This is a genomic window from Clostridium phoceensis (assembly GCF_001244495.1).
Lineage (GTDB): Bacteria > Bacillota > Clostridia > Oscillospirales > Oscillospiraceae > Lawsonibacter > Lawsonibacter asaccharolyticus.
This window is the reverse complement of record NZ_LN866274.1, coordinates 1,236,497-1,294,167: the sequence shown is the minus strand read 5'-3', so window position 1 is coordinate 1,294,167 and position 57,671 is coordinate 1,236,497. Positions and strand designations below refer to the sequence as shown.

The 57,671-nt window shown below is 59.6% G+C and carries 50 protein-coding genes, 5 tRNA genes, 1 other RNA gene and 2 pseudogenes (1 of these 58 cut by a window edge); 20 read left to right on the top strand and 38 right to left on the bottom strand.

Going from position 1 to position 57,671, the window contains the following annotated elements:
• Nucleotides 1-64, bottom strand: partial view of a thioredoxin gene (gene trxA / locus BN1969_RS07070; protein WP_187120335.1) — the beginning only. Its footprint begins 263 nt before the window's first position; the window shows 64 of its 327 coding nt (coding positions 1-64); the start codon lies at nt 62-64; its stop codon lies off the left edge, out of view.
• A gap of 261 nt (nt 65-325) precedes the next feature.
• Nucleotides 326-1,330, bottom strand: coding sequence for a 6-phosphofructokinase (gene pfkA, locus BN1969_RS07065; RefSeq protein ID WP_050623657.1), 1,005 nt, complete (start codon nt 1,328-1,330; stop codon nt 326-328).
• 489 nt (nt 1,331-1,819) lie between these two features.
• On the opposite strand from pfkA, the gene BN1969_RS07060 reads away from it, so the two are divergent.
• Nucleotides 1,820-2,539, top strand: a complete 720-nt coding sequence (locus BN1969_RS07060) for a GntR family transcriptional regulator (RefSeq protein WP_242850292.1) — start codon at nt 1,820-1,822, stop codon at nt 2,537-2,539.
• 3 nt (nt 2,540-2,542) lie between these two features.
• On the opposite strand, the gene BN1969_RS07055 is transcribed toward BN1969_RS07060, so the two are convergent.
• The 9 genes from BN1969_RS07055 to BN1969_RS07020 all read right to left on the bottom strand — a co-directional run bounded on the left by BN1969_RS07055 (nt 2,543) and on the right by BN1969_RS07020 (nt 11,962).
• Complete coding sequence (locus BN1969_RS07055; protein ID WP_050623656.1) at nt 2,543-3,169, bottom strand: response regulator transcription factor; 627 nt, start codon at nt 3,167-3,169, stop codon at nt 2,543-2,545.
• Entirely contained in the window at nt 3,144-4,535 is a 1,392-nt protein-coding gene (locus BN1969_RS07050) for a HAMP domain-containing sensor histidine kinase (RefSeq protein WP_050623655.1), read from the bottom strand. Before BN1969_RS07050 ends, BN1969_RS07055 begins: the two co-directional genes overlap by 26 nt.
• A 171-nt stretch (nt 4,536-4,706) precedes the next feature.
• A complete protein-coding gene (locus BN1969_RS07045; protein WP_050623654.1) occupies nt 4,707-5,513 on the bottom strand; it encodes a succinylglutamate desuccinylase/aspartoacylase family protein in 807 nt (268 codons plus the stop codon).
• On the bottom strand, nt 5,510-6,640 hold the full coding sequence (locus tag BN1969_RS07040; RefSeq protein ID WP_050623653.1) for a M14 family metallopeptidase: 1,131 nt from the start codon (nt 6,638-6,640) through the stop codon (nt 5,510-5,512). Before BN1969_RS07040 ends, BN1969_RS07045 begins: the two co-directional genes overlap by 4 nt.
• 10 nt (nt 6,641-6,650) lie before the next feature.
• Nucleotides 6,651-6,803, bottom strand: coding sequence for a hypothetical protein (locus tag BN1969_RS17865; RefSeq protein ID WP_154669727.1), 153 nt, complete (start codon nt 6,801-6,803; stop codon nt 6,651-6,653).
• Nucleotides 6,804-6,824: 21 nt separating this feature from the next.
• A complete protein-coding gene (locus BN1969_RS07035) occupies nt 6,825-8,096 on the bottom strand; it encodes a TRAP transporter large permease subunit (RefSeq protein WP_050623652.1) in 1,272 nt (423 codons plus the stop codon).
• Between the two features lie 51 nt (nt 8,097-8,147).
• Nucleotides 8,148-8,774, bottom strand: coding sequence for a DUF6305 family protein (locus BN1969_RS07030; RefSeq protein WP_050623651.1), 627 nt, complete (start codon nt 8,772-8,774; stop codon nt 8,148-8,150).
• Between the two features lie 109 nt (nt 8,775-8,883).
• Nucleotides 8,884-10,764: a gamma-glutamyltransferase gene (gene ggt / locus BN1969_RS07025; RefSeq protein ID WP_050623650.1), complete on the bottom strand. Its 1,881-nt coding sequence runs from the start codon at nt 10,762-10,764 to the stop codon at nt 8,884-8,886.
• A 355-nt stretch (nt 10,765-11,119) separates the two neighbouring features.
• Entirely contained in the window at nt 11,120-11,962 is an 843-nt protein-coding gene (locus BN1969_RS07020) for a PfkB family carbohydrate kinase (RefSeq protein WP_050623649.1), read from the bottom strand.
• 164 nt (nt 11,963-12,126) lie between these two features.
• On the opposite strand from BN1969_RS07020, the gene BN1969_RS07015 reads away from it, so the two are divergent.
• Entirely contained in the window at nt 12,127-13,101 is a 975-nt protein-coding gene (locus BN1969_RS07015) for an SIS domain-containing protein (protein ID WP_050623648.1), read from the top strand.
• 98 nt (nt 13,102-13,199) lie between these two features.
• On the opposite strand, the gene pgsW is transcribed toward BN1969_RS07015, so the two are convergent.
• From pgsW to BN1969_RS06955, 13 genes are all read right to left on the bottom strand, one after another.
• Nucleotides 13,200-14,309: a poly-gamma-glutamate system protein gene (gene pgsW, locus BN1969_RS07010; protein ID WP_050623647.1), complete on the bottom strand. Its 1,110-nt coding sequence runs from the start codon at nt 14,307-14,309 to the stop codon at nt 13,200-13,202.
• Nucleotides 14,306-14,740: a poly-gamma-glutamate biosynthesis protein PgsC gene (gene pgsC, locus BN1969_RS07005; RefSeq protein ID WP_050623646.1), complete on the bottom strand. Its 435-nt coding sequence runs from the start codon at nt 14,738-14,740 to the stop codon at nt 14,306-14,308. Before pgsC ends, pgsW begins: the two co-directional genes overlap by 4 nt.
• A complete protein-coding gene (pgsB, locus tag BN1969_RS07000) occupies nt 14,730-16,019 on the bottom strand; it encodes a poly-gamma-glutamate synthase PgsB (protein ID WP_147577024.1) in 1,290 nt (429 codons plus the stop codon). The genes pgsC and pgsB overlap by 11 nt, the downstream gene beginning before the upstream one ends.
• Before the next feature lie 296 nt (nt 16,020-16,315).
• Nucleotides 16,316-16,389, bottom strand: a tRNA-Cys gene (locus BN1969_RS06995).
• 7 nt (nt 16,390-16,396) lie between these two features.
• Nucleotides 16,397-16,472: transfer RNA gene (locus BN1969_RS06990), tRNA-Gly, on the bottom strand.
• A 42-nt stretch (nt 16,473-16,514) separates the two neighbouring features.
• Nucleotides 16,515-16,590, bottom strand: a tRNA-Phe gene (locus BN1969_RS06985).
• A 3-nt stretch (nt 16,591-16,593) separates the two neighbouring features.
• Nucleotides 16,594-16,670: transfer RNA gene (locus BN1969_RS06980), tRNA-Asp, on the bottom strand.
• Between the two features lie 25 nt (nt 16,671-16,695).
• Nucleotides 16,696-16,771, bottom strand: a tRNA-Val gene (locus tag BN1969_RS06975).
• 163 nt (nt 16,772-16,934) lie between these two features.
• On the bottom strand, nt 16,935-18,338 hold the full coding sequence (locus tag BN1969_RS06970; RefSeq protein WP_242850291.1) for an MATE family efflux transporter: 1,404 nt from the start codon (nt 18,336-18,338) through the stop codon (nt 16,935-16,937).
• 121 nt (nt 18,339-18,459) lie between these two features.
• Complete coding sequence (locus BN1969_RS06965) at nt 18,460-18,804, bottom strand: YbaB/EbfC family nucleoid-associated protein (RefSeq protein WP_050623644.1); 345 nt, start codon at nt 18,802-18,804, stop codon at nt 18,460-18,462.
• 32 nt (nt 18,805-18,836) lie between these two features.
• Nucleotides 18,837-20,540: a DNA polymerase III subunit gamma/tau gene (gene dnaX / locus BN1969_RS06960; protein ID WP_050623643.1), complete on the bottom strand. Its 1,704-nt coding sequence runs from the start codon at nt 20,538-20,540 to the stop codon at nt 18,837-18,839.
• 62 nt (nt 20,541-20,602) lie between these two features.
• Nucleotides 20,603-20,867: signal recognition particle sRNA large type (ffs, locus tag BN1969_RS17040), an RNA gene on the bottom strand.
• Nucleotides 20,868-21,028: 161 nt separating this feature from the next.
• Entirely contained in the window at nt 21,029-21,892 is an 864-nt protein-coding gene (locus tag BN1969_RS06955) for a rhomboid family intramembrane serine protease (protein WP_242850290.1), read from the bottom strand.
• Nucleotides 21,893-22,093: 201 nt separating this feature from the next.
• Between BN1969_RS06955 and BN1969_RS06950 the strand changes: the two genes are divergently transcribed.
• The 3 genes from BN1969_RS06950 (at nt 22,094) to BN1969_RS06940 (ending at nt 25,619) form a co-directional block, all read left to right on the top strand.
• Nucleotides 22,094-23,065 carry an agmatinase gene (locus BN1969_RS06950; protein ID WP_050623642.1) on the top strand — a complete coding sequence of 324 codons (972 nt, stop codon included), beginning with the start codon at nt 22,094-22,096 and terminating at the stop codon, nt 23,063-23,065.
• Between the two features lie 34 nt (nt 23,066-23,099).
• Nucleotides 23,100-24,344: an adenosylhomocysteinase gene (locus tag BN1969_RS06945; RefSeq protein ID WP_050623641.1), complete on the top strand. Its 1,245-nt coding sequence runs from the start codon at nt 23,100-23,102 to the stop codon at nt 24,342-24,344.
• An 87-nt stretch (nt 24,345-24,431) separates the two neighbouring features.
• Nucleotides 24,432-25,619 carry an iron-containing alcohol dehydrogenase gene (locus BN1969_RS06940; protein ID WP_050623640.1) on the top strand — a complete coding sequence of 396 codons (1,188 nt, stop codon included), beginning with the start codon at nt 24,432-24,434 and terminating at the stop codon, nt 25,617-25,619.
• A gap of 111 nt (nt 25,620-25,730) precedes the next feature.
• Here the strand turns inward: BN1969_RS06940 and BN1969_RS19065 are convergent.
• Nucleotides 25,731-29,510: pseudogene (locus BN1969_RS19065) on the bottom strand (DUF4261 domain-containing protein); the annotation flags it as partial.
• Between the two features lie 574 nt (nt 29,511-30,084).
• Between BN1969_RS19065 and BN1969_RS06930 the strand changes: the two are divergent.
• Nucleotides 30,085-30,330: a helix-turn-helix transcriptional regulator gene (locus BN1969_RS06930; RefSeq protein ID WP_242850288.1), complete on the top strand. Its 246-nt coding sequence runs from the start codon at nt 30,085-30,087 to the stop codon at nt 30,328-30,330.
• 90 nt (nt 30,331-30,420) lie between these two features.
• On the opposite strand, the gene BN1969_RS06925 is transcribed toward BN1969_RS06930, so the two are convergent.
• The 4 genes from BN1969_RS06925 to BN1969_RS06910 form a co-directional block, all read right to left on the bottom strand.
• Complete coding sequence (locus BN1969_RS06925; RefSeq protein WP_050623639.1) at nt 30,421-30,906, bottom strand: hypothetical protein; 486 nt, start codon at nt 30,904-30,906, stop codon at nt 30,421-30,423.
• A 217-nt stretch (nt 30,907-31,123) separates the two neighbouring features.
• Nucleotides 31,124-31,741 (bottom strand): TetR/AcrR family transcriptional regulator, encoded by a 618-nt coding sequence (locus BN1969_RS06920; RefSeq protein ID WP_050623638.1) that lies wholly within the window; start codon nt 31,739-31,741, stop codon nt 31,124-31,126.
• Nucleotides 31,742-31,850: 109 nt separating this feature from the next.
• Complete coding sequence (locus BN1969_RS06915) at nt 31,851-33,104, bottom strand: coproporphyrinogen-III oxidase family protein (protein ID WP_050623637.1); 1,254 nt, start codon at nt 33,102-33,104, stop codon at nt 31,851-31,853.
• Between the two features lie 8 nt (nt 33,105-33,112).
• Entirely contained in the window at nt 33,113-34,015 is a 903-nt protein-coding gene (locus tag BN1969_RS06910; protein ID WP_050623636.1) for a radical SAM protein, read from the bottom strand.
• Between the two features lie 456 nt (nt 34,016-34,471).
• Between BN1969_RS06910 and BN1969_RS06905 the strand changes: the two genes are divergently transcribed.
• From BN1969_RS06905 to BN1969_RS06845, 11 genes are all read left to right on the top strand, one after another.
• Nucleotides 34,472-34,807, top strand: coding sequence for an MGMT family protein (locus BN1969_RS06905; RefSeq protein ID WP_050623635.1), 336 nt, complete (start codon nt 34,472-34,474; stop codon nt 34,805-34,807).
• Nucleotides 34,804-35,466 carry an HD domain-containing protein gene (locus tag BN1969_RS06900; protein WP_050623634.1) on the top strand — a complete coding sequence of 221 codons (663 nt, stop codon included), beginning with the start codon at nt 34,804-34,806 and terminating at the stop codon, nt 35,464-35,466. The genes BN1969_RS06905 and BN1969_RS06900 overlap by 4 nt, the downstream gene beginning before the upstream one ends.
• Nucleotides 35,467-35,655: 189 nt before the next feature.
• The gene (locus tag BN1969_RS06895; RefSeq protein ID WP_050623633.1) at nt 35,656-36,027 is read left to right on the top strand and encodes a BlaI/MecI/CopY family transcriptional regulator; all 372 of its coding nucleotides are present in this window, start codon (nt 35,656-35,658) and stop codon (nt 36,025-36,027) included.
• The gene (locus BN1969_RS06890) at nt 36,024-36,935 is read left to right on the top strand and encodes a M56 family metallopeptidase (protein WP_050623632.1); all 912 of its coding nucleotides are present in this window, start codon (nt 36,024-36,026) and stop codon (nt 36,933-36,935) included. The genes BN1969_RS06895 and BN1969_RS06890 overlap by 4 nt, the downstream gene beginning before the upstream one ends.
• Complete coding sequence (locus BN1969_RS06885) at nt 36,932-38,674, top strand: hypothetical protein (protein WP_050623631.1); 1,743 nt, start codon at nt 36,932-36,934, stop codon at nt 38,672-38,674. Before BN1969_RS06890 ends, BN1969_RS06885 begins: the two co-directional genes overlap by 4 nt.
• A gap of 44 nt (nt 38,675-38,718) precedes the next feature.
• Nucleotides 38,719-39,894 carry a hypothetical protein gene (locus BN1969_RS06880; RefSeq protein WP_050623630.1) on the top strand — a complete coding sequence of 392 codons (1,176 nt, stop codon included), beginning with the start codon at nt 38,719-38,721 and terminating at the stop codon, nt 39,892-39,894.
• A gap of 266 nt (nt 39,895-40,160) precedes the next feature.
• Nucleotides 40,161-42,284: a hypothetical protein gene (locus BN1969_RS06870; protein WP_050623628.1), complete on the top strand. Its 2,124-nt coding sequence runs from the start codon at nt 40,161-40,163 to the stop codon at nt 42,282-42,284.
• A gap of 448 nt (nt 42,285-42,732) precedes the next feature.
• On the top strand, nt 42,733-44,280 hold the full coding sequence (locus BN1969_RS06860; protein ID WP_147577021.1) for a hypothetical protein: 1,548 nt from the start codon (nt 42,733-42,735) through the stop codon (nt 44,278-44,280).
• 32 nt (nt 44,281-44,312) lie between these two features.
• The gene (locus tag BN1969_RS06855; protein WP_050623625.1) at nt 44,313-46,031 is read left to right on the top strand and encodes a hypothetical protein; all 1,719 of its coding nucleotides are present in this window, start codon (nt 44,313-44,315) and stop codon (nt 46,029-46,031) included.
• Nucleotides 46,032-46,219: 188 nt separating this feature from the next.
• Nucleotides 46,220-47,161: an AEC family transporter gene (locus BN1969_RS06850; protein WP_050623624.1), complete on the top strand. Its 942-nt coding sequence runs from the start codon at nt 46,220-46,222 to the stop codon at nt 47,159-47,161.
• Between the two features lie 251 nt (nt 47,162-47,412).
• Nucleotides 47,413-47,955: a stage V sporulation T C-terminal domain-containing protein gene (locus tag BN1969_RS06845; protein WP_050623623.1), complete on the top strand. Its 543-nt coding sequence runs from the start codon at nt 47,413-47,415 to the stop codon at nt 47,953-47,955.
• Nucleotides 47,956-48,018: 63 nt separating this feature from the next.
• Here BN1969_RS06845 and BN1969_RS06840 read toward each other — a convergent pair whose 3' ends face one another.
• The 8 genes and pseudogenes from BN1969_RS06840 to yabP all read right to left on the bottom strand — a co-directional run bounded on the left by BN1969_RS06840 (nt 48,019) and on the right by yabP (nt 53,236).
• Nucleotides 48,019-48,486 (bottom strand): AlbA family DNA-binding domain-containing protein, encoded by a 468-nt coding sequence (locus BN1969_RS06840; protein WP_187120334.1) that lies wholly within the window; start codon nt 48,484-48,486, stop codon nt 48,019-48,021.
• An 83-nt stretch (nt 48,487-48,569) separates the two neighbouring features.
• On the bottom strand, nt 48,570-49,520 hold the full coding sequence (locus BN1969_RS06835) for a dipeptidase (protein WP_050623622.1): 951 nt from the start codon (nt 49,518-49,520) through the stop codon (nt 48,570-48,572).
• Between the two features lie 110 nt (nt 49,521-49,630).
• Nucleotides 49,631-50,176 carry a ribosome hibernation-promoting factor, HPF/YfiA family gene (gene hpf / locus BN1969_RS06830; RefSeq protein ID WP_050623621.1) on the bottom strand — a complete coding sequence of 182 codons (546 nt, stop codon included), beginning with the start codon at nt 50,174-50,176 and terminating at the stop codon, nt 49,631-49,633.
• A gap of 139 nt (nt 50,177-50,315) precedes the next feature.
• Entirely contained in the window at nt 50,316-51,476 is a 1,161-nt protein-coding gene (locus BN1969_RS06825) for an amidohydrolase (protein ID WP_050623620.1), read from the bottom strand.
• Between the two features lie 203 nt (nt 51,477-51,679).
• The gene (locus BN1969_RS06820; protein ID WP_050623619.1) at nt 51,680-52,123 is read right to left on the bottom strand and encodes a S1 RNA-binding domain-containing protein; all 444 of its coding nucleotides are present in this window, start codon (nt 52,121-52,123) and stop codon (nt 51,680-51,682) included.
• Between the two features lie 55 nt (nt 52,124-52,178).
• On the bottom strand, nt 52,179-52,454 hold the full coding sequence (locus tag BN1969_RS06815) for an FtsB family cell division protein (RefSeq protein WP_050623618.1): 276 nt from the start codon (nt 52,452-52,454) through the stop codon (nt 52,179-52,181).
• Nucleotides 52,455-52,689: 235 nt separating this feature from the next.
• A pseudogene (gene yabQ, locus BN1969_RS19060) lies at nt 52,690-52,947 on the bottom strand (spore cortex biosynthesis protein YabQ); the annotation flags it as partial.
• A gap of 1 nt (nt 52,948) precedes the next feature.
• A complete protein-coding gene (yabP, locus tag BN1969_RS06810; RefSeq protein ID WP_050623617.1) occupies nt 52,949-53,236 on the bottom strand; it encodes a sporulation protein YabP in 288 nt (95 codons plus the stop codon).
• A 147-nt stretch (nt 53,237-53,383) separates the two neighbouring features.
• On the opposite strand from yabP, the gene BN1969_RS06805 reads away from it, so the two are divergent.
• Nucleotides 53,384-54,319 carry a biotin--[acetyl-CoA-carboxylase] ligase gene (locus BN1969_RS06805; protein WP_050623616.1) on the top strand — a complete coding sequence of 312 codons (936 nt, stop codon included), beginning with the start codon at nt 53,384-53,386 and terminating at the stop codon, nt 54,317-54,319.
• A gap of 49 nt (nt 54,320-54,368) precedes the next feature.
• On the opposite strand, the gene BN1969_RS06800 is transcribed toward BN1969_RS06805, so the two are convergent.
• Entirely contained in the window at nt 54,369-55,805 is a 1,437-nt protein-coding gene (locus BN1969_RS06800; protein ID WP_050623615.1) for a GH25 family lysozyme, read from the bottom strand.
• A 259-nt stretch (nt 55,806-56,064) separates the two neighbouring features.
• Between BN1969_RS06800 and BN1969_RS06795 the strand changes: the two genes are divergently transcribed.
• Both BN1969_RS06795 and spoIIID read left to right on the top strand, forming a co-directional pair.
• The gene (locus tag BN1969_RS06795; protein ID WP_050623614.1) at nt 56,065-57,243 is read left to right on the top strand and encodes a M20 metallopeptidase family protein; all 1,179 of its coding nucleotides are present in this window, start codon (nt 56,065-56,067) and stop codon (nt 57,241-57,243) included.
• Between the two features lie 124 nt (nt 57,244-57,367).
• The gene (gene spoIIID / locus BN1969_RS06790) at nt 57,368-57,616 is read left to right on the top strand and encodes a sporulation transcriptional regulator SpoIIID (protein ID WP_050623613.1); all 249 of its coding nucleotides are present in this window, start codon (nt 57,368-57,370) and stop codon (nt 57,614-57,616) included.
• Nucleotides 57,617-57,671 lie beyond the last annotated feature (55 nt).

Genomic DNA, 57,671 nt, shown 5'->3' with positions numbered 1-57,671 from the left:
CCAGCACCGGCTGGTCAGCCTCCAGCGCCTCAGCCTGAAAATTGTTTAAGTTCAGCTCCAACATGATCGTTTCCTCCTTTGTCGTCGTGTCAGTTTTTGTCTTATACTGTAATTATAATATTTACAGTTTGGATTGTCAACCCGTCCATGGCATTATTTTTACCTCACCCCTACGGTGTGTTCCCATCCCGCAGGGACAGAAACCGTAAAGAGAGACTTCCCCCAGGGACACACCATGAGACTGTGAATTATTTTTTCCGTTTTCCCTGATCTCATGCAAAAGCAGGCGGCAGATCAAAGATCTGCCGCCTGCTTTCTCCTCTTGTCACTGGATCGGCCCGCACTTCAGCGGGACCTGATTGTGCATGGCTTCCAGCACTTCGTAGCGCTCCATCTGGAGGTGCTTGGTCATGTTCAGCGCCTTCTCAATGGGGATCTCCACCAGATGTCCCTCGTTGGTGCCCACGATGCAGTTCATCCGGCCTTCTGCCAAGGCCTTGACCGCAGCATAGCCCATCCGGCTGGCCGTCTCCCGGTCCCGCGCCGTAGGAGAGCCGCCCCGCTGGATGTGTCCCAGCACGGTGACCCGGGGATCGATGCCCACCGTCTCCTGGATGCGCTTGCCGATCTCTACGGCACTGCCCGCACCCTCGGCCACCACGATCATAAAGTGGGTGTTGCCTGCCAGACGGGACTCCCGGATACGCTCCACCACGTCCTTCTCAAAGTCCACATCCCGCTCGGGGATCAGTACGGCGGTAGCACCCACCGCAATGCCCACATAGAGGGCCAGATAGCCCGCATGGCGGCCCATCACCTCCACCACCGAGCAGCGCTCGTGAGACTGCATGGTGTCCCGCAGCTTGTCGATGCACTCGATGGCAGTGTTGCAGGCAGTGTCAAAGCCGATGGTGTAGTTGGAGCAGCCGATGTCGTTGTCGATGGTGGCCGGGATCCCTACCACCGGGATGCCCATCCGGGACAGCTCCAGCGCGCCCCGGAAGGTGCCGTCGCCGCCGATGGCCACGATGCCATCCAGACCCAGCAGCTTACAGGTGGCCACCGCCTTCTTCCGGCCTCCTTCGTTTATAAACTCCTCACTGCGGGCGGTGAACAGGATCGTTCCGCCCCGGTCCAGGATGTGGCTGACGCTGTCACTGTCCATTGGAAAAAAGTCGCTGTTGATGAGCCCATTCCAGCCCCGGCGGATGCCCACGCACTCAATGCCCTTGCCAAGCGCGGTGCGGACCACCGCCCGCACCGCCGCATTCATGCCGGGGGCGTCTCCTCCGCTGGTCAGGATGCCGATCCGCTTTACCATATTTGCCATGGTGCTTTCCTCCTTACGCTCTCCTTCTTCCTCAAGGTCTTTTCATTATGGCATGTCACGCCCCCGGTGTCAAGCGTCCGTCCCTCCCTTACCAGCAACGAGAGCCCATATACATTAAATCCTAAAATTACATTTTGGGAAAAGCAATTAAATTTTCAGCATACTTTTCCGTATATTATAACTGCTCTAGATGCCTTTCCTTGCCGTCTTTCTCGGATTTTGCCTAATCATATTTTCCTATGCTAGTTTAAGAGTGCTGTGAAGGGACCAACGAGATATAACAATACGTACTAAAAAAATCTCTTTACACCCCCTCACCCACCACTCCGCTCGCTATTTCTGATGCCTTGCAAAAATGAAGAAACTCTTCTATTTGTAAAAAGCTATACTTTCAAGAAAATATTTAATCCTATCACACTGGAAATCAGTTGTCAGAATCCAAAACAGTCGTTATAATATGATTACCGAGTATATAGGAGGTAATTATCCATGAGCAAACCGATTTTGGAGGCCAATGCTGTCGTTCCACTATACAGGCAGTTGATGGAAAAGCTGCAGAAAGAAATTACCTCCGGAATATTGAAGCCCGGAGATAGACTGCTCCCCGAAGTCGAAATGGCGAAATATTACCAGGTCAGCGTCATCACCGCACGAAAAGCGATGGATGAATTGGCAGCTCAGGGACTTATTGAAAAGAAACAGGGGAAGGGCACCTTTGTGACTTCCCCTAAATATGGCCGGGATTATACACATATTCAAGGCTTCTCTGAATCCTGTCTTGCACGCGGGCTTAAACCAGGCGCCAGGCTGTTGCAGAAGGAAATCGTTGCTCCAAAGTCCAGTATTCTGGAGAGTCTTGGCCTGGATGAGAATTCCCAGACTGTAAAAATTGTCCGGCTTAGATATGTAAATGACGAGCCTATGGTAATTGAGACCAGCTATTTTCCACTGGACTATGCTTTCCTGCTGCAAGAGAATCTGGACGGGTCGCTTTTCCAGGTCCTGCGCGAGAAAAAAGACTTGGTCATAGACGGCTCAAAAAAAATCGTTGAGATCTGCCGGGCTACCACCGAGGAGGCTCGTTGGCTGAAATTGCGGAAAAATGCACCTTTGCTCCTGGTCCGCAGTGTGGCATTCGGCAACGCCGGCCAGCCTGTATATGTATGCATGCAGGTTATCAATGGTGAACGTTTCCAATTGATTTTGTGATATCTATCTTTTCCGGCCTGCCCATCGGTAAAATGCTCTGGGTCTCCCCCGTTTTCCATAGGTATTTTTGACCTCAACCATCTGCTCACGAATCAAATATCGCAAATATCGATGTATCGTTTTGGGATTGAGATTTGTCTGCCGTTGAATGACTCCTACGTCCAAATAGTCTTCCGAACAGGAAAGGCAGGATACAATGATCTCCAATGTAGATTGGTTGATGCCCTTATCCGCCTCAGAGTAAAACTGCTCTTTCTCGTGGTAGCGCAGATGGGTATTGATGCGGGAGACCAAATCCACAGGTTTAATGGGTTTGACTGCATAGTCATCCGCGCCGGCTTCTAGAAAACGCTCCATGACTGCTGTCTGCTCTTCAATGGTAAGCACAACAATCGGCACATTGATCCCCATTTCTCTCATACGGCGGACAATCTGGATTCCGTCCGGCTGAGGCAGGTGATAGTCCACAAGGATCAGATCCAGCCTTCCATTTCCATACTGCGTCAGAATGTGCTCAGCCTCTCTGAAGTTTCTTGCCAGCAGGGGCGTCCATCCTTGATGAAGAATGATCTCCTGAATTGTATAGAGGATGTCTTCGTCATCATCAATTGATAAAATGTTCTTTCCCATTGTGCTCTCCTTTATTTTGAGGCAGGGTGATCGTGATCCTTGTATATTCTCCGGGACTGCTCTTTACCTCTATTGTTCCGTGATGAAGATCAACCACCTGCTGCACAAAGCTGAGCCCCAGTCCTGTGGAGCCGCTTTCAGAATAGCCATGTGTCCACATACGCTGAAGGATCTCTGGGTTTATGCCAATACCGTTGTCCACTACTTCCCAATGGGTTGTCCCACTGCAGCAGGATACAATCAGCTGGATCTCCCCTTTCTCCGGGTCAATCGCTTTACATGCGTTTTCCAGCAGATTTACCAATGCTCGAGCCATACGGATGGAATTCACATATACCCGAACCTCAGGACACTCATTGTGGACAGAAATTCGAGAAACCAAGGGGTTTGACGCCATGCAGGAGAGCGTCAGGCGCAGAAGCCGCTCTGTCGGGACCAGGGACATTCGGTCCTCATAGAGAATTTCAGAAACCATCTGTCCCATCCGGTCACATGCATTCACAATCCTCCTCTGATATTTGGCCAGTTTTGGATCCTCTACCAGCTCCTCCGAAAGTCCAGCCAGCCCCTGAATGGTGGTAAGCGGGGTCTTGAGGTCATGGACCAAATTCTGTATCTCCCGAAACGACCTCATTTCAATATTTTTCATTCTAGCCTGGTAGAGCTGCAGCTCATCCTGTTCTGCCTTTCGGTGGGCCTGAATCAAATGCTGCTGTTCCAGATCCAGAAGCCCCATTAAAACAGTAGCGGTGGCAAAAAAGCACAGAAGCAACAGCACAAAATAAGTCAGAAGCAATTCAGCGTCCAAAATGGGCGCTATGGCCTTGATATCAGTGGAGATCTCACCATTTCCAAATCCCAATTTTGTCATGACCGGCAAAACATCCAGCCCCTGCACGGTAATGAGAAACAGGGTGATGATGATCAGCTTGTAATGCAGGCGGAAAGAAAACCGAGTCAGCAATTCAATGCAGATAAACACTAAGATAGCTGGCATGCCGATGTCCAGTCTTAGGGAATAGACCATATATACGACCTGGTAAAGTGAAATTTGGAACAGGCAGCAGAATGGAATCTTAACAAAGGGGATCTCCCGTCCATTCCACTGAATGCTAATCCCATCCATCAAAAGCGTTATGGCCAAGTAGTCAGGACCAGAACGAAGGGTATTCAGGGCAATCAGGTGAATGGCCCCTAATGCCAGAAAACCGGAATCCAGCTCATTCATCGCCTGATAGAGCAAATCATAGATCCGGAAATTCCGCTCTGTAAAAATCAGAGGGGTCAGTAATCCAACTGCCATCAGTCCCAACGCCTGGAAGACTCTCACCGCATTCCAAGTAATAGACAATCGTTTTATCCCCATACTGGCCTCACAATCACAAAACTTCCCAACAGGGGCTCTTTTTTAGAATAGCAAAAACCAATGCAAAATGCAAAGTTTTTCACTCTTGCGGCGGAAAATCCTCTTTAAACAAGCATGCACAGCAACAAGGCACAGGCGTACAGAATTGGCTCTGTACGCCTGTGCTCTTTGTTATCCCCCGGACTCCGGGCGCAGTTTGAACTCCATCCCATATTGCTGCAGGATATTTGTAACAATCAAAACCTGTTGGCTGACCCGCACTTCCATGGGCAGCTTTTGGCTGGTTTCTATTGTAAACGCATCAATCCCCAGCTCCCTGGATGCCGTACAGTTCAGACTTCCAACAGGTGCGTTTCCTTCCAGAGCAAAATCAGGATAATCTCCATTCTGGCTGTTTACCATCTCCAGTATATCCAGAGCATTGATAAATCCGCTCTGTGTCTGTCCCACCACGATAGAATTTCCGATGCTGCCGTTTACGCCGTAGAAATTGACTCCCTCATGCATATCAACCACGCAGACTGGCTGATATTTTTGGATCAGCTCCATAATCTGTGCAGACAAGACCTGAATGGGATTTCCATCCTCTGCGCCAGGATAGGAACGATTCATATCCACGCCATCCGATGCGGTCCTTTGGTTCAACTCAATGGCCTGCTGATTGGCATGCGGTACAAGAATGATGCGTCCCGTCTTTGGTTCAAGCCGTTCCAGCAGCTGCTCCGCACCCTTGAATCCGGCGGGTTCATTCCCGTGCGTGCCGGCCAGCAGGAAAATTGTCGGCCCCTCCTTCCCAGAGTCCATGATGTGACACTCTGTTTGACTTGCAAGCCCCTCAGCCAGGAAAAAGGTCGTATGTGACACCGGAGCAGGCCTCAAAAACAAAAAGTACACAACTACTCCCATGCACAGAAGGAGTACTGCCGCAATCGACCACTTTATTTCTTTTTTCATTTCTGTCGATCCTGCCTTGATCACGTGGTAGGCTCATTGAGGTAGGGACCCATTCCATTTTTCACAAGCTCATCATAGCTGGGCATCCCGGTGACAATGATCGGCTCCTCATACATTTCGCTGTAATTGGCCAGGATACGCTCTATTCCAAACACATGGCGGGCACAGCGCACCTCAATGGGCCATCCATTTTCGTCATAGGGCACATAGAGCTGCCCAATCTCACCGGCCTTCACATAAGTCTCCGACTTGCCTGTCAGGACGAGCGCCTCATCGGTGCGGTCACGCAGGCGGCCCTGGGCGGGATTGGGGGCTTCCATTAAAAGCGCCAGCGTATCCGTGTGATCGCCAAGCTCACGGTGGGTCAAGCCGCGCAGATCTGTCGGGGAGGGTTCCAGGGATATCTGCACTCCCTCCATCTGCATGTCCACGACCACATTCGATGCCAGATTCATGGCCCGTTCATGGGCAATCAAAGCATTAATGACAGGATATTCAGGGCTTGCCTCATGGAGGTCCACAGTAACATCAATGTTCTCCGTATTGATCAGCTGGACAATACCATAGCTCATCATCTCAGTTAGCGTCCCATCCGCCTTCCCCGGGTAAGTACGGTTAATGTTGCGGTTCTCACTTCCTGACAAGGACTGACCCATATAGTTGACATAGACATCCGGGTCCGGCCACTGATCCACCGGATTCGTTGCCCGGGATCCATGGATGAACTCACGGACGTTTCCTTCATCGGTGGTGATATGTACAGTGCTGGGATGCCCTTCCTGGGGGTCGTTGTGCGTAAAGGCACTGTTGTTGGTTCGGGGAATGACATACAGCGTTCCTGCCTCTACTTTTGCATTTTCTACAAACAGGACCGCTCCCATATGACCGCCCAGCTCATTTGCGTGTGTACCGCCGAGGATCAGGCAGCTGCCTCCCTCTTGCTCCCCCTGAAGCACATAAATCTGAGTATCCCCGGCAGTACCAGCTAAATCAGGGAAGTAATCGCTGAGCATTCGGACCTCTGTCACGCCCTCTCCGGGAATAATCTCTTCTGTAGCGGTCCGCATCTGGTGAAAGCTGTTACCAGAAATAGTACAGAAAACAGCTACACATGCCAGGACTGCAAGTGCAGAAATATAATTTTTCTTCATGGCACTCCTCCTATTTGATCATCAGGGCACGCAGGACAATTGGGAGCAGGACCAGCGCCGCATTCATCTGCTTTTTGATGTCTTTCTCTTCAAAAATGCAAAATACGGTTACAACTCCTACAAACACCATGATCAGCCAGGATACGATAGTTACGATCGTCACAATGACACCTCCTTGCGGTTCTCAGGGGAGAAGGGACGCGATTGGGTTGGCAAAAATGATAAACAGTAGGCTCCAGGCAATGATCAGCAGCGCAGAGGGAAGGCACTTCTTCAGAACACCGGTGTATTGCTCCAGTCCCGCGACCTTGGACGCAAAAATGCCAGCAAGGGCGGTAGGCGGCATCAGCTCACCCACACTGGCAATAGAGGCCAGTGCAGCAGCAACCACAATCGTATCCCGGCTCATGAGGGCCAGCAGGAACGGGACACCAAACACAGACGCTGCCCCCAGAGAAGAGATGGCTCCAAACAGCGGAATCGTAACCGCAATGGCCACAAAAATCAAGGCATCGGGAAGAGCAAGGCAGTTAACGACCAGCCAGCCCTTAACTCCGGTCATAGTCATAATCTCAATAAACATCCCAACCCCCATCAAGATTCCCATGACAGGCAGTGAGCTGTTCACTCCCTCTTTAATCGCTGCCCAAACCGAAAATTTTTTCCCGGTCAGGATACAGAGCAGTGCACTGATCATAAAAACAATAGTCATGCTCAGAGATGGGACGATATTCGGCAGCATAGAGGGAAGGAGGATCAGCGCCAGCAGAACAAAGACGGGCAATAGCATGACAAAAGACATCTTTTCATCGTCTCTGATCTGCAGTTGAATTTTGACCTGCTCATAGTCCATATTTTTACAGTCCTTTAGCCCAAGGACCAGCACCGAAAAAATTGCCAGTGGGACAGAGAGAAGCAGCAGTGGAATTCCAAACCCCACATAGGGGATGTCTACACCTCCACCAATGGTCATAACTGCAATATTGACCGGAGGAGCTGTGGCACCATACATACCACCAAGCGCAATAATAGCCGCTGCTTTTTCTGCAGGAATCCCCATCGCGATGAGGATCGGGCAGACAATCGCACCTGCGCTGATTACCGCTGCGGTGGAGGATCCGGTGATCATACCTGGGAACATGATAATCAGCATAAGGAGCAGGAGCAGGATGACCTTATGGTTGTGGAATCTGCGAAGGAAGAATCGATTCAGCATATCAAGGGCACCAGAATACTGAATGCATTTCATAAAAATCATTGCACAGGCAATGACCAGAATGGTATCTAGGAAGGACATGGTACCTTCCACCATAAACTTCACCGGAACTCCAAAGCCGCCAGCCAGGGCCCCGCCCACCGAGGAAAGCAATAATGCAATTCCCACAGGCAGCTTCAGGAAGAAACAACTTCCCGCAAAGATGACGATCATCAGCAGGAAAATCAGCAGTTCAGACATATGACAACTCCTTCTTGTTCAACAGAAGGGGCTGATGCAGCCACCTCACAATTATTTGAATGCCTTTGGGAGCACAGTACCCACATCCGCCAATGTTTCAACGGTATCCATTGGGATTCCATTTTCTGATGCAATCTGGGTAAAAAGTCCATCATCATCTCCGCCAGCAACGACCAGCAGATAATCAGCTTTAGGGGAAACCGCAGAGATGAAGCCGTCACTCAGTTCACCGCGGCGGGCACTCCCGCCGATATGGGCGACAATGATAGTCATATCCGCCTCCTCAGCCTTAGCTATCACCGCATCCACGCGCTCCTGCTCCACGTCGGCATCCACTCCAGCGGCTCCAAGCCCCTTCTGACTGCCGCCCACACCAATGATCAGGGTCTTATAGGCAGAGGTATCAAAGCTGTCTGCCCCAATGCTTGTCTCAATATCACAGGAGAACCCGGCCTTCTCTAAAATCGCACTGAGCATAGATGCGTCAGCACTCTGCCCTGCAGAGGTGATCAGGGCAGGGGTCTCCGCAATAGGTTCTGTCAGCCCTGTCACCTCTGTGACCTGGGTAGAGCTCCCTGCGGAACCCGGGGCCTGACCGGAGGTACTTCCAGGATCTCCGCATGCGGCTAAGGAAAGCACCATCGCCCCCGCCAGCACAAAAGACAGCACCTTTTTCATAATTAAATTCTCCTTTCAGAAATGTCTTGACATTGAAATTGCAAAAACCGGCCAAGGCCAGAAGGCCCTGGCCGGTTCCATGCACAGGAATCCGTACATCTGGTAAAGATCAATATGCGACGCCCTGCGAATCCCGTCTCGGGTCCCCGGCCACATGAAGCTCACCAGTATCAGGATTATAAGTAATAGTGTTGGAGCTACCCATATTGGCGTCCCAGTCTGAACCAACCTTTACGGTATGCCCCATAGCCTCCAGTTCATCGATCACATCCTGAGGCATCCGTCCCTCCACCTGGATGACGCAATCCGCTCCAGCAAAGACTCGGGGTGCATCGGCGGAATCCTGGGCATTCATTCCAAAATCCACAATATTGATGATTGTCTGGGCCATGCAGGCGATAATGCGCTCACCTCCAGGAGATCCAGAAATCAGAACCGGCTCTCCTTCAGGGCTGACCAAAATAGTTGGTGTCATGCTGGATAGAGAGAGCTTGCCTGGCGCCACAGAGTTGGGCTTACCCTGCTCCAAATCGAAGCTGGTCAGACCATTGCTCAGCAGGAAGCCTCGTCCGGGAACCGTAATGCCACAGCCAAAGTGGGAACTAATAGACTGGGTCATGCATGCCATGTTGCCATCTTTATCAATGACAGACATGTGCGTAGTGGAGGCACTCTCATAAGGCATCGGGTCTCCGGCCTCCAGCTCAGTTGTGGCCTCATCTGTAATCTGCTCATAAAGAGAGTAGGCATAATCTTTAGAGCTCAAGCCGGTAATGGGGATATCGCCAAAGCTGGGGTCGCCCAAATATGCACCCCGGTCGGCATACGCGCGCATCATGGCTTCCGAGATCACATGGATGCTTTCAGGAGTATTGTGCCCCATAGAAGCCAGATCAAAGTTCTCAAGAATATTGAGGATTTCACCCACGATCACTCCGCCAGAGCTGGGCAGCGGCATACTGTAAAGCTTATAGCCCCGATAGGTCACCTCAACTGGATCATCAATGACCAGAACATCAGTCATTGCAGTCTTCAGATCATTCATGTTCATCACACCGCCGTCGGCCTGGATGATGTCCACGATCTCCTGTGCAATGGGTCCTTCATAAAAATATTCGATTCCATTTTCTGCGATCAGATTTAGAGTATCGATCAGATCGGGGTTGTAAATGACATCTCCCACTTCGGGAACAGTCAGCCCGTCCTTCAGCCAGAGCTCTCGGGACGCCTCATGCATGTACAGTTTTTCATAGGAACTGTCGATCAGGTTGTGCAGATTCTCTGTCACTCGAATCCCCTGCTCGGCCGCCTGAGTAACATAGGGAATGATCTCAGAGAGTGTCATGGTCCCCCAATTGTCCAACGCCACCTGATAAGTGGACAGGGCTTTCATAATGGATACCGCCTTACCGGAAGAATTGAACTCACTCCAAAGCTCCTGGTTGCGGGTGCCGTCCTCATTGAGCAGGTACTCAAAATAGTCCAGCGGGATATCCTCAGGTGCAGGGAACTGACTGCTGATGGCCACGTTCTTCTGCTCATCGGCCAGGTAGATATTCATAAATCCGCCGCCGCCAAGTCCGCTGGCGTTCGGCTCAAAAAATCCAATGGCCAGTGCGGTGGCCACGCAGGCATCGATCGCGTTTCCTCCCGCCTTCAGGACCTCAATACCAACCTCAGAAGCCTCCTGCTTTCCAGAGGTGACGGCACCGTTGTATCCAGAAGCATCCCGTGTGCTTAAGGTCGTTGCCGCCGTTCCGATATCGCTTCCCTCTGCTGCGGCGATCCCGCCCTGATTATTCAGCGGATAATCGGATTCCCCTTCTGGGGAGGAGGGCACTGATGCGCTGCTTGACTGAGAGGCGCTGGGCTGAGAGGAGGAAGACGGGACACTGCTGGTTGAAGGCTGAGTTCCTTGTCCACAAGCTGTCATGCTGATCAGCATAGCGGCTGAGAGGGTAAGGGCTGCGAGTTGGCGTCTTTGTTTCATTTTTGTACCTCCTTACATTTCTCTGTCATTTCTATTGGCCATTAGCGTTCTGGTGTGATAGTCCTCTCGCATCTTTATATGTGTGCACACAGGTAGGAAAGGTCATTTCCTTTCTTAAATCAACTTTAACATGCAAAATTCTAGATGTCTATTTTATCTTTTTAATCTCACATAAAAAATAAAAAATTTAGCTTTTGACGAATATTTTTTGTTTATTCCGCAATAATAAAAGATTTTTCACCGACTATATTCAAAAATTTAATATTTTTTATATTTTTTTAACATTTAAAGATATAAAAAACTATATATGCATATAAATGTATTTGTTAGTTTCTTTAAATAAACATAAGATTTTTTATTCAATTGGTACCCCAAATCCAAACGCTCCATGCACCATACATGTTTGGGCGGAAAGCTCGGCTCCCGCTTCCATACACTGCCTCAGATATGGTTTGGAACAAGCCCCGCTGGTTTTCAACTCTAGATATCGCATGAGAAAACCAGCTGCAAAAGAATCTCCGGCACCTAACGTATCCACCGCCTGTACAAGCTTTGGGGTGTGATACGCCATCTCTCTTCCGTCCCATGCCATGGCTCCTCGGCTCCCCATGGTTGCCACGGCGATTCCGCACCCCTCCTCGTGTATCTGTTCCAGCAGGGTGCGTACGCTGTCCTCATCAGAATCCGAACAGGACAGAAAACCTATGTCCAGCCAAGGGCATATATGCTGTCTGCGTTCAATATCCTCCCAGGAGCGGGAAAAATCATAGGAAACCAGCGGTACAAGCGGCTTCAACAGTGGAAGCTGGTCATCAAAATAGCTGTTATTGCTGGTATGGACCACTTCAAAACTGTCAATATAAGACAGGTCGGACGCTGTCAGGCGCAGAGGGTGCTCCCGAAGCACCCCACCTTTATTGCTGCTGACAAAACTTCTGTCACCGTCTATCAGATCAACAACTGCATAGCCATTTTCCCCCTCATAAGTCCGGCAGCGGCTGAATTCCACCCCAACTGCCGTCAGGGTCTCTTTTATATGGTTTCCTACTCTGTCTGTCCCAAATACCCCCATATATGCACTGAAGCACCCCTGAAGTCTGCAATAAACTGCAACATTCAGTGCCTGTCCCCCTGGGAACATAGTGGAAATCGTACGATATTTGTCACAAACATTATCTCCGATCCCAATGATCCTCATCTGAGTCATCTCCCTTAAATCAGTATATATATTTATATTAGTTTTCCTTTCAAAAAAAGTCAAGATTTAGGCAGAATATTTCTTGACTTTTTCTTTTAAAATCTATATGCTTGTTCTAGAATATATTATAAGTTTATATTATCAATTTGAAAGGAGAAACAGCAATGGAAATCAGAGAGATGATTACAGAAATTAAGGGACGCTTGGACACAAGGGGCGGGTTGAAAGCCGTCATCTTTGTTGCCTGCGGAGGCTCACAGGCTGCCATCTATCCTGGCAAGTATCTTCTGGAGCGTGAGGCCAATGAAATAGCGGTCTCAATTTATAACAGCAATGAGTTCAATTATGTAACCCCGAAATCTCTGGATGAGAGGTGCATCGTAATCTGCTGCTCCTTGAAGGCCACAGCAGAAACCGTGCATGCAGTGGAGCGCGCACGGCAGTTCGGAGCTGTTACCATCGCTATGACGGGCTCCCCTGAAACCGGAATGGCAAAAGCCGGAGAATATGTGGTAGTGTACTCCAATGGGGATGAACAGATTTATTCCCAATCCAACCAGTCGATGGCACTGCGGCTTGGGTTTGAAATTCTGCATCAATTTGAAGGATATCCGCTGTACCATGAGGCTATGGCAGCCTTTGACCAGATCGACGCAATCGTTGCAGAAAGCAAACGATCCATGCTCCCTGCCGCACAATCTTTTGCTGTTGAATATCAAAACGATCCTCTCTTTCAAGTCCTGGGGGCCGGCCCGCTGTACGGGACCGCCTATTCTATGGCAAACTGTCATTTTATGGAAATGCATTGGCGAAATGCCATTATGATTCACAGCGGAGAATATTTCCACGGTCCCTTTGAAATGACCAGCGAGACTCAGCCGATGATCCTTCTGATGGCAACCGGGCGTTCACGCTTTTTGGATGAACGTGTACTTAAATTCCTCAAAACCTATGCAAAGCGCTTTATCGTTATAGATGCTAAGGATACTGGGATTGAGGAACACATTGATCCCAGAATTGCCGAATTTTTCAACTCTGTGGTAATGATCCCGCTGGAGCGTTTCTTTGTAGAGCAGATGTCCAAGCTCTGCAAGCACTCCATGGATGACCGGCACTATATGTGGAAAGTAGAATATTGAGAAGATGCGCGAAATATCTACGAGGAGGGGGCTTGTCCTGAGGACAGGCCCCCTCCTCGTAGATTCCGCTTCTTATCTTACAGTTCTCCCCTGTATCCTCAAGATGTAGGCGGCAGCTCTCTGTGCCACATATTGCTTCGCTGTATCCGTACATGTCGGCACAGGCACAGGATCCCTGCCGCAGCCAGGAGTCCCAGTACAATCGGAAGCAACGGATATTGTATCCTGTAATACACTGCACTGCTTCCCGGATCCGGCCATTGAACCGGGTCATATGGCAGGCCGTATTCTGCGGTCAACTGCTTGATATTCAGCAGGTGAACGACCGGGATTCCCCTTCCCAGGTATCGTTCCACCAGACCGCTTTGATCTGTCACCGGCATGGCGCTTCTTGGGTCCAGAACTCCCTGCCCCAAAGCGATCCCGCGTTCTCCCACACCCATGGAGGTCACATTTCCTCCCACAGATACAAAGCATTGGATGGGGCCCTGGCGCTCATAGATCTCCTGTCTCTGTTCCAAATTATTCAGAAACTTCGGTTCTTGAAAGATCACAAGTCCCGCCTGCTCCAGCCGCTCCAAGATCTCCATCTTCTGCTCGGGCAACATCCCATCTCCTGTATCATTGTCGCCTCCCAGCGTAACTGCGGCACTGTCTGTTGTAAGCACGCCGTCCTGCACAAGCCGGTGCAGCATCTCTGGAAAGGTAAGCTCTGGATCAGTAGCACCATAAGTAGACGCTCCTACTGACGAAATGGGGATGACTTCCACTTTCATAGACTGGCATGCTGCCATCACTGCCAGATTCATTGCAGGGAAAGAACCCGAAAACCCTGCGGCCACCCGGTCCCCCGGCCGAACCCCTGCCTCATAGAGCAATCTGACGCACAGCGCCCCCATATCCGGCCATGCAGTCGTTCTCTTAGCTTCTATGGCACCAAGGGTCGTGGTAATCCCTGTATAGTAGGGACCGATCATACCGGTCTGATGATAATCTTCCTGGCTCATAGGGATATGGAGCTCCTCTTTATATCCCCTTACTGCGGAAAAGCATCTGGTCAGCAGCTCAGCTGCCTGCCGCTGTTCCATCACATATGAGGTCTCAGCGCGCTGGACTCCGTAGGACGCCCACCAGACTGCTCCGAAAAGGATCAGAGCACACAGCATCAGCAGGCGCACAATCTTTTTTTCTCTCTGTTTCCCGTTCATACCCGGAACACCTGCATTCCCATTCCCATCATGATCAAGGCCAGAATACCTACTACCACTGCCAGAGACATCAGAGATTTTACCGCTCCCTGCCGTTCCAACTCGTTTGCTATGATGCCCGGCACCAGCACGCCAATGATTCCTGGATCATAAGGCAGTATCTCAGAGGAGGCAATGATCAAATCAATGGTAAACGCCAATAAAATCATCACAGCAAAGCGCCGTCGGCCATATAAAATCATGAAATTTCCCAACAGTTTGCCGCCTCCCCATGCCAAGAGTGCGATCACCAGCGTATAGACAATTCTGACCGGCGTCTGCAGGCAGAGGACAATATATCCCGGTACGATCAGCCCAGCTGGAGAAAAACCTGTCAGTTCCGTAAACAAAAGACTGACGGCCACCCCGATCAAAACAATTTCATGGTACAATTCTCTTCCCCTCCCCCACCACACGTTCTATGAGTGACCTTCCTGGTCCTGCCAAATTTCCAGCTGCAAAGATCACAGTATCCGATCCTGTTCTATCCAGGGGTACCTCCTTTTCACTGCCTAAACTGTACACCGGCCTGCCGGGCAGTCTTTTCTTTATCTCCCGGCATACCGCGCCTCGGGCCCCTCCAGTGATCCACACTTCTTCCGGCTGAAGCTCATGCGCAACCATCGCCATATGGATAGCACGGTACCCCCGGTCTGCACGGTTATTAATGAGTAGGATCAGCTTATGTCCATCCAGTTTCAGTCTCTCTGCCATCCTTCGATAATTCATGCATGTGGATTTAGGATCATTGACTGCCATGGCGTTGATAAATAGAGCCCCTTGGGGAAGCCGGAACGCCGAAAGGGCATATGGGTCCGGCTGATAGCTTAAAATCCCCGCCAATGCAGCTTCACGGTCCACTCCCAGCTCTCCGCACACAGCCAGGGCAAGCGCCACATTCTCCGGAAAGTCGAAATTTGGAAGATCATCTGCCGGGCGGGACAATTCCACCCTGGCCCCTACTTTTTCTGCATTCCGCACCATCTGGCCCCAAAATTGAGTATCCGCTGTATAAAGGATCCCATGCTCCGGAATGGTGCGGGATAGGGAATCACATATCTCTTCCAAGGTCAGCCCCATCTCCTCTGTATGGTCCAGCCGTACATTCGTGATCACCCCAATATCAGAGCGTACGATTTTCCTCTGTGAGATTTCCTGGAGAAATGGATCCACAGCCATACACTCTATTACAAGGACCTGGGCATGCTCCCTGACCGCCATACGCATCACCCGGGCCTGCTCCCGTATATTTGCCTTCCCGCGGCGGCGCAGTGGCCGTTCTACTCCGTCCGTTCCAATCAGCCGAGGGACTGTCCCAGTTGTCTTGCAGAAGACTGACCAGCCCCCAGACTTTAATCCCGCAGCGATCATTCGGGTCACCGTGGATTTTCCCCGGATTCCATTTACATACACTACATGCTGCAGCAAGGCTCTGTCCCGTTTGACCTGATACACTTCTAACCCTAATAGGATCATAATCAACAGGAAAAGCACCAAAATTAGAGCTTCCATATTTCCCTCCCCCTCATATTTATTATATATATTCTTATAAGCAATTATATCAAATACCATTTTCTTTGAGAAGACTGTTCGGTAAAACTTTTTTCTTCTTCCATAGACTCTTGGCCACCGCAGCTCTGTTTTAATATAGTACTCCCAAGAGCCTTCCACAAAAATAAAGCCGCACCCCTGTGGCAGGTTGCTACTCGGAACCAAAATAGAGACAGAGGGGTACCCTCTTCACTAGGAAATACTCTCCCCTCTGATAAAAAATCGGAGCAAGCGCACAAACGCTTACTCCGACCATGTCTTGTCCAAACACTATAGATGCCGTCACTCCCTAGTTCGTACTCAAACCACATCACAGCCCAGCAAAGTGGTTATGATGCGGAAGAAGGAACAGCAGAATGAGCGCACTCTAATTTCAATAAAAATCGGAGCAAGCGATATAACGCTTGCTCCGACGCTGGAGGTGCCACCCAGATTTGAACTGGGGGTGGAGCTTTTGCAGAGCTCTGCCTTACCACTTGGCTATGGCACCAAAAATATGGAGCGAGTGACGGGGCTCGAACCCGCTACCTCCACCTTGGCAAGGTGGCGCTCTACCAGATGAGCTACACTCGCATATTGTGCCCTGACGGGATCATTCTTATCTCGTCAGGGACTTGGTGCCTCCGGTCGGAATCGAACCAACGACACGAGGATTTTCAGTCCTCTGCTCTACCAACTGAGCTACAGAGGCAAATGGCGACTCGGAAGGGACTTGAACCCTCGACCTCCGGCGTGACAGGCCGGCGTTCTAACCAACTGAACTACCGAGCCAGGTAGTCATGGGATGGGGCCAATGTGGTGGGAACAACAGGGCTCGAACCTGTGACCCCATGCTTGTAAGGCATGTGCTCTACCAGCTGAGCTATGCTCCCCCGGTTTGCTGTCGCTGTCTCACGACGGCTTGCTTATTATACTAAAGTCTCTCCATCTTGTCAACCACTATTTTCACTTTTTTTGCGCAAATTTTGGTTTCCTCTTTTTTTCTGCCCCGGACCAGCAGACAGCAGGCCCACCGGTCCGGAGGCATCCCTATTTCTACATCTTCCGTTCTGTGGGGGCCGGGGACTTCTCCCCCTCCCGGGCGAGCTCCGTACGGAAGAAGTGGAGCAGCATCCCGCCGCTGCACAGGAAGGTGATGAAGTCCGCCACCATCTGGGTCATCTCCAGCCCGGTGAGATCAAACAGCCTGGGCAGCAGGAAGATCAGAGGGATAAAGAACAGCCCCTGCCGGCATACGGCCAGGAAGGAGGCCCTCCAGGAGCACCCCAGCGACTGGAAGAGCATGTTGGCAAAGACCAGCACCGCCCCCAGGGGAAGGCTGACACACTGGAACCGGAAAGCCCGGGCCCCGATGGCGATCACCTCCGTGTCCTCCCGGAAGAAGTGGATCACCTGGGGTGCGAAAAGAAACCCAATGACGGCCGCCGCAGTCAGCACCAAGGTGCAGGACTTCATGGAGAACTTCACGCTCTCCCGCACCCGGTCCAGCCGCCCCGCACCGTAGTTGAAGCCTACTACAGGCTGAAACCCCTGGCCGAAGCCGATGACGACGGACATGATGAAGGTAAACACCTTGGTCACGATCCCCATGGCGGCCACCGCCGGGTCGCCGTAGAGCCCCGCATTGAGGTTCAGAGACACGGAGGCCACACTGGACATGCCCTGCCGCAGGAAGGATGGCAGACCGCTTTTCAGGATGTCTCCATACACCTTGGCCTCTCGGGCGATGAGCCGGGGGCTGACCCGGATGTCGCTCTGCCCTCGCACAAAGAAGGAGGCCAGGATAGCCAGGCTGACACACTGGCTGAACAGGGTGGCGATGGCCGCCCCGGAGATGCCCATGTCAAAGGTGAAGATCAGGATGGGGTCCAACACGATGTTCAGCAGTCCGCCGAATCCCAGGCCGATCACCGACCGGTTGGCCTTTCCCTGCCACCGCAGCAAATTGTTGAGGATATAGGCCAGGATCATCACCGGGGCACCGAATATGATATACCTGGCGTAGTCTAGGGCGTAGGGATAGATGGTGGGGGTAGCCCCCAGCAGCCAGACCAGCTCATCGATCCAGACGAAGCAGACGGACATGAGCAGCAACCCCAGCACCAGTCCCAGAATGACGGCGCTGGATGCGTACTGGTCCGCCCGCTCTTTCCATCCCTTCCCCAGCAGCCGGGAGGTGATGCTCCCCGACCCCATCCCCACGGTGAAGCCCACCGCCTGGATGATCGCCATGAGGGAAAAGACGATGCTCACCGCTCCGGAGGCGCTGGTGGCTCCATCCCCCGCGCCGATGTGGGAGACAAAATAGGTGTCCGCCATGTTGTAGATGGAGGTCACCAGCATGCTGATGATGGTGGGCACCGCCAGCCTGCCGATCAGTCCCGGGATGGGGGCCTCCAGCATCTGTTTCCGCTGTTCTTCCGGACTTTCCCGCTTCACTTTTTTCTCCTTTCCGCCTTTCCCGGCTTCTCTCCCTGCCTTCCTCTCTCCGCCGCCCGCCAGCGGTAAAAAAGCGCCCCATCCCTCCGGTCTCTTCCGGGGGGATGGGGCGTCGTTCCTCTTAAAACGGCAGTCCGAGCCCGCCGGTCAGTTTCTGCATGGTGGAAGCCGCATCGTTTTCCGCAGCCCGCAGCGCCTCGTTGACGGCGGCCACGATCATGTCCTGGAGCATCTCCACGTCATCCGGGTCCACCGCCTCAGGATCGATCTCCAGCGCCTTCAGCTCCCGCTTGCCGGTCACAGTGGCAGTCACCACCCCGCCGCCGGCGGCGGCCTCGTACTCCTTCTCCTGGAGCTCCTGCTGCATGCGCATCATATCCTGCTGCATCTTCTGGGCCTGCTTGAGCATGTTGGCGTTCATTCCCATGCCGCCCATGCCGCCGCGGCCTCCAAAGCCCTTTGCCATATCCATCCACTCCTTATTCCGATATAACCATATCACTTGATGATGATATTGTCAAACTGTTCCCCAAACTCCAGCAGGGCGTCCAGGGCGTCCCGCTGTCCAGCTTCCGGGGCCTGCCCCGTGCCCAGGTCCTCCGGAGAGGGCTTCCCGATTTGGAAGGCTACTCTGGCCTGCCCGCCGAACCGCTGCCCGGCGGCCTGTGCCAGCACCTCCGTGATGTTGGGCTTGTTGAGCATCGCCTTGGTGAATGCGCTGTCCACCCACAGGGTCAGCACCCCGTTTTTCCAGGTCCCCACCGTCTTTTCCGGGTTCACCAGATAGGGCCCCGCGGAGGGCAGCTTTCGCTTGGCCTCCGCCGCGAAAGCGGGCCAGAAGGAGCTCTCGCCCCCGGCGACGGCCGGCTGGGCAGGCGGGACCGCCGCAGGCCGTCTCTCCGGCTCTTCCAGGGTCCGCTCCTCCTCCGGTTCCTCCGGCAGGGGCGGACGCTCCTCCGTCCAGGGAGGAGCCTCCACGGGCGCCGGCTGAGGCCGGGCGGGCTGCTGCGCCGCCCCGCCGTCCCCCGCCGAACCGGCCGTCTGCCGAGCCGGGACGCCGGAGGCCAACTGCTCCTCCAGCCGGGCGATCCGGGCGGACAGTCCGGCCGCCGAGTCGTCCAGCGTCTCGTCGCACAGGCGGATGAGGCACAGCTCCGCGTCCGTCCGCCGGCTGCTGCTGCGGGGCAGCAGCGCGGCAGTGTCCTGAAGGCGGTTGAGCATCTGGAGCAGGCGGGGCGCGGTAAGCAGCTCTCCCAGGCCGCGCATGGTGGTCTCGTCATATCCACCGGTCAGCAGGGCACTGCCGCCTCTGGGGGCCGTCTTTCTCATCAGCAGATCCCGGGCCAGGGAGGACAGCTCCCCCAGCACCGCCCCCACGTCCTTTCCCCCGGCGTACAGCCGGGACAGGGTCTCCAGGGCGGCGGCAGTGTCGTGCCGGGCGGCCAGCTCCATCAGCCGGGCGGTCTCCAGATTTCCCGCCAGCCCCAGGGTATCCAGCACCGCCTGCTCGTCCACCTGCTGTCCGCCGCCGGAGCACTGGTCCAGCAGGGAAAGGGCGTCCCTCAAGCCGCCATCAGCCAGCCGGGCCAGAAGGGCCGCTCCCTCCGGGGTCAGGTCGATGCCCTCCTGCCCCGCCACATACTCCAGGCGCTGGGCGATCTGTCCGGGCAGGATGCGTTTGAACGCGAACTGCTGACACCGGGAGCGGATGGTAGCCGGCACCTTGTGCAGCTCCGTGGTGGCCAGGATAAACATCAGGTGGGACGGCGGCTCCTCCAGGATCTTCAGCAGCGCATTGAAGGCTGGGGTGGAGAGCATATGGACCTCGTCCACGATATAGACCCGCTTACGGACCGCCGCCGGGGTATAGACCGCCTCATCCCGCAGGGCCCGGACCTGGTCCACGCCGTTGTTGGAGGCGGCATCCAGCTCCAGCACATCCAGGATAGAACCGTTTTCAATGCCCAGGCAGGCCGGGCACTGATTGCAGGGGTTGCCGTTCACCGGGCTCTGGCAGTTCACCGCCCGGGACAGGATCTTGGCGCAGGTGGTCTTGCCCGTCCCCCGGGTCCCAGTGAACAGATAGGCGTGGGACAGCCGCCCCCCCGCCACCTGCTGCTTCAAAGTGTCGGTGATATGGCTCTGGCCCACCACATCGTCAAAAGTGCGGGGCCTCCATTTGCGGTACAGGGCCTGATACACGATATCACCTCAAATCCTTTTCTCTGCCCATCCGGGCAAAAAATACTCGATGCAGAGCAAGGCCGCACACCGGCCTTTGAAGCGTACACTATACCCGTTACCTGGACAGCCGGCTCAAGAACAGTAACCCCGCGGCACACGCGGCGGGCCGCTTAGTGCTGCTCGGTTCCCCGCCTGACACGGTTCACGGAGCCGCGTTGCGCGGGACCGGTCTATCATCGCTGCTTATCCAGGTCAGACAGCACAATGCACGTCCGGGGGCCGGGATTCATCCCTGCTGAAGCGGGTTGCAGGAACAGGGCACCGCTATCTCCCCGACTAGTGCGGCCTTGCCCCACACCGAGGTCTGGAACAAAGCTGGGATATATTATACTGCATCCGGCAGAATTTATCAACAGGATTTTTCACGGCCTTTTCCCATCGGAGGGAGCGCCCCAGCTCTCGCGCAAAAAGGCGCCCCCGGGCCGTCGGTCCGGGGGCGCCCGCCCTCATTGGATGTGCACATGGTCGTTGATATGCTTCATGCAGTAGCAGTAGTAGCCGTTGCATTTGGAACAGTAGCGGAACTCCATGTTGGGGTCGTCCGCGTCGGTGATGCCGCACACGGCGCATTTGTGGAGATAGCCCTTTCGGTTCTGGACTTCCTTCTGAGCCTTTTTGAAGTTGATGGTCTGAGGATCGACCCGGTGAGCAGCCCGGCTGCTCCCCCGGCGGAGGATGGCCATCAGATCGTCCCAGAAGAAGATGAAGTAGTTCAGGATGGCCACAATGGGGACCATTCCCTGGACCCAGTTGCCGTTCATAAAGTAATGACCAATATCAAAGGCAAAGAGGGCCGCATCCACCCAGGCCAGCCACTTCACTTTCAGGGGCAGGATCCCGTAGAGCAGCACCCGCATATCCGGGTACAGGGTGGCGAAGGCAAAAAACATGGACATGTTCACGTAGTACATGCTGGCAGTCTCCAGGAAGGCACCAGAGATCCAGTAAGTCACCATCCCGGTGAAAATGTTCAGCAGGACGCCCACCCCGTAAAACACGGTGAACCGGGTAGACCCCCACTGGTTTTCCAGAGCGTTTCCGATGTAGTAGTAGAACAGGGTGGTCAAGGCAAACCACAGGATGAAACCGCCGCTGGTGGGGACGAAGATAAAGGTGAGCAGCCGCCACACCTGCCCTTCCATGATCAGGGCCGGGTAGAACCGCAGCATAGCGGAGAAGTAGCCGTTGCTGAACATATCCATCAGATAGACCGCTACATTGGCGATGACGATGTACTTCATCAGACCTGGGATGCCGAGCCGGGGATGCTTGTAGCAGAAGCGGTCCAGCCAGCGGGAAATCGCGCCCATACAGGAGCCTCCTAACATTTGTGTCAAATCGTTTTTCATTGTACCCCGGTTTTCGGGAATTGTCCATGACAAATCTGTAAATTATTTGTCTTTGTCTCCCATGGGCCGGAAAGTTTTCTCATTCAGCATTGAATTTGTCTCCGAAACATTGTAAAGTAAAGAAAGAAATTTTTTAGTTTCGCCCATGAAAGGATGGTCTTTATGGAGAATTTCAGCCAGAGCGCCCCTGTCAACATGGCCCCGACCGGCATCGCCACCTTTGCCAAATGTCCCATCTGCCCTGACATCCGCCAGATCCAGGCTGACATCGCTGTCATCGGCGCTCCCTGCGATATGGCTATCCAGGGCCGCCCCGGCGCCCGGCTGGGCCCCCGGGGCATACGTACCCAGTCCACCCGCTTTCGCTTCAGTCCCCAGGGTTCCTATGATCCAGAACGGGACGACTACTACCTGAGCACCGAGAAGTGGTCGGTGATGGACTGCGGCGACATCGACTATGTCCCCGGCGATCTGGAGCAGACCTTCGGCAACATCGAGGCCGCGGTGCGCCTGCTCCGCAGCCGGGGCTGCCTGCCCGTGGTGCTGGGGGGCGACCACTCCATCTCCATCCCGGTCGCCCGGGGGCTGGACCAGTCCGGCCCCTTCCATGTGATCCAGCTGGACGCCCACCTGGACTGGACCGATCAGCTGGGCGGGAACCGGCTCTTCAACGGCCATCCCATGCGCTACATGTCCCAGCTGCCCTATGTGGACCGGATGGCTCACCTGGGCATCCACGGCATCGGCAGCAGCAAGCGCTCCGACTTCCAGGACGCCCGGGCCTATGGGGCAACGATCCTCTCCGCCCGCCAGATCCGGGCCATGGGAGCCCAGAAGGTTCTGGAACAGCTGCCCCAGGGCGGGCGCTACTATGTCACCATCGACATCGACGCTTTCGACTACTCCATCGCCGGCGGCACCGGCTCCCCCATGCTGGGCGGCCTGCTCTATGACGAGGCGGTGGACCTGCTGGAGGGCATCGCCCAGCTGGGCGAGGTCATCTGCGTGGATCTGGTGGAGGTCTCGCCCCCTTATGACGACGCGGCGGGCACCACCTGCTATCTGGCCGCCCGGATCCTGGCCGACTTCCTGGGCTTCATCACCAAGGAGCGGGAGCGCAGGGGAGAACGCTGATCCCCATCCCCATCAAATCAAAGGAGCAAATGATATGAGCATCGTGAAAGACCTGTCTCTGTCCCCTTCCGGCCTGCAGAAGATCCAGTGGGTCCGGGACTTCATGCCCGCCCTGGGCGGCATCGAGGAGCGCTTCCGCCGGGAGAAGCCCTTTGAGGGCCTGACCATCGCCGTCTCTGTCCACCTGGAGGCCAAGACCGCCAACCTGGGGCTGGTGCTCCGGGAGGGGGGCGCCCAGGTGTATCTCACCGGCTGCAACCCCCTGTCCACCCAGGACGATGTGGCCGCTGCCATGGCCAGCCTGGGGGTGGAGACCTTCGGTGTCCACGGGGTGGACATGCGGGGCTATGAGGACCTGCTGACCGAGACCCTGAAGTGCCGCCCCCACCTGATCGTGGACGACGGCGGCGACCTGATCTCCCTGCTGGGGGGGCGGTGCGCTCCCTACGGGGACCGGCTGCTGGGGGGCTGTGAGGAGACCACCACCGGCATCCACCGCCTGTACGCCCGGGAGCGGGCGGGCATCCTCCCCTGCCCCATGATGGCGGTAAACGACGCCAAGGCCAAGCACTACTACGACAACAAATACGGTACCGGCCAGTCCACCTGGGACGCCATCATGCACACCACCAACCTGATGGTAGCGGGCAAGACGGTGGTGGTGGCCGGCTACGGCTGGTGCGGCAAGGGCATCGCCATGCGGGCCAAGGGCATGGGGGCCAACGTGATCGTCACCGAGGTGGACCCCTTCAAGGCCCTGGAGGCCACCATGGAGAACTTCCGGGTGATGCCCATGGACGAGGCCGCCCGATACGGCGATATCTTCGTCACCGCCACCGGCTGCAAGGACGTGATCGTGGAGCGCCACTTCCAGGTGATGAAGCACAATGTCCTGCTGTGCAACTCCGGGCACTTTGACTGTGAGGTAGACGTGGCCCGCCTGGGCCAGCTGGCGGAGGAGCGCTTCCCCCGCCGGGCAGGCATCGAGGGCTTCCGCCTGCCCGACGGCCGCGTTCTCAACGTGCTGGCGGAGGGGCGGCTGGTCAACCTGGCCGCCGGAAACGGCCACCCGGCGGAGATCATGGATATGTCCTTCGCCGTCCAGGCCCTTTCCCTGGAGTGGATGGCCAGGCACGCCGGAAAGCTGGAGAAGAAGGTCTACAACGTCCCCGAAGAGATCGACGACCAGATCGGCCGGGTGAAGCTGGCCGCCATGGGGCTTTCCATCGATACGCTGACCCAGGAGCAGAAGGATTATCTGGCGGGCTGGGAGGCCTGAACCGGGGCCGGCTGCATCAGCGGGCAGGCTCTCCTGTGGGAGAGCTGCCAGCAGACACATCTTATCGACTGTAAAAAGGAGAGCTGTATGAACGACTTTCAGTACTATACCCCCACTAAGGTGGTATTCGGCAGGGGCACCGAGGAGCAGGCGGGCCAGCTGGTGAAGGAGCAGGGCGGGACCAGGGCGCTGGTCCATTTCGGCGGCCGCAGCGCCAGGGAGAGCGGCCTTCTGGACCGGGTGCTGGCCAGTCTGGACCGGGCCGGCGTGGCCCACGTGGAGCTGGGCGGCGTGGTCCCTAACCCCCGGCTGTCCAAGGTACGGGAGGGGATGGAGCTGTGCCGCCGGGAGGGTGTGGACTTCCTGCTGGCCGTGGGGGGCGGAAGCGTCATTGACTCCGCCAAGGCCATCGCCCTGGGGCTGGCCTACGAGGGGGACGTGTGGGACCTGTTCTCCGGCCAGCCTGCCCGGAACTGCCTCCCGGTGGGGACCGTGCTCACCATCGCCGCCGCCGGCAGTGAGATGAGCAACTCCTGCGTCATCACCAACGAGGACGGCTGGAAAAAGCGGGGGTTGAACACCGACCTGTGCCGCCCCCGCTTTGCCGTGATGGACCCGGAGCTCACCTTCACCCTCCCCGCCTATCAGACTGCCTCCGGCTGCGTGGACATCATCTACCACACCATGGAGCGCTACTTCTCCGGTCCTGAGACGGTGGAGCCCACCGACTCTATGGCGGAGGGGCTGATGCGCTCCATGCTGGAGCTCTCCCGCCGGGTGGTCCGGGACCCCCGGGACTATGATGCCCGTGCCGGCATCATGTGGGCGGGGAGCCTGTCCCATAACAGCCTCACCGGCTGCGGCCGGGGCGGCTGCGGCCGCATCGGGGACTGGGCCAGCCACCAGCTGGAGCACGAGCTGAGCGGCATGTTCGACGTCACCCACGGGGCCGGTCTGGCCGCCGTCTGGGGGGCCTGGTCCCGGTATGTCATGGACGCGGCCCCGGAGCGGTTCGCCCGCTTCGCCCGGGCGGTGATGGGGGTGGATACTCCCGGCTCCGACGAGGAGACCGCGCTGGCCGGCATCCGGGCCTTTGAGCACTTCCTCCGCTCCATCGGCATGCCCACCACCGTGGGGCAGCTGGGCATCACGCTGGACGAGCAGGCCATCGAAAAGCTGGCCTGGATGTGTACCTTTGAGGGCAGGCGCACCATTGGCTCCTTTAAGGTGCTGGGCCTGGAGGAGATCAAGGATATCTACCGGGCGGCCCGATAAGCTGTTCATGAAAAACGCCGTGGCGTATCGTTTCCGATACGCCACGGTGTTTTTATTGAGTGGATGAAATCAGACTCCCCCGGCAGCTTCCAGCGGTCCGCAGGTCATGTTTCAGGTCTCTCCGCTGTTCTCGTCCTCCCCCTCCTCCTTTGACGGATATCCGATCTTCAGCGTCATGCCGTCGTGCCAGATCCCCGCGCTGCGGGTGATGGGCAGCTTCTGCCCCTCGCTGAAGCCGATGGTCTCCCCGTCCCGGAGGGTGACATCCTGCTCCAGCACATAGGAGGCGATGTCCAGCACAAACCCCCGCAGGTCCCCGGGCTCCGCCCGGGTGTCCAGCACCTCCAGCTCGTCCTTGCCGAAGGCGCGCAGCCCCTCGGTGTAGGCGCACAGGCCTCCCTCCCGGCGGTACAGCCCCGGCCACACCAAATTCAGCAGGGGAAGGCTCCCGTCCTCCATCATCTGGGCCGCCTCCAGATAGAACTCCGGCTGGTACACGGTCCCGTTGGCGTAGATGCCCAGCACGCCGTCCTGTCCACAGGCAGCGCACACCAGCTTCACCTGGAGGCGGGCGGCCTGCCCCACATCTCCGTCCCGTGCCATGGTGGACACCAGGATCTGCCCCCGGTGCCGGCGTGTGGTCTCCTCCGCCTCGCTCCACAGGTAGTTGCGGCCCGCATTCTGCTCCGCCTCCCCTTTGGGCACGGGGAAGGGGTAGAGGCTCACCGCCGTCAGAAAGCCCTCCGCCTCAAAGACCAGGGTGCTTCCCCCCTCCCCGCTGTCCTTCTCCTCCGTCATGCAGGGGATGCCCCAGTCGTCCCGCAGGGTCCGCTTAAATTCCTCCGCGTCCCACTCCGGCTGCTCCAGCAGCACGAAGGCCAGGAAGGTCCCCCCCTCAGGCTGCGCCAGAGCGGGCTGGTCCTCCTCGCACAGGGCAAAGTCGGGGGCGAACCGGACCATCTGCTGCTCCTCCCCCCGCTGGTAGAACAGGCAGAGCCGGCGGTCCATCTGGATGGTGAACCGCTCCAGGGCCAGTCCCCCAGTCCCCAGCCCTGCCCGGGCTGAGAGGAAGGTCAGACCCCGGCGGTCCAGCTCCGGCAGGCGCCGGACCAGCTCCCGCGCCCACTCGGCCGGCACCTTGGACAGGGCGGCCTCGTTCCCGAAGAACCGCCCCTCCACCGTGCTCCCCTGATAGGGCATGGTGAACGTGCAGTAAGGGGCGTCCGCCTCCCACTCTACAGGCGCAAGGGCCGCCTTGATCTCCTCCAGCGCCTCCCGGCGGCAGAGGATGCAGGAGATCGCCCGCTTCTTGTCTCCGGCGCTCTCGTCCATCCCCGCCTGGAGTTTTCTGTCAGATTCCGGGTCGATCCAGTGGAACTCCATCTCCTCCAGCGTGCGCCCCTTCTGAATCTCCCGGCGCAGGGTGGTGAATTCATAGTCTCCCGGCTCCAGGGCAAGCCCCCGGTCCGCCGCCGCCAGGGCCCCCTCCCGGTCCCCAAAGTGGCTGAGCAGCCTGCCGTACATGAGCCAGCCCCACACATACTCCGGGTCCAGTCCGACTCCCTTCTCCGCGTACTTCAGGGCCTCCTCCAGCCGTCCGCAGTAGGTCAGGGCGCAGGCGTACCGATAGTACCAGACCCCGCTCCGGGCCTGCTCTGCCGCCTGCTCCGAATCCGGCATCCACTGGGCCGCCCGGTAATAATACTCGTACTCATCCACATTGTTGCAGATGTAGGAGTACCACAGGGCCGTGTCCAGATCCGCCCGCACCCGCTCCCAGGTGAAGCGCCCCCGGCGGACACCGTCCTGAAGCCGCTCCTCCAGGAAGTTCAGCATTTTGTAGAAGTAGCCGGATACCCCTTCGCACATGGACTCCAGCTCCCGCACATCCTCAGCTGTTAGCACCGGGCCAGCCGGTGCTCTCTCTTCCGCTCCGTTCTCCAGCTCTCCGCCGCTCCGTTTGGCCAGCTCCTCCTCACACTCCCGGATCACCGCCGGGGCATTTTTGTCCTCCGGGTCCAGCTCCATCCACCGCTGGGCGTAAGGGATGGCCTTCTCCTCCTGCCCCTCCAGGTATTGATAGGCATAGGCCATGCGCATATTCCACTCCGCCTTGTCCCGGCCCTCCTCCCGGACGGCCTCCAGCACCTGGATGGCCCGCAGGAGGGCCTTGTCCCCCTTGCGGCCGGGGGTGCCCTCTTCGCGGTCCCCGATAATGGCGTAGTTTTCCAGCGCCCTGGACAGGGCGTAGGCAAAGCGGTAGTCCCGCCAGTCCTCCGGGATGGCGTTCAGGGCCTGGATGCAGCGGGTGTACTCGTCCTCGTCGTTCCACTGTTCCAGCTGCCGGTAAAAGGCGTCGGCGTTCTCCAGGGTGTAGGGAATGTAGTCCATCCCGGTCAGCGTCTCCTCCAGCTCGTCCTCCTCCGGTCTTTTGAGGGACACCGTCCCGGCCTCCCGGCGGAAGGTGTGGAAGTCGGCCCAGGGGAGATCCGTGTCCGCGAAAAAGTCCTGGACCTTGTTCAGGACGGCGGGCAGGTCCCAGGCGATGAAGTCCACATAGCCGCAGAAGATGCCGGTGGCCCCGCCAGTGAGGATGAGCACGTCCGGGCCGCAGGCACTGCTCAGATAGTCCTCCAGCTCGTCCCGGAAAGCAAAGATCTTGTCGCTGCCCTCCTCTTCCCGCAGGGTGTCCAGTGGATAGCAGAAGAAGCCCGCCACTACGCCGTCGGCGTGGAGGTCATCCATGGAGTCGTTTTCAGCGCTCAGATAGCCGTTGATGAGGGGAGCGCAGTTGGTGGAGCCGGCGATCACATCCAGCCGCCAGTCCGCTTCCGGGTCCTCGTTGGGCTCCATCTCATAGCCGATGTAGTTCTCCAGATAGTCCTCCGGGTCGGCAGCCAGATCCAGGCCCATGCCCTTCAGCTTGTCCGGCAGGTCCGACAGGAGAATAGACGGCTCCCCTTTGGGCTCCTCCAGAACGTCGAAGGCGTCGATGTACCGCATATGGGAAATCTCGCCCAAGACCTGGTCGGTGAGGGTGGTGAGCATCCACCAGGCCCGGCCCTCCTCCTCCCGGAGCAGGGGGAGCAGCTTTTCGCAATAGGCGGACAGGGCGAAGCTGTTTTTTCCCCGCTCCTCCAGCCAGACCTGCACATCCTCCCCGGAGACCTCCCAGCCGTCGTCGGTACGCAGTCCGATGCCGGGGTTGGGCTGGCGGCCCGCCAGGATATTCCAGTGCTCCAGCACCTTTTTCGGTGCGTGCTTCTGGAAGTAGACCAGTTCAAACAGCTTGACCTTGTCCCCCTCCGGGGTGAGGATCAGCTCGTGCTTCTGGCCGTTGAAGCCCATTTCGAAGGATATGTCATCAAAGGCCAGGTGCAGAACATCCTCCATCTGGGCCACCAGTTCATCCCCCCGCTGATGGTCCTTGTCCTCATCCATCCTTTGACGCAGCTGTGCCTCCTGCTGAGCAAATTTCTCCCATGCCGCCTCCGTCCGCTCCCGGAAGCACTTCGAGAACCGGGGCAGAGCGACTCCCTTTTGACACCATTCAATGAACTCCTGGGTATCCCCGTCACCGGGGCGGGCTTCCAGCGCCGCCTGGAAATAGGGCAGCGCCCGGCCCTCCTGGTCCAGGTAGTAGTAGGAATAACCCATGCGGAAGTTCCAGCAATGGTCCCCCGCGAAATACGCCTCATGGGGCTTCAGCAGGGCAATGGCCTTGCGGAACAGCTCCCGGTCCCCCGGCGCGGCCTGGTTGTTGTAGGCCCGGGCCAGTTCGCTGTCCATCTCCGGGGTGCGCTCCTGGGCGGGGACGGCCTCCAAGGCCTCGATGATCTTCTGATACTCGTCGTTTTCGTTCCAGATCTTACACTGGTCCAGCAAAGTCATATGGGTGCTCTCCTTTATTTCTTCCTATTTTGCTATTTCGTTTGTCTATCTGTCTTCCTGCTCCGCAGGGTGCGGGAAGCAGATATCTCCTCCCCCAGCGCCCCACAGAGCTTACGCAGGCGTTCCATTGATCGTCTCCGCCCTGTGACATTCCGGGCCGTACCCCAGGCCGTGAAACAAAGGTCCCCTGCGCGGTGCCGGGATCCAGCCGGCACCGCGCAGGGGATCAAAAAAGTCCGCAAAAAGCCGGCGCACTCAGGTGCGCTGTGCCGCTCCTCCCCGCAAAGGGGCCGTACTGCTCCATACGCCTCGCTCCTCTCTGTTCTCTCTGATCCGCCCAGGCGTGTCCGAAGCGTGGGCCTGGGATATCCCTCTATTCTAACAGAGGCCGCAACAAAAGAACATCCCCCTCTGAATTTCCCTGCCCCCGCTTTTCACGTCATTTATCGTGTCTGATTTGATATTTGCCATGTCAAAATTATAAATCGATATTTAAAACACGTCAATAGCCGTGTTTTAAATTATTTTGTATCCCCCTCATCTTGGGTACACTATAGACAAGGGGGGATGGGGCTTGGCACGGCAATTTGACAACCGCGAAAAAATGGCGGATCTGTTCTTCGCCATCAGCTATTACCGCAGGCGCAGGGGCATGTCTCAGGAGCAGCTGGCGGAGGAGCTGGGCATCAGCCGCCAGCATCTCGCCGCCATCGAGGCCCCGAACATGAACCGCGGCCTCTCTCTGGAGCTGCTTTTCAACATCGCCACGGTCCTGGAGATCGAACCCTATCTTCTGTTGAAATTCAGCCCGGAAAAATGACCTTGACCATACCGGCCATGAAAGCGCAGACGAAGTCCCCTTCGCCTGCGCTTTTCCGTTTCCCCGGGTGCTCCCCAGCCCCTGCGGGCCTTATTTTTTTGCGAAGCGCTCCAGGAAGAACTTGGTGAAGGCCGCCAGTTCCTCCTCCTGGGATACATAGATGTACAGTGACTCGTCTTCCAGCCAGTCGTAGGCATTGATGGCGATATAGCCCCGGCTGTCGGGGTAGATGACAAAGGCGTCGGTGGGGTAGCGGTTGCGGTAGGCCTTCAGAATATCCGCGCGTCGGTAATACACTGGCTCGCCGCAGCCGGAGAGATCCGGGACAGTGGGGACGACCACGATGGTCTGGCTTTCCTCGTTCCACCCCACGATCAGGCTTCCCACCTTCCGCCTGCTCCCGTGGACGAACCCATAGTTGAATCGGCTCACATCCTCGGTATAGCCGGAGATCAGCCTGTACTCGCCTCCGTTTTCCACAACCCGGTCGAACATCTGCCGCATCTTTTTCGCGTTTTCTCCGCTCTTCTCCAGATCCACTTCCGGACCTTTCCACAATTTCCTGAAAAATCCCATAATAGATTCCTCCTGAATGATAGTATGTGATCTCCGCCGGACACAGTGCTTTCCTGTCCTCCGCCCGGTCGGGTGCTTGGGGACATGCTTCGGAGCTCTGCCGGCTCCGCCAAAATAAAGATATTCTTCATATTTTGTATTTATTTAGGGGAGTCGAAAGCCCGCCGGGTCCGGACTGCTGTGCCAGATATCCCGGCGGGCCGCATCCCCGCTCCGGTCAGGATCCCTGCTCCTTCAGGCGCTCCAGGCGGTCCACGATGGCGTCGATCTGGAAGGCCACCGTCGCATCAGCGGCCTCCGGCACGAACAGCGGCAGACTTTCCGGGATAGCCCGGCGCACGATCATGGCCGTCAGGCTCAGGTTTGTGAACAGCTCCACCCGGTCCCGGTCTGCCCGGACCCCAAAGCACTCCAGGATCTTCCCGAACAGGCGGGCCTGCTTCTCCCGGAACACGCGGCAGTTGTCCGCTGACAGGCGCCGGAAGATCAGCTGCTGCTCCTCAATGGTCAAAACAGCGATGCCGTTTTTCTCACCATAGCAGCATGCATGGAGGAACTGCCGGACCCCCTCCCGCCAGGTCAGTGCCGGATCTGCCATCAGCCGCTCCGCGTAGGCCAGTATCCTGGGTTGCTGGAGATAGAGGGTCTCCACGATCAGGTCCTCTTTCGTCGGAAAAAATGAATAGAAAAAGGTACGGGAAATGCCCACCGCTTTGTAGATCTGCTCCACCGTGGTATGCTGGATGCCCTGCCTGGCCATCCGCTCCAGCGCCTCAGTGACCAGTGCCGCCCTGATCCGCTCCCGGTCCTCCTCAGAATAGGCCACCTTTGGCACACCCGCACCCCCTCAAATAAAAACACTTTCTATAATTTGTTCTTATTTTAACACATTTTTTTCAAAAATCAAGTACAGGACAGACCTGCGAGCTCCCGCCGTGCTCAGATCACAGCTCGATCTTTTCCGGGAATGCCTCGTTTCTCAGCACCCCCCACATCTTGTCGATATAGGCCAGGGTATAGAAATTTTCATAGTAGTGGTAGTAAAACGCGCCCTTCAGCGTCATGCTGTATCTCTCATCCCGCCGGGTGACCAGCCCCATCCATTGTGCCAGCCTCAGCTCCATACCGTACATCTTTTTCAATGGGACGCCGAAAAACTGTTCAAAGGCACCGGCATCCACCTCTGTGCTGTAGGCGGTCCAGAACAGATAATAGACCATCCGTTGACGCAGAGAAAACCGGAGTGTCAGGGAGGTGGGGAGCTTCCCTTCGTCGATCCTTCTGCAGTATTCTTCCACAGAAAAGGTGTTGATTTTGAACTGATCTCTCAGCAGGGTGGCGGCTGAGCACCCAAACCCCAGAAAATGGTCCCTTGTCATGGAGGAATACACTGCGTCCTGCTCCTTTGCAAAGGTCCACAGAGAGCTGCGGATGTATCCCCGGTCCAGGCACCAGCGGGTGATGCCGTCCAAAAGCGCCCGCTTCTCCCCCTTCCCCATAGCCTGCACCGTGCTGGACGTGAAGGTGAAATCAATGAAGGGATAGATCGCCACATGATTGGCACCGGCCTGGAATGCAGTCTCCAGGTCCATCTCCAGATCCTCCAGGTCCTGTCCGGGCAGGGCAAAAATAAAATCCATGGACACCGTTTCAAAGTGGACCTGGGACAGCGCCTCCCGCAGGGCTGGGAGGTCCACAGGCCTCCGTCCCAGCAGTCCCTGGAACTTTCTCTGGAAGGACTGGACCCCGATGCTGATCCTGGTCACCCCCGCATCCCGCAGAATGCGCAGGACGGAGGGCACCACATCCTCCGGGTGCAGCTCCACCCCGACGCCCTCGGTGATGATAAAATGCGCCTCGATGGCTTCCATCACCTCTTTCAGCCGGCCGGCCGCCAGCGCCGGCGTACCGCCGCCGAAGTAGAGGCTGGTGACCCTTTTCCTGCCGGGGAGCTGACCGCCCACCAGGTGGATCTCCTGGATCAGCCGGTCCAGATAGCGGTCGCAGACCGCCCTGTCATACTGGACCTTGCAATACGGGCAGAAGCCGCACAGCTCCCTGCAAAACGGGATATGCACATACAGTCCCAGCCCCTCACACTGGGAAAAGGGCAGCTGCTGGTCGTATTCATTTTGAAAGAGAAAGGGCTTGGCCGAGCGGGTCAGCCACATCCTCGTCAGGTCTGTGATGATACTCATGATGCTCCTCAAATATACTTCAGGTAGGTCCGCAGCATCTCCAGAACGATCCTGGGATGTCCCCGGAACAAGAGGGTGTATTCCGCCACAAAGAAGTAGCCGCACTCCCTGCACAGGCCGGGCACTTCAATGCAGCGCCCGCATGTGGACAGTTTTCCGTTTTCCACCACCACGCACTGGTGGCACGGCGTGGGGAAGCGGTTCTCGATCAGGGCTGGGAAAGCGCCGGGCAGATTGAATACAGGCGCGCCCGCTTTCATCATCTCCCTGATAACGCCGCAGCACTCCGCCTTTTCTTCCCGGGTGAGGGCAAGCTCCCTGGTATCGGGATAGGGCGTGTGGAAATTAAAGGAGACCGCCCGCACATTTTTGGTCTCCTGCGCCGCCAGACAGACATCCCGGACCGCGCCTTTGTTGATCTGGTTGATCGCCATATAGAAGCAGATATTGTCGGAAGTGGCGTGCTCCACATGTTCCATGATGGTGTCGTATGTGTCGCCCCGGATGGCATTGTGGCGTGCCCGGTCACCGTCGAGGCTGAGCAGGATCAGATCCGCCTCCGGCAGATCAATGGGGAAGGTGCCGTTGGTCACGACGTTGACCAGGAGAAAGCCCATTTTCTTGGCCTCCACCACCAGGTCCCGCACCGTGCGCGCCCCGTCATGCCACAGGAAGGTCTCTCCCCCGCAGAAGAACAGGATGCGCACCCCCATATGGTAGAGGAGCTCCATCTCCCGGCGGATCTGTTCATAGGGATGGTCCACCGATGTCAGATCGTGGACAGAGCAGTGCCTGCACTTCAGATTGCACCGGTCTGTGACGATCACTGTGCCCAGGATGGGCTTTTTTTCCCGCAGAAGAATGGTCCTGACCCCAAAGGCGGCAAAATGCAGAAATGAAGAAAGCTTCATCCTGTCTCCCCCTCTCCAAAGCGCCCGCCGGACGGCCTGCCCGCAGCCTGTTTGAAACTACTATATCATAGTCCAGCATACACTTCCACCTGTTATGGTGGAAATTCCCCTTTTTCTTCCGCACATGCAGCGGGCATCAGGCATTTCCACGGGAGCCCGTTTCCATTTCCCCGTTTCTCCCGCAACGATCTCCTATTCCCTCATCCGCCTGCGGGAACGATGCCCAGCTTAGGAGAAATTTTCTGTCCTGATGCTCTTGGGGCTTGAAATTACCAGGATCATCCCATACAATAGGGATGTCCCCAGCTGTTTTTCCAACCTGCAAGGGCGGGGAGCACCTGCTTCCAGGCCGCTTATGATCGATGGAGTGTTGGTGTCTGTGTTTTATCTGTTTTTCTGCCCGGCCCATAGAGGGGCCCGTCCCGCCCAAGCGGGGCGCCCCCGCCGCTGTGCCCTGTGACTCCCGGGCGTCCTGATTTTTTTACGGCGGTCTACGCTGTGGTGGCCCGCATTCCGGCAGGACAGGTGGCCACCTATGGTCTGGTGGCCTTTCTGGCCGGCCGGCCCAGGGCCAGCCGCATCGTGGGCTGCGCCCTGGCCCGGGCACCGGAGGGCCTGCCCTGTCATCGAGTCCTGTACCGGGATGGGGGCCTCAGCCCCGCGGACGTGTTCGGCGGAACGGGCATCCAGCGCCTGCTGCTGGAAGGAGAGGGCGTCCCCTTCCTGCCCGATGGCAGGGTGGACCTGTCCCGCTGCCTGTGGGACGGCGGAGAAGAAAGGAGCACCCTATGAATGTTACCTTTGAGATGGTGAGGAGTTCTCCGGAGATCCGCACCTACATCACCCAGGCGGACGCCTCGCTCACGGCGCTGGGCTTTACGGAGCACTCCTTCGCCCACGTGACCAAGTGCGCCGAGGTGGCCGCCCGCATCCTGACCCAGCTGGGCTACACCCCGAAAGAGGTGGAGCTGGCCAGGATCGCCGCCTACATGCACGACATCGGCAACGTGGTCAACCGCCACGACCACGCCCTCAGCGGGGCCACCATGGCCTTCCGCATCCTGGACAAGATGGGGATGGAGCCCCCCGACGTGGCCGCCGTCATCACTGCCATCGGCCACCACGACGACTCCACCGCCTACCCGGTGAACGCCATCGCCGCCGCCCTGATCCTGGCCGACAAGACCGATGTGCGCCGCAGCCGGGTGCGGAACAAGGACATGTCCACCTTTGACATCCACGACCGGGTGAACTACTCCGTGGAGCGCTCCGAGGTGCTGCTGGACCTGCCGGGACGGACCGTGACTCTCTCCCTCTCCATCAACACGGAGGTGTGCGCCGTCATGGACTATTTTGAGATCTTTCTCCAGCGGATGCTCCTCAGCCGGAAAGCTGCCGAGACCCTGGACCTCAAATTCCGGCTGGAGATCAACGGACAGATCCTGCTTTAGTGCCCCGCTCCCCTCCGCGGCACCGCTTTTCCCTATTTTCAGGCCGTCTGCCTTTTGGCAGGCGGCCTGCTTTGTTCTGCCAGAGCCCTGCCCCGGCCGCTCTGTAACCACACTGTAACTTGACCTTTATTTACTTCAAATGTAGTATATTATTACAAACTACAAAAGTAGTAGATTGGAGCGATAGCTGTGAAACGACTCCCCGACACTGAGCTGGAGGTCATGAAGGCCCTTTGGGACTCCGGCCCCGACACCCCCCGCGCCGCCCTGGAGCGCGCTCTGGCCCCCCACGGCTGGGCCGCCAACACCATCAACACCTATCTCACCCGGCTGGCGGACAAAGGGTTTCTATCCGCCCGCCGCCTGGGCAGGAGCAACCGGTACACCCCCCTGGTCAGCCGAGAGGACTACCTCTCCTTTGACAGCCGCTCCGTCCTCTCCCGCCTGTACGGCAGTTCCCCCCGAAACTTCGTGGCTGCCCTGGCCCGGGACGGGCTGGCCCCCGGCGAGGTGGACGAGCTCAGGGCCCTGCTGGATGAGCTGGAAAGGGGCGCCAAATGAACCGATTTCTCCTTGATCTGGCCGCCCTCTCCCTGGGCGGCGGGGCAGTGGTCCTGCTCCTGCTGCTGGCTGCCCGTCTCACCCGGGGCCGCTACGCCGCCCGGTGGCGCTGTACTGCCTGGCTGCTCCTCTCCCTGCGGCTGGCTGTCCCCTTCCCCCTGCTCCCCCATCTGGGGCCGGCCGAGGCACCAGTCCAGCTGACCGTCCCCTCCAACCCGGTGGTCTTCACCTATTCGCCGCCTGTCTCCCAGCCCCCGGCGGCCTCCAGCCGCCCAGCCCAGTCCCAGGCCGCGCCCTCCCGGTCTGAGCCGGTCCAGAATGCCGTCCAGCCGGAGGCCCCGGCGGAATCAGGAGGATTTTCCCTCTCCCTCGCCCAGCTCCTCCTGATCCTGTGGCTGCTGGGCGCGGCGGGGGTCCTCCTGTGGAATGTGGGCTGTCACCTCAGGTTCTGCCGCTGGCTCCGCCGCTGGGGCCGGGAGGCTGAGGAGACTTCCCTGCTGGCGCGGTACCGGGCGCTGGGGGACCAGATGGGCCTGCGCCGTCTGCCCAGGCTGGTCCTCTGCCCCTCTCTGCCCGCCCCCATGCTGGCCGGTCTGCTCCGCCCTGTGATCCTTCTGCCGGAGCCCCTCCCCCAGAGCGCCCCTCTGGAGTGCGCCCTGCGCCACGAGCTGACCCACTTCCGCCGCCGAGACATCCCCCTGAAGGCCCTGGTGCTCTGGGTAAAGGCCCTGCACTGGTTCAATCCGCTGATGTGGCTCATGGCCCGGGCGGTGGAGCAGGACACAGAGCTGGCCTGTGACGACAGCACCCTGCACGCGCTGCCCGGGGACCAGCGTTCTGCCTACGGCCGTTCCATCCTTCAGGCCGTCAGCGCCGTCCAAAACAGAAAGGAGGAGGACCAGTCTTGACCCGCCCATGTCCTTACACGCCCCTCTCTACCCCCCTCTCCGGCTCCGCCCGGCAGGCGGAGGCGCGTATCCGCAACCTGTTCCAGGGCCCCAAACGGCGGCCGCCGGTCTGGCTGATGGCCCTGACCCTGCTCCTCATTTTCTCCTGCGGCGGACTGGTCACCTGCCGGACCGCAGCCTCCCCGCCCCCGGAGGAGGGCGCCCCCGTATTCTCCCTTACCACCCCGGGCGAGGAGTCGGTCCCCTTCTCCGATCTTCTGGGCTTCTCCGGCACCGCCATCCACACGGTGCGGGAGGACCTTTCAGACTGGTACGAATACCAGATCCGTCTGCCCGACGGGATCTCTTTCTCCTTGGCGGACACCTCCGGCCTGATGTACCACCTGGATCTGGACGGGGACGGCCACCCGGATCTGCTGGCCCATGACCCCGACGGCGGCTGGCTGTTGGTCTGGCGGAGGTGGCCGGACGGCTCCGTCCGCTCCCAGAATCTGCGCCAGGCGGCGGCTGAGCTGCTGGGCCTGGAGGGCACCCCCTGGGAGCTGGTCGCCTTGACCTTCCACCCTCAGGACGAGATGGTCTCCATCCGCTCCGCCGCCGACCCGTCCCAGATCCTCCTCACCCTCCCCCTGTCTCAGCTGCTGGAGGCCGCCTGCGGCGGGAATATCCTGCTGGCCTCCTCCGGCCAGCAGGGAGAAGATCTTATCCCTCTCAGTGATACTCTTCCATTTGGGACCTATGCGGTGTTCCGGGAGGGGCTGGACCTGGACGGGACAGGGGGAGCAGACGATTCTGTCACGGCCTTCTCCTATGATGACGACAGCGCCTCCGGTCCCCTCACTGTGGTGGAGGCCGCCCTGGGCACCGGAGAGGTGCTGACTTGGGAACTCCCCTCCACCGGCCATCCCAGGCTGCTGCCCGCCTCCTTTACCCCCTCGGGGCGGCAGTCCGTCGTCCTGGTCCTTGAGGACCGCTACTCCAATTACGGCGCAGCCAGCTGTTTCGTGCTGGCCGTGGAGGAGGGGGCGCTGACAGAGCAGGTCCGGCTGGGCACCTGGGAGGACAACGCAGACGACCTCGCCCCGGACTGCCCGGTGATCTGGTCCGCCTACCTCCATACCAGGCCGGACGGCCTTCAGGTCCTGCGGGTACCCATCCTGTACGACAAATGGCACCAGCCGGAGTGGGCCACCCTGTCCTGGACACAGGCGGGGTGGGACTTGACCCGAGACGGCTATCTGACGGACACTGAGACCGTCACCGTTGGACCGGGCCGCACGCTGACCCTGGCGCTCCGCTGCCCCATCCCCGCGCCGGACGACTTATCTCAGCTCCGCTATGACCAGATCCAGGTCCTGGACGGCGGCACTCTTCTCCAGACCATCACCCCAGACTCCTTCACCCCCGACAGCCGGGCCGCCTTTCAGGGGTTCGTGGCCTTCTCCCCCCTGCTGGACTATGTGGATGTACGGGACATCGATTTTGACGGCAGTGAGGACTTTGGAGTTCTCTGTGACACCACCCACAACGAGGCCCACTGCTGGTTCGTCTGGGACGAAGCCTCTGGCTCCTTCCGCTATCTGACCACCCTGGGGGGCCGGCTGGAGGTCCTGCCCGAGACCGGGCAGCTGGTGGAGGGCTGGTGGACCGATGGGCCTGAACCCGTCTACCACGCCCTCGCCTACAACAGCCGGGGCGAACTGGTCCTGGTCCCCTCCCAGTCGGATGGTCTTTTCTGAGGCCCCGCCTTCGACATTAAAAAATTAGAAAAGAGGTATCTGCCATGCGCGCTCTGCCTGAACCGCTCCCCTCTTCCCGTTCCGGCTCTGCCCGGCGGACGGCTTCCCTGGTCCTGTCCCTCCTTCTCGCCTGCGGAGCGCTTGCGTCCTGTCGGGGGGAGACGCCCTCTGCTCCAGTCAAGGGAGAGGCCCCACGCCTGGTCTTCTCCCTCCATCGGCTGAATCTGGATGGCGTGGGGAGCATCGACGACAGGGCCGCCGTTTTCATCCGGGGGGACGCCTCCACCACCGTGGAGGTGCGGCTGGGCACCGGGGAAGAGCTCTCCTGGACCTATGACCACCCGGATCTTGCCTTCTCCCGGCAGGTCCTCACGTCTGCCTATCTGAGCACCAAAGATCACCAGGCCCTCCTGCTCCAGGCGGCCCTCTCCCACTCTGACCATGATGCGGCCCAGTACATCATTCTGGAGGTGGAAAACGGCCGTCTGACGGAACAGGGACGGCTGGCGGAGGACGACCCTGCCTCCCTGGCCCCGGGGCAGTTCACCACCCAGTCTCAGGTGACCCGTCTCCCTGACGGCTCTATGCAGGTCCTGCGGGTGCTTCTGAAGGACCCCGACGGGCAGGCAGACCGCTGGCATCTGCTCGCCTGGGAGGACGGCGCTTTCACCCTCACCCCCCAGCCTGTCCCAGATCTGGCCTATCTGCTCATGAGGGAACATCATAACTTCCCCTATGACGCCCCGTACATGTCCTCCCAGCTGCTCCTGTCCCGGGAGGGGGATGGCTGCGTCCTGGGACTGGCCCTGGTGGAAGGGGGCACTCACTCCGCCGGAATGGGCAATCTGATGGTTGGGCTCTGGGATCTGGAGCCACAGCAGTGGCGGGGCCAGGTCCACCTTTTGGGGGGCGACAACGGGCTCTGGTCCTCCTGGACGGCGGAGGACGGCTCCCTCCACATCCTGTGTGCCAATACCTCCGCACATAGCGGGTGGGAGGGCCCCAGCAATGCCGCCCACTACCGCTTTGACGGCAGCACCCTGGAGGAGCTGGCCAGCTGGGACTACTATGACGAGGATTACAAGGCCGTCCCGAGGGAGGGAGGACTGGATCTCTACTCCTTTAATCCTCAGTATGAGTTCCAGTTTCATAACCCGGATTACAGCGGGGTACCCTTCCCCAGCCAGTGGATCTATTCCCACTTTCAGCCCCTCGCTTAGAAAAAGGAGATACCGCCATGGACCGAACCTCCCCTCGCACCCCTTTCTCCACCCCGCTCTCCGGCTCCGCCCGGCAGGCGGAGGCGCGCATCCGCAACCTGTTCCAGGGCCCCAAGCGGCGACCGCCAGTCTGGNGGCTGTTTGATCCGGGCGCCGCCCTCTCCGGGTACGCCCTGTGCGATCTGCGGGCGGGGTACGGCTTCTTCTCCTTCTCCTGACTTCCCGCCCCTCCCCCTGCTCCATCCTCACTGAAAGGACGTGCTTTTATGGCCAGATCCCAGTGTCCCTCCACCCCCTTCTCCACGCCCCTCTCCGGCTCCGCCCGGCAGGCGGAGGCGCGCATCCGCAACCTGTTCCAGGGCCCCAAGCGGCGACCGCCAGTCTGGCTGATGGTCCTGGCCCTGCTCCTCATCCTGTCCTGCGGCGGGCTGGTGGCCTGCCAGGACCAAAAGGTTCCGCCGGAAAAGGCGGAGATCAGCGCCCTCTCTGCCTCCGCCACCTCCCAGCCTCTCTCCAGTGAGGACCTCCTCCTGGTAGACGCCCTGTACGGGGCCGCCGCTCCCCAGATGGGTACGGCAGAGGACGGAGAATCCATCCCCCAGCTTCTCTGTGCCCACAGCCAGGACGGGACCACCCTGGCCGCCGCTCTCTTCCAGAAAGACTCCGCCTCCTGGCTGGTCATCGGGGCAGTGGAACAGGCGACCAGCACCCTACGGGGCCCGGCCTATGTGGTCTCCGGACCGGAGGGGGCCGCCCATATCTTCCCGTTCCGGGAGTACGGCAGCGGTCAGCTCCGCCTGCTCTACACCTTCAACACCCTGGATCAGGGCAGCCGCTCCGGCTCCGCCGGGGTAGTGTGCCTGGAGGACAGCCAGCTCACCTGGGCGTGGCCGGCGGAGGGGGACATCCTGGAGGAGGGCTCCCGAGCCGCTCAGGAATATGAGGAATTCTGGCAGACCTATCTGCCCCTGCTGTCCCCCTCCGGTGTGGAGCTGTTCTCCCGGGAAACGGCCTCCAGCCCCTACGGGGGCTCTCCCGCCCATTGGATCTATCACCACTCCGACTCCTTCTGGTCTTCCCCGGAGCTGGACCTGCCCGACGGGGTGTATGAGCAGGCCCGGGTCTGGCTGGAGGGGCTCGCTCAGGAGGGCTGCAATCCCTGGCAGACGGAGGGCCTCCCCGCCGCCTGGCAGATCCGTGCCCTCACCCCCGCCGATGGCCGCTACCTGCTGTCCTCCCCTGCCGCCTCCGAGGAAGCTGACTATCTGTTGACAGCCCAGGCAGACTCGGACCCGGAGTTGTGCCTCACTGCCCGCCTGCGCCTCCGACACGGGACCGGGGAAGTACCTCAGGCCGTAGAGTGGACAATAGGCACGCCACAAGAGCTGGGGCTGGACGGGGAACCTCCCCGCTGCCCCCTCCCCCTCTCGGATGGCCGCACTCTCACCTTGGAGTTTGACGAGTCTCCCATCGACGGCATGGAGAGCACGGTGCTCATCCGTCAGGTGAAGGTGTGGGACGGCCCTGTTCTGCTCCAGTCCATCACCGCCGGCTCCGTCTTGGAGGACGGGCTCCACCTCTATGAAGGCCTGTACCGCCTCCCGGATGCGGACAAGGTCCCTGGCGCTCCCGACCTGCGGGACCTGAACGGGGACGGCTCCGTGGACCTGGGCCTGCTGGTCAACTGCGGTCTTCCCCACAACGTGAACTATGCCCACTTCCTCTGGAACGAGGCGATGGGGCAGCTGGTGTTTTCCGGCCTGTTTTTTGCCCCCCTGGAGCTGGAGGACACAGGCGGCGTGGTGGAGACGGAGCATGTCTCCAACTATCCGGACATCCGCCGTCGGTACACTTTCTCCAGGTACGGCGTCCCCCTGCTCACCGGCGTGGTATCCCGGGGGGCTCTTTCTCCGGAGGAGAGCATGCTCCCCATCCCAGAGGAGGGCGTCCATTTCACCTTTTCCAGCGGGGCTGGGGCTTGGAGCACCGACCTGACCCTGTTCCCTGACGGCACCTTCTCCGGGAAGTTCCACGACCGCGATATGGATATCACCTATCTGTGCCAGTTCCAGGGGGCCTTCTCCATGCTGACCCCCCTAGACAGCCGCACCTGGTCCCTCACCCTCACGGACCTGGAGGTGACCACCGGCCGCCCGGAGGGGACGGAGTGGACGGAGGGCGGCATCCGCTATGTGGCCGCCGCCCCCTATGGGCTGGATGGTGGAAACGAGTTTCGCCTCTGCCTCCCCGGCACTCCGGCGGAGGAGATTTCTCCCCGCTGCCGCTCCTGGAGCGGCGGCTATTACGGGCTGTTTGATCCGGGCGCCGCCCTCTCCGGGTACGCCCTGTGCGATCTGCGGGCGGGGTACGGCTTCTTCTCCTTCTCCTGACTTCCCGCCCCTCCCCCTGCTCCATCCTCACTGAAAGGACGTGCTTTTATGGCCAGATCCCAGTGTCCCTCCACCCCCTTCTCCACGCCCCTCTCCGGCTCCGCCCGGCAGGCGGAGGCGCGCATCCGCAACCTGTTCCAGGGCCCCAAGCGGCGACCGCCAGTCTGGCTGATGGTCCTGGTCCTGCTCCTCATCCTGTCCTGCGGCGGGCTGGTGGCCTGCCAGAGCCAGGAGGCTCCGCCGCTGGAAGGGGACTGCGTCCAGACAGGGGAGCATAATGCCCCTAGTGCCCGGCTGATACAGGCCGTTCTGGACCAGGGGCTCTCCGCCCTGGATCTCACCTCTCCTCCAGTCAGCCAGGTCCTGGCCACGCTCCCGGGAAACGGGTGCACCTTGGCCGCTGTCTCTCTCCGACGGGTCCTCCCACTATATACTGGCCATCGGCGTGGTGCAGGAGTCCAACGGGGCTGTCGGCCCTGTCTTTCTGGTGCAGGGCCAGGGATGCCAGCCCCATGCCGTTCCCTTCCAGCAGGACGGGACCTCCTATCTCCTGTACACCGCCAACAGCCTTTCCCAGTGGCTCTCTCAGGGAGAATCCGGTCTTCTCGCTTTCGACGGCACTCAGTTCACCTGGGTCTGGCCGGTGGAGGGAGACGTCCGGGAGGAGGGCTCCGCCGCCCGGGCGGCCTATGACTCCTACTGGGAGAACGCTCTGGCGCTCCTTGCTCCAGGCGGCGTGGACGTGTTTGCCCGGACGGACTACGCCGTCATTGACGGAGACGGCCCCCAGTGGCTCCCCGATCACAATGAGCAGTTCTATACGGCCCCTGAGGACCAGCTGAACATCGGCATCTATTACCAGACCCGGGTGTGGCTGGAGGATTTCACCCGCAGCGGGCGTAACCCCTGGAACGTCCACAATGCCTCCGCCTCCTGGCAGATCCTCTCCCTCGCCCCGACGGACGGGTCCTATCCAGGGCGGAACGACATGGCGGAGGCCTCCTACGACCTGCTGGCCCGGGCAGACGCAGACAGTAACCTCTACTTGGCTGCCCGCATCCGGTACAGCCCCGAAGAGGGATGCATCTCTGTCGTCCAGGGCTGGTCCATGGGCTCTTATTCGGAGGTAGAGGCCGCCATGCAGGCTCTGCCGGAGGAGGACACCGTACCCTCCGGCCTGAACAGCGGAGAATTTTATGCCCTGGTCCGTCAGTATCTGTCTGCCCGTCTGGGGGCGTACCAGATCTTCTTTTCCGGCTGGGACCAGCTTTCTCCTCCCCAGGAGGGGGATCTACTCCTGACTCGGGTGGACTATCTCGGCTCCGCCGCCCTGGCGGACAACACTGTGGGCTCGGTCTATACCATGGAGTCCATGCAGTTCCGTGCCGGCAGCTGGGTCCCTCAGGAGGCGCCCTTCACCCTCGTCCTCAGCCGAAGCGCCGGGGACGGAGTCTTTCTGTCCGTGGCGGGGGAGGCCATCTCCGATCCTGCCGCCATGTCTCTGGACGAGGTCGCCCGCAAGCCCTTCCGGGATCTGTACGATCCGGAGATAGCCCTGTTCCGGGACGGATGGCCCACCCCCGCTGGGCCCGGGCTCCAGGATACAGCTCTGTTTTTCTCCCAGGCCGGCGTCCGGGAGGAGCTGCCTGGTGAGGGGCTGGTCCAGAACGAGGGGGACATGTGGGTCCGATACAGCTGGGACGGCTTTTCCGCCGACTATTACCACCTGGCCTCCGACGGCTCCGAGACCCTCCGGGGAGTGGAGACCACCCGGACCGATGTGTACACCCTCCGAGGCATCCGGGTGGGAGACAGCCGCCAGCAGGTCCTGGCCTCCTATCCAGCTCTGAAGTCCGAGAGCACCAGGAACCCCTCCCTGAATGAGATGGACTGCATGTGGTACTGTGAGGACATGGACAACGATCAGGGGCTGGCTCTTCTGTTCTTTTTTGAAGGGGAGCATGTCAGCCGCATCGTCTTGACCCGGCTACTCTGAGCCCCCTCCGCATACCGAAAGGAGATGAGACCATGAAACAGCCCCCACCCTCCACCCCCTTCTCCACGCCCCTCTCCGGCTCCGCCCGGCAGGCGGAGGCTCGCATCCGTAACCTGTTTCAGTGTGAGAAAAAGCGTCCGCCTCTCCCCCTCCTCTTTCTTGCCGCCCTGCTCATCCTCTCCTGCGGCTGGCTGGTCTCCTACCGGAGCCAGCCCGCCGCCCCCCTGGTGGTGATGGAGGTCCAGCACTACGACACCAACAGCAACTACCTGGAGATCCCCACTCTGGTCCTGCCGGACGGCCAGAAAGCCGACGAGGGGCTGACCTCCATCAACCGGGCCCTGTCCGGCCTGCGGGACAGCTACCTCTCGCTCCTGGAGGGCCCCCTTCCATCCGGTACGGATGGGTATGACAACTGTTGCCTGCTCTACCCCGCGGAGACCGACCGGTATCTGAACCTGCTCTTCTTTCAGACCTACTTTGTCAGCGATCTGAACACGGGCCATGTCCTCTCCCTGGTGTACGACAAGGAGGAGCGGCGGCAGGTGTCCCTGGAGGACGCCCTGGCACTGGCCGGGGTGACGGAGGAGGGGCTGTATCTGGCCCTGGCGGAGCAGTACGACCCGGAGCTGGCCCAGGAGGTCCCCGGGGCCGACCTCTGCATCCAGGACCCGGACCTGGAGGGCTTCCGCATGGGCGGGGACGGCCAGCCCCTCTTCTACCTCACCGCCCGCTCCGACGACCGGGAGGACAGCGCGGCGGACGCCGTCAGCGGGGCGGAGCACCTCTATATCTGGTCCGCTGGGACCTTCACCCGCTATAATCCGTACGACCTCCACCGCCTGCCCCCTCTGGTCCCGGCGGAGGAGTGCCTGGACCTGGACCCGCCCCTGTGGCGGCAATGGCACTTCGCGGACGAGAAGCCGGAGGGCGGCTTCACCTCCCCCGCCCTCCCCGTCTCCCCAGGCACGCCCCGCCCCCCGGCGCTCACGGAGGAGGCGGAGCAGATGGTGCTGGACTACTTCGCCTCAGACCGCTTCCGGCCGGTCTCAGGTCGGGCCTGGTTCCTGGGGGAGGGGCTCTCCCCCCAGGCCGGCGACCTGGTGATCCAGGACATCCAGCCCGCCGCCCTCTACCCCACCTATGAGACCCTGTGCGGGATCTACCGCATCCGCTATCTGCTGTACGGCAGCGGGGACCGTCTGACCGATCCGCACGATTTGGAGGACTACCTCTTTTTTGATCTGGACCAGTCGGAGAACTTTCTTGGGGTGCGCACCGTCATGTCGGTGCCGGGCGGCCATCTCCTCACCGCCGCCCTGACGGATTCCTGGGAGGGCGTGCTGTCCGACGTGTACGCCGCCCTCTGGCGGGACGACTTCCTCATGCCCGCCGGCCTCTGGTCCAGCGAGATCTCCTTTTACGGGGAGGAGGACCACCCCGTCCACACCGTCCTGAAGAGCTGGCGGGGCAGCGACTCCAGCGACAGCCTCCAGCTCGAGCAGCTGAGCTGGGAGGGCTTTACCTCCGTCACCTACTGCCAGCCGGAGTATGACCGCCGCTCAGTCTGGTATCTGGAGACCACTGACCCGGCCTTTTGCCCGGGGCATCCGAGTGGGCTCCACCCGCGCGGAGGTGGAGAACGCCTACCCCACGCTCCAGGACCCCCCCTTCAACGGCCAGGAGTTTCCGGGCGTCTGGTACAGCTCCCAGGAGGGGCACCTCAAGCCGGCCATTCTCTTTTTCTTTGAAGACGGCCTGGTCAGCCGCATCGCGGTGGATTTCAGGACCCACTGAGTACTGGCATGTCTGTTTTTCATAGATCCAGGAAAAATCTTCACGCTCCCGGCCCCGGTATCTCTGGACAGCCCTCCTCTTCTTTGATAAACTAGGCTTACAGAAAGAACGCCGGCCATCGGCCGGCCCGGGAGGGGTTCCTATGCAGCTAGACATCGGAATGGTATTTTCCAGCTTGATCGGCCTGTTTCTTCTCATGGGCGTGGGATGGGTCTCCGTAAAGACAAAGATTGTCCCCCCCTCCGCCTCCGCCCCCATGTCCAGCCTTTTGCTGAAGGTCACCCTGCCCTGCACCATCTTCTCCTCCCTGGCCACCCGGGAGTTTGACTCCGCCTTCCTGGTGGACGGGGTCATCATCATCGTCATCGGACTGGTCCTCTTCCCCCTGTACGCCGCCCTGTCCTGGGGCATCTCCAAGGTGCTGAAGGTGCCGGCGGGCCGGCGGGGCATCTGGTCCTTCGGTGCCACCTTCTGCAACAACGGCTTTATGGGCTTCCCCGTGGCCCTGGCCCTGTTTGGCGAGGAGGGCCTGGCCCTGGCCGTCATGTTCGGCGTACCCTTCAACCTACTGGTCTATACCCTGGGTGTGCGGATGGTGTGCGCTGACTGCGGCACCGACGCCCAGCCTGTCAATTTGGTCCGCACCCTGCTGAGCAACATCAACATCGCCCTTATCCTCAGCCTCATCTTCTATGTGGGGCAGATCCCCCTGCCGGAGGCCCTGATGACCCCCGTCACCCATCTGTCCAACGTGACCACGCCCCTGTCCATGTTCGTCACTGGCATGACCCTGGCCTCCGGCAAGGGGACTGAGCTGTTCCGGGACAAAGATGCCTACACCGCCACCGGTATGCGGCTCATCGTTGTCCCCCTGCTCACCTGGGCGGTGATGTCCCTGCTCCCCCTGTCTAACCCGCTGATCGCCTCCATCGTCCTCATCACCATGGCCATGCCCGCCCCCTCGGTCACTACCATTCTGGCGGAGACCTACAACGGCAACCGGGGCCTTGCCGCCAAGATCGTGTTCCTGACCAGTCTGTTCTGCATGATAACCCTGCCCCTAGTGGCCATGTTCCTCCTGTGACCCTGCTGTTCCCGTGCTGCCGTCCCAGGGGGACGGCAGCACTTTTTTCTCCATGGAGAGCCTCCGTCAAGGCGGAGGCCCTTCGGGTGCCTCTCATATCAAAGCAAAAAAGCCTCCTGCCGCAAGGCGCTCTCGCGCCGGATCTTCCGACTCTGCCCGCAAAGTCCTTCCGCAAATTTTTGCATAGGCAACCAGATTTTGCGGATACTACTCTCTGTCTACAAAATGCAACCGCAGGAGGAATTTGATATATGAAAGCCACTGGAATCGTACGGCGCATCGATGACTTGGGCCGGGTGGTCATCCCCAAGGAGATCCGCCGCACGATGCGTATTCGGGAAGGTGACCCGCTGGAAATCTACACGGACCGGGACGGCGGGGTCATCTTCAAAAAGTATTCCCTCATGGGGGGCGTGTCCGAGTTCGCCGGCCAGCTGTGTGAGACCATCGGCCGCACCGCCGGCAAGATCGCAGTCATCACCGATCGGGACAACTGCGTGGCCGTCACCGGCGCCCCCAGGCGTGAGATCCAAGACAAGCAGATCTCCCCTGAGCTGGAGCGGCTGATGGAGGGCCGTCAGATCTATCAGCACAAGCCGGGAGCCGAGACCATTCCCCTCTGCGCCGACGGGACCGCGTTCCATGTGGGCACTGCCGCCCCCATCCTGTCCGAGGGCGATGTGCTGGGCTGCGTCATCTTTGCGGAGGACGGGGAGAGCCAGTCTCCCGACGAGATCGACTACAAGCTGGCCCAGGCGGCGGCCGCCTTCCTGGGAAAACACATGGAGAGCTGATCAGCTCCTGGATACAGCGAGGACGCAGGGCTCCCCCCTGCGTCCTCGCTATTCTCCCTACGCTCAGTCGTTTCCCCGGTCTTGGAGCATGGCCTCCACCTCGTGCCGGGGGCTGCGGCGGTCCCCTTCCCCACAGCGGTAGTAGGTGCCCCGATAGGGGTCGGAGCCCAGATACACCGGCCGCTGGCGGAAATCTGCCCTGGGCACAAAGATGGCCACCACCGTGTTCCGCCCGCTCCGCATCAGCCGCACGTCTTCCGTCCGGAGCACGTTGGCGCTGACCAGCTTGGGGTCCTGCACGATGGACCAGAACTCCTCCACCAGCTCCTCCGGGTCCAGGAGTGGCACCGAATACAGGGAGCCGTCCTTCGCCTCCGCCACCCCCAGCAGGATCACCCCGCCCAGGGTGTTAGCGAAAGCGGAGTAGGTCTCCCAGAGGCTGTGGGGCAGGCCGCCCTGGGCCCGCTTGGCCTCGATACGGTTGTCCTCCCGGTACTCTGACAAAAATTCCAGATCATCCAGCCCTTCCATCACTTCGCTCCTTTCTCTAGCGTGTCGGCACTCACGCCCTACAGAAGAAGTCCGCCCCCTCCGTGGAGGGAGGGGGCGTCTTGTTACGTCAAATGGGTCTGGAAAAAGCGGCTGGCGTTGCCGAACATGATCCCGTCGGCCAGTTCCTGGCCGATACCCCGGGACAGCAGATACTCATAGATCCCCGCCGCCTTGGCCGGGCTGTTCAGGTAGTCCGGCAAGTCGGCCCCGTCAAAGTCGGAGCCCAGGGCCAGGTTTTTGGCCGCCCCCAGCTCCAGGAAGTGGGACACATGGCGGTACAGGTCATCCAAGCTCTCCACCCTGCCCTCGTCCCGCAGGAATTTCACAAAGTAGTTCAGGCCGATCAGACAGTCCCGGTCCACCATCTCCCGAATCATCTCGTCTGTGAGGTTGCGTTTGTGGCCGCACACCGCCCTGGCGTTGGAATGGGTGGCCAGAAAGGGCTTTTGGGCCACCTCCAGCAGATCATAGAAGCCCGGGTCGTTGAGGTGAGACACGTCCACCAGGATGCCGCATCGCTCCAGCTCTGGGATCACCGCTTTTCCGAAGGCGGACAGCCCGTGGTCCGTGGTGTGGCCCGAGCCGATCTCATTCTCGCCGTTCCACACCAGCGTCACCGCCCGCACCCCCTGGTCTGCCAGCACCTGGACGCGGCTCAGGTCTCCGGCCAGCGCCGATCCGTTCTCGATGGTGAGAAAGGCCGCTGTCTGATTTCCGGCCCATGCCCGCTTCATGTCCGCATAGGTGCGGCAGGGGGCTGCCCGCTGAGAAAACTTCTTCATCTGGCGAAAAAAGTTCTCCCGGTTCTGCTCAAAATAGTCGATGGCCGCCTGTCCTCGATACTCATCGGGAATAAAGACCGCATAAAACTGAGCCCAGTGCACATCCTCCGGCATGGCGGACAGGGACAGCACCCGTTCCGGGTCGTCCAGCGTGTCCGGATTCCCCGCAGGGGTGGGCCGGCAGTCTGTCAGCGTGTCACAGTGCAGATCGATCAGCGCTTTGGGATTCATAAAGCCACTCCATTCTGTCCGGAGGGAAACTCCCCTCCCGTTTTGGATCACGGAAGAAGGGCCGGGCGGACTTCTGTCCGTCCGGCCCTTTCCGCTCTATTCAAGCTGGGTCAGGCCTCGTCTTCGATCAGGCCGTAATCTCCGTCATTGCGGCAGTAGACCACCGCGAAAGCACCGTCCGCATCCTCGTCCCGGAAAGCGAAGAAGCTGTGGCCCAGCAGATTCATCTGAAGGATGGCCTCGTCCCGGGTCATGGGCTTGATGGGAAAGCGCTTGCTGCGGACCAGGTTGTACTCCCCCTCCTCCGGCCCGTCGGGCACAAAAGTGGAGATCTCCTCATCCACGCTGCGCTCAAAAGCCCCCTGGCGCAGCCGCTTCTCCAGCCGGGTCTTATTTTTGCGGATCTGGCGCTCCAGCGTGGCCACAGCGGCGTCGATGGATGCGTGCATGTCGGAGGTGCTCTCCGACGCGCGGAAGATGGTACCGCCAGACCGGATGGTGACCTCCACTCTGTTCCGGTCCCTCTCGATGCTGAATGTGACAGCTGCGGTGGCGTCCTCTTTAAAGAAACGGTCCAGCTTCCCCACCTTTTTCTCCGCGTACCGATGAATCACGGCGGGCAGGTTCACCTTTTTGTCCGTAAACACAAACTTCATAACATTCCGCTCCTTTCGCCCCGGAGGGCCAACTTCATCGGAGATCTGGCCTCCGATGAGTCAATTATACCACAGGCGTCAAAAAATTCTAGACTTTTTTGTGAATTTTTCTCAAGAGTTTCCCTCTTCTAACAGAACATCATTCCGTCACCCGCCGGCCGTCCACCACCACGGCGGAGACCCGGCTGAGCCAGTTGAGGGGATGGCCGCTCATCACCACCACGTCACCGTCCTTCCCCGGCGTCAGGGAGCCCACCCGGTGAGCCACTCCGCCGATCTCCGCCGCCCAGATGGTGATGGCCGCCAGGGCCGCATCCGCCGGCAGGCCGCCCTTCACTGCCATGGCGGCACACAGGGGCAGGTACTGGACCGGGGTCTCCGGGTGGTCGGTGCAGATAGCGATCTTCACCCCCGCCATCGCCAGCAGCACCGGGGTCTCCAGGCTCATGTTAGCCAGCTCCGGTTTGGAACGGTCCCCCAGGCAGGGGCCGGTGATGACCCGGGCCCCCTCCCGGGCCAGCTCGTTGGCGATGAGGTGGCCTTCCGTACCGTGGACGATGACATACTCCAGCCCGAACTCCTTGCAGATGCGGATGCCAGTGGCGATATCGTCCGCCCGGTGGGCGTGGATATGGACAGGCAGTTCTCGGCGGACCACAGGGAGCAGGGCCTCCAGCTTTGCGTCAAACTCCGGCTTCTCCTCGTCTGGGTCGGCAGCCGCCCGCTCCAGCTTGTCCCGGTACTCCACTGCCTTGGCCAGATTCTCCCGGATAACGGCAGCGGTGGCCATCCGGGTGATGGGTCCCTCATGCCGCTCGTGGTAGGTGAGCTTGGGGTTCTCTCCCAGCGCCAGCTTCATGGCCGCCGGGGCCTTGATGACCATGTCGTCCAGCCAGCGGCCGGCGGTCTTCATGGCTACGAACTGGCCGCTGATGGGGTTGGCGCTGCCCGGACCGGTCAGGACCGTGGTCACTCCCGCCAGCCGCGCGTCCCGGAAGCAGCGGTCCATAGGGTTCACTCCGTCGATGGCCCGCAGGTGGGGGGTGCAGGGGTCGGTGGCCTCGTTGCCGTCGTCCCCCTCAAAGCCCATGGCGTCCCCGAACATCCCCAGGTGGCAGTGGGCGTCCACGAAGCCAGGCAGGATGTGCCCCCCCCGGGCATCCAGCGTCTCCCCCTTCCAGTCGGCGGGGCACTCCTCCATCGGTCCCACCTTCCAGATCTTTCCCTCCCGTATGGCTACAAACCCGTTGTCGATGGCCGGTCCGTCCATGGTGTGCACCGTTCCGTGAATGATCAGCATATATTGCTCCTTTCCGGCAATTCTTTAGTTGACATATTTGTAATTATATGGTATATTTGTCAGGCAGCTCAACCAAACTGGTTTTCTCTGCGAATCTGTTCCTGCATTTGCTGAGCGCCCTTGGATGGAGATCCATCCGGGGGCGTTTTTGTATGCCGGGATAAAAAAGGACCGCGCAGGCAGCTGCGCGGTCCCGGTGCCTCTCACCGGCGGGAGCGGCGGGAGTTTCCCTTTTTTTCTATGTAGCGCAGCTCAGACAGCTTACTGTCAGAGGACTGCATAAACTGCTTCAGCCGGTCCTCAAAGTCAGTGGGCTCCTTGGGCGCGGCAGGCCGGGGCGCGAAGCCGCCAGGCCGCCCTCCCCCGGAACGGGGCCGTCCGCCCTGTCCGCCGCCGGCCGGGCGGGGAGGGGGCTCTGTCACCTTCTTGATGGACAAATTGATCCGGTTGTTCTGATCGATGCCGATGACTTTTACTTTGACTTCCTGCCCCTCCTTGAGGTGATCCGACACCTCGTTCACATAGGAATAAGCGATCTCAGAGATGTGGACCAAGCCGGATCTCCCTTCCGGCAGGGCCACAAAGGCACCGAATTTTGTGATTCCCGTAACCTTCCCATCCACAATGGACCCAACACCAAACTCCATAAGCGACTGATATATCCTCCTTGTAAATTTCCCCCTGAGGCCGTTTCCTGGGTGGTCAGTTGGCCACGTCGATGTAGAGGGTCTCCCCCGACTTCACATAGCCCTTGTCCCGGGCGACCGACTCCAGCATGTCAGGATCGTCGCTGTTTTCGATGGCGTTGGCCAGCTGCTGGTTTTCCAGCTGCTGGGCGGCCACCTGCTGATTCAGCTCCTCCCGCTCCACTTGGATGGTCTGGATCTGCCCATGGAGATCCAGCAGGGCCGTGGCCATGTAGATCAGCAGGACCATCACCACGACCTTGGTCAAAAGACCGGCTCGCTTGAACCGCATGCGCACTCCCTCCCGTCTCCCGCCGCTCCCGTCTCCGGGCGGCGGCATCCAGTTCCTCAGTTATCTGATTTATTCTAAACCATTCCTGCGCAAAATGAAAGCTATTTTTTGCAAATTTTTTAGTTTTTTTCTGCAATTTTCCCGCCGCCGCCAGGGGGAGGGTAAGGATGCGCCACACCAGGGCCGCCGCATCTGCCAAAAAATAGCCGATTTTCAGCATCCAGGTACTGATGAGCCAGAAATAGAGCACCCCGCCCCCAAAGAGAAAGAAGATCCCGTACAGCCGGATCTCCCCCCGCCATGCCTGCTGAGACCAGACGAACAGCGCCACTGTCACAATGATCCAGAAGGACAGATCCAGCACCGCCCCCAGCAGGGGCAGGGCCACCCGGACCCGGAGGACACGGAACAGGTCATACAGCAGCCCCACCGCCAGCCCCAACGCCGCCGCCTGGGCCAGGGCGGCGGCCTGCTGCGCCACCGAAATGGTCATGTCAGCGCAGCAGACGGGCGAAGAATCCGCCCCGCTCCCGGCTGTCGTCCTCATAGGATAGGGAATCGACCACGCCCTCCACCCGCAGGTCTCCCCCGTCCAGAGAGAGCTTCTCGATGTGCAGATCCTCCCCCCGGACCACCAGGGTCCCCTTCACTGTGGTCATGATGATGGTGTTTTCATCGAAGCTCTCCACCTCCTCCACGCCGGAGACGGACAGCTGTTCCCGCCCCTCCAGAATGACATGGTGTGCCCCCTCCATCCTGGGCATGTTCTCTTCATACGCCATTGCGTTCACCCTTTCTCGTTTTTCCCATTTATATGGGACAGGACCTGGGGTTATGCCTGTCTGCCAGCCTCAGTTGACACCACCCAGCCCCCACGGGTATAATAAAGACCACAAGTTCTGATTGCCGATTTAAAGGAGGGCCCTGCCTTGAGCCGAGAAACCGTTCTGTCCCTGCTGCTGGCGCACCCGGGGGAATATCTGTCCGGGGCGGCCATGAGCCGTACACTGGGCGTCAGCCGCGCCGCCGTGTGGAAGGCCATCGAGGCTCTCCGCCAGGAGGGATATGAGATCACCTCCGCCCCCAACCGGGGCTACCGCCTGGAGTCCGCCCCCGACCGGGTGCGGGAGGGGGAGCTGTCCGGCCACCTGGCCGGCNCCATGGGCCGGGCTGTGGCGGGCGCGCCGGAGGGCCGGGTGGGGCTGGCGGGGGAGCGGACCGGCGGCCGGGGCCGGCTGGGCCGCTCCTTCCAGTCCCCCCGGGGCTGCGGGCTGTATCTGACCGCCCTTCTCCGCCCCCAGCTCCCCCCCATAGAGGTGGTGGACTTCACCGCCTGGGTGGCAGTGGCTGTATGCGATGGCATCCAGGCCGCCTGCGGCGTCCGCCCCAGGATCAAGTGGACCAACGACATCGTGCTGGAAGGGAAAAAGCTGTGCGGTATTCTCACCGAGATGGGGCTGGAGAACGAGATCAACGCCCTCCAGTATCTGGTCACCGGCATTGGCGTGAATGTCAACCAGCGCCCCGAGGACTTCAGCCCCGACGTGCGGCCCATCGCAGCCTCCCTCTTCAATGTCCTGGGCCGCCCGGTGCGCCGCTCCGAGCTGGCGGTCCAGATCATCCGGGCTCTGGACCGGATGTACTCCGCCTTTCCCCAGGGCAAGGCGGACTATCTGGCCCGGTACCGGGCCGACTGCCTCACGCCGGGCAATCGGGTACAGCTCATCACCCCCGCCTCCCGCACCGAGGCCACCGCTCTGTCCATCGACGACGAGTTCCGTCTGGTGGTGGAGTACGATGACGGCCGCCGGGAGGCCCTCTCCGCGGGAGAGGTGTCCGTCCGCGGGATGTACGGATATGTGTAACAAAATCAGTCAAGCGGTCCGCCCCGTAGGGCGGACCGCTCGCTTTCTCTCAATATCCGTAGGGCCGGCCGGTCTCCGGGTTGATGCCCGGGTCCAGCGGGGCCTCCTGGCCGTTGGGCAGTTTGGGGCGCTCTCCGCCCTCCAGGGCTCCGAAATAGAGGTTCATGTCCACCTCGCCCTGGATACCCGGCACACTCCCCTTGGAGCTGTACTGCCACATCTGGAAGTCATAGTAGAAACTGGGCTGCGCCTGGTACTGGGCGAACCAGAAGCTGTGATCCAGCAGCTTGCTCAGGTCGTACTTCACATACCCCTGATAGGAGTTGAAGTAGATCATAGACTCATAGCCCGCCTCCTGGATGGCGCCGCAGAAAGCCAGTGCCACCTCATTCATGGTGTCGCTGTCGATGGCGTTGGTGCGGGCGCTGCTGTCGCTGACCATCTCCCAGTCAAAGACCACCGGCATGGTCAAGTCATAGTCTCGGACCCGCTCCAGGACGAACCGCGCCTCCTCCAGCGCCTCCTCCACGGTAATGGCCTGGGAGAAGAAGTAGGCCCCCACCGCCAGCCCGGCATCCAGCGCGCCCTGGACGTTCCGGTCAAAGTATGTATCCTCATAGAGCTTGCCCTCGGTGTAGCCCCGGCCGCCCACCCGGACGATAGCGAACTCCACACCGGCATCGGCCGCCTGCTCCCAGTCGATCTCCCCCTGGAACTGGGACACATCCACCCCAAGGTGCCCCTGAACCGTCCCATCATCATAGGTGAGGTAGTCTCCCTCCATGCGGAACAGCTGGGGGATGTAGGAGAAGGCGGGGACTGTCTCCAGCACATCCAGGTAGAAGGTCTGGCTGTACCCCTCATAGGCGATCTGCCCCGCGTGGACATCGGTGTTCTTCATCCGCCAGATGATGGCGACCAGCTCGGAGCGGGTGATGCTGTCCTCCGGATGGTAAGACAGCGTGCCATCCTCCTCCAGCTCCCCGGAGAGCTGTATCTTTTCATAGAGCACGGTGACATAGCCATCGTCCACGTCTCCGAAGGGCGTCTCGTTCCGGGAGGGCCTCAAGTTCAGGGCTTTGGCCGCCATCTGGGCCACCGTCAGCCGGCTTACCGCACTGTCCAGATCGGTCACCTGCTCCCGGGTGACAAAGCCCTTCTCCAGGGCAAAGTCCGCATTGCCGCTGCTCCAGTGCTCCCCGGTGGCCTCCCGGCGGTCAAAGCCTGCCGCCGCCAGCACCATCACCAGGGCCTCCCCCACCGTAACGGCGTTGTCCGGCCGGAAGGTGCCGTCCTCATAGCCGCTCACCGCCCCGTCCTGTTTCAGGTCCGCCGCGAAGGGGGCGTACCACGCCTCCGCCGGCACATCCGAATAGGGGGCCTCCGTGACTGCGGGCGGGGTCCCGGCCGCTGTCTCGACCGCCAGGGCCGCGGGCACCGCTGTCAGCACCATGGACAGAGCCGCCAGCAGAGCCGGTCCCCTCATGTTTCTTCTCTTCTGCTGCAATGGGATCATCCTTTCCTGCCCGGCGCCGCGGGCCCGTGATATGTTGACATAATACCGCATTTTTCGACCCATTGCAACCATATCCCACCTTCGAAGAAGAGAATTTTTTTCCTGCTGATCTCCCTGGGCACCGTCCCCCTTGCGGTCCTGCCCGGCGCCGCTTATAATAGGGACATGTGCCGGCAGGCAGTCCTGCCGGAAATTTTAGATCTTCACACCTGGAAGGAGCCCGTCTAACATGTGGAAGGATTGTCAAGCCCTGCAAGATGAGATCACTGCCCTGCGCCGGGAGCTGCACCAGATCCCGGAGGTGGGGGCACAGCTGCCCGAGACCGCCGCCTGTCTCTCCGCCCATCTGGACCGCCTGGGTATCCCCTTCGTCCGCTCTCCCCGGGACAGCGGCCTGATTGCCTCCATCCAGGGCGGCCTGCCTGGTCGAACGGTGGCCCTGCGGGCAGACATGGACGCCCTGCCCATCCAAGAGGAGACCGGACTTCCTTTTTCCTCCCGCCGCCCCGGCGTGATGCACGCCTGCGGGCATGATGCCCACGCCGCCATGCTCATGGGGGCCGCCCAAGTCCTGCAGAAACACAGGAAGGAGCTCCGGGGCACCGTCCGCCTCCTCTTCCAGCCGGCCGAGGAGCAGTGTGAGGGAGCCAAAGTCATGCTGGAGCAGGGGGCGCTGGACGGAGTGGACGCCATCTTCGGCTTCCATATCGGCACCCTGCTGGGGGCCGACATCCCCAGCGGCACCGTGATTGCCCCCTCCGGCTGCTGCATGGCGGCCTTTGACAAGTTCACCATCCGGGTCCGGGGGCGCGGCTGCCATGGCTCCACCCCGGAAAAAGGGGTAGACCCCGTCAATGCGGCCGCCCACATCGTTCTGTCCCTCCAGGCCATCACCACCCGGGAGATCAGCGCCGCTCGCTCCCTGGTCCTGACCATCGGCAGGATCCAGGGGGGCGACCAGTATAACATCATCCCGGACGAGGTAGTGCTGGAGGGGACCATCCGCACTCTGGAGGACGGTCTGCGGCAGTACGCCGCCCGGCGCATCGGTGAGGTGGCCCAGGCAGCGGCTGCCGTATTCGGCGCCAGTGCGGACTGCACCATCACCTGGGGCGCTCCCCCTGTCCTCAACGATCCCACTATGGCGGAGCTGGCCGCCGGGGCCGCCGCCGAAGTCGTGGGCCCGGAGCACGTCGTCACCCGCATCCCAGCCCCCAACATGGGAGGTGAGGATTTCGCCTTCTATCTGGAGCAGGTCCCCGGGGCTTTTCTCTTTCTCAGTTCCTCCGACCCCGCCAAGGGGACGGACCGCCCCCACCATAGTCCCCGGTTCGACGTGGACGAGTCAGTGCTTTGGAAAGGGGCCGCCCTCTACGTCTCCCTTGCTCAGACCTTTCTCAACGGCTGAATCCTCTCCACGACTGGGCCTTCATCGGGAAATTCTTCCAGTCGAGGCATTTCCGGCCTCATAAAATCCTCTCCCCCGCATATACATGTACAGCAGATGCAAAATCCGGGGGAGTTGTTGCTGTGTGAAAGGGAATATCGAGGAACGGGCCTGTCAGCTGGCCCTTTACATCATAGAGAACCGGACCACGGTCCGCGCGGCGGCACAGAAGTTCGGGATCAGCAAGTCCACGGTCCACAAGGACCTGTCCGAGCGCCTTCCCGCCTTCAACCAGCCTCTCTATCTCCAGGTCAAGGGCGTGCTGGAGGAGAACAAAGCGGAACGGCATATCCGGGGCGGCATCGCCACCCGACGGAAATACAAAGGAGCCTGAGCCGGGGGAGGGGCGCTTTCCTCCTGGCGTCCGGCTTCCGGAACAGGCGGCGGGG

Excerpts from the sequence above, each read along its gene's own strand:
- pfkA (WP_050623657.1), bottom strand. The coding sequence starts at position 1,330 with ATGGCAAATATGGTAAAGCGGATCGGCATCCTGACCAGCGGAGGAGAC.
- BN1969_RS07060 (WP_242850292.1), top strand. The coding sequence starts at position 1,820 with ATGAGCAAACCGATTTTGGAGGCCAATGCTGTCGTTCCACTATACAGG.
- BN1969_RS07055 (WP_050623656.1), bottom strand. The coding sequence starts at position 3,169 with ATGGGAAAGAACATTTTATCAATTGATGATGACGAAGACATCCTCTAT.
- BN1969_RS07050 (WP_050623655.1), bottom strand. The coding sequence starts at position 4,535 with ATGGGGATAAAACGATTGTCTATTACTTGGAATGCGGTGAGAGTCTTC.
- BN1969_RS07040 (WP_050623653.1), bottom strand. The coding sequence starts at position 6,640 with ATGAAGAAAAATTATATTTCTGCACTTGCAGTCCTGGCATGTGTAGCT.
- BN1969_RS07035 (WP_050623652.1), bottom strand. The coding sequence starts at position 8,096 with ATGTCTGAACTGCTGATTTTCCTGCTGATGATCGTCATCTTTGCGGGA.
- BN1969_RS07030 (WP_050623651.1), bottom strand. The coding sequence starts at position 8,774 with ATGAAAAAGGTGCTGTCTTTTGTGCTGGCGGGGGCGATGGTGCTTTCC.
- ggt (WP_050623650.1), bottom strand. The coding sequence starts at position 10,764 with ATGAAACAAAGACGCCAACTCGCAGCCCTTACCCTCTCAGCCGCTATG.
- BN1969_RS07020 (WP_050623649.1), bottom strand. The coding sequence starts at position 11,962 with ATGAGGATCATTGGGATCGGAGATAATGTTTGTGACAAATATCGTACG.
- BN1969_RS07015 (WP_050623648.1), top strand. The coding sequence starts at position 12,127 with ATGGAAATCAGAGAGATGATTACAGAAATTAAGGGACGCTTGGACACA.
- pgsW (WP_050623647.1), bottom strand. The coding sequence starts at position 14,309 with ATGAACGGGAAACAGAGAGAAAAAAAGATTGTGCGCCTGCTGATGCTG.
- BN1969_RS06965 (WP_050623644.1), bottom strand. The coding sequence starts at position 18,804 with ATGGCAAAGGGCTTTGGAGGCCGCGGCGGCATGGGCGGCATGGGAATG.
- BN1969_RS06955 (WP_242850290.1), bottom strand. The coding sequence starts at position 21,892 with ATGGGCGCGATTTCCCGCTGGCTGGACCGCTTCTGCTACAAGCATCCC.
- BN1969_RS06950 (WP_050623642.1), top strand. The coding sequence starts at position 22,094 with ATGGAGAATTTCAGCCAGAGCGCCCCTGTCAACATGGCCCCGACCGGC.
- BN1969_RS06945 (WP_050623641.1), top strand. The coding sequence starts at position 23,100 with ATGAGCATCGTGAAAGACCTGTCTCTGTCCCCTTCCGGCCTGCAGAAG.
- BN1969_RS06940 (WP_050623640.1), top strand. The coding sequence starts at position 24,432 with ATGAACGACTTTCAGTACTATACCCCCACTAAGGTGGTATTCGGCAGG.
- BN1969_RS06925 (WP_050623639.1), bottom strand. The coding sequence starts at position 30,906 with ATGGGATTTTTCAGGAAATTGTGGAAAGGTCCGGAAGTGGATCTGGAG.
- BN1969_RS06915 (WP_050623637.1), bottom strand. The coding sequence starts at position 33,104 with ATGAGTATCATCACAGACCTGACGAGGATGTGGCTGACCCGCTCGGCC.
- BN1969_RS06910 (WP_050623636.1), bottom strand. The coding sequence starts at position 34,015 with ATGAAGCTTTCTTCATTTCTGCATTTTGCCGCCTTTGGGGTCAGGACC.
- BN1969_RS06900 (WP_050623634.1), top strand. The coding sequence starts at position 34,804 with ATGAATGTTACCTTTGAGATGGTGAGGAGTTCTCCGGAGATCCGCACC.
- BN1969_RS06890 (WP_050623632.1), top strand. The coding sequence starts at position 36,024 with ATGAACCGATTTCTCCTTGATCTGGCCGCCCTCTCCCTGGGCGGCGGG.
- BN1969_RS06880 (WP_050623630.1), top strand. The coding sequence starts at position 38,719 with ATGCGCGCTCTGCCTGAACCGCTCCCCTCTTCCCGTTCCGGCTCTGCC.
- BN1969_RS06870 (WP_050623628.1), top strand. The coding sequence starts at position 40,161 with ATGGCCAGATCCCAGTGTCCCTCCACCCCCTTCTCCACGCCCCTCTCC.
- BN1969_RS06855 (WP_050623625.1), top strand. The coding sequence starts at position 44,313 with ATGAAACAGCCCCCACCCTCCACCCCCTTCTCCACGCCCCTCTCCGGC.
- BN1969_RS06850 (WP_050623624.1), top strand. The coding sequence starts at position 46,220 with ATGCAGCTAGACATCGGAATGGTATTTTCCAGCTTGATCGGCCTGTTT.
- BN1969_RS06845 (WP_050623623.1), top strand. The coding sequence starts at position 47,413 with ATGAAAGCCACTGGAATCGTACGGCGCATCGATGACTTGGGCCGGGTG.
- BN1969_RS06840 (WP_187120334.1), bottom strand. The coding sequence starts at position 48,486 with ATGGAAGGGCTGGATGATCTGGAATTTTTGTCAGAGTACCGGGAGGAC.
- BN1969_RS06835 (WP_050623622.1), bottom strand. The coding sequence starts at position 49,520 with ATGAATCCCAAAGCGCTGATCGATCTGCACTGTGACACGCTGACAGAC.
- hpf (WP_050623621.1), bottom strand. The coding sequence starts at position 50,176 with ATGAAGTTTGTGTTTACGGACAAAAAGGTGAACCTGCCCGCCGTGATT.
- BN1969_RS06825 (WP_050623620.1), bottom strand. The coding sequence starts at position 51,476 with ATGCTGATCATTCACGGAACGGTGCACACCATGGACGGACCGGCCATC.
- BN1969_RS06820 (WP_050623619.1), bottom strand. The coding sequence starts at position 52,123 with ATGGAGTTTGGTGTTGGGTCCATTGTGGATGGGAAGGTTACGGGAATC.
- BN1969_RS06815 (WP_050623618.1), bottom strand. The coding sequence starts at position 52,454 with ATGCGGTTCAAGCGAGCCGGTCTTTTGACCAAGGTCGTGGTGATGGTC.
- yabP (WP_050623617.1), bottom strand. The coding sequence starts at position 53,236 with ATGGCGTATGAAGAGAACATGCCCAGGATGGAGGGGGCACACCATGTC.
- BN1969_RS06800 (WP_050623615.1), bottom strand. The coding sequence starts at position 55,805 with ATGAGGGGACCGGCTCTGCTGGCGGCTCTGTCCATGGTGCTGACAGCG.
- BN1969_RS06795 (WP_050623614.1), top strand. The coding sequence starts at position 56,065 with ATGTGGAAGGATTGTCAAGCCCTGCAAGATGAGATCACTGCCCTGCGC.